Genomic DNA, 57671 nt, shown 5'->3' with positions numbered 1-57671 from the left:
TATTTAAAAAGATTGACATAAAAGACGAAGGGCTTAACGACGCGATTAAAGGGTTTATTGCTCACTGCATGTCGCCTAATATGAAAAATCGTGTAAAAGATGCTCAATCTGCGCTTTCTAGTTTCCAGCAAACAATTAGTACACATCAAAACTGTGGTGATATCTGCAGCACAAAAGAAGAAGTAACACAGGAAGTTAATCATCGTGAATATTTGAGTGAACACGCTAAGACATTGATTCAGATGATTAGAGGAGTGCTGATTAATGTGGGAACCATCACTAAAAAGGACCGAAGGAAATTCAAAGCTTCGTCTTATTTTAAAAGCTTGTTAATCGAAGGGGATCATTCTGCAGCTGCTTCGAAGCCCTTGAATGCAGATACATTGTTAGATGGACTGATTGACAAAGTGATAACAGAGCTTGATACCACTTCTCCAAACTGGCGAAATCTCGCTCGAAATGACTCAAAATTATCTAAGCAGTTAACTCGTCGATTTAAAAGAGGGGTTTGGGCAAGTATTGCTTTATTTCTAATTGTCATTTCAATGATATTGATAAACGACTTTTTTCAACAAGACAGCAAGATTGATTCAGGTTCAAAAGATAGTTTGTTGACGATAAAAGAATCTAAAGATCAAGCTAATGTAGAAAATAACATCACTTCAGAAAGTAAAATGCTTGAGAACCAAGATGTACCTATATTTTATTCTCAAATTTCTATTACAACGATGCCAAAAAATACAGATATCTTAATGTTCAATGAAGCATCACAAGTCGTGCCTCTCGATGAAAACAATAGTGCATTTCTCACGCGAGGTACATATACAGTTCGGGTCAGCAAAAATGGATATAACACGCTTAATCAAAGGATAGACTTAACACAAGACATGCATTCATTTGAGTTTGATTTGACGATTGGTGATACTCGTTACTTTATAGGCAACACAGATAAAACTGTTACTGATGGTATCCCCATTGAGTTTATTCTCATGCCAAAGGAGTCGGGGTTGAGTGATTCTATACGAATGATGTCTCACGAAGTGACAAACGCCCTATATCAACAGTGCATAAACGAAGGCGCTTGTCGGTCTTACAAAAAACTAACAACAGATCCTCGTCAATCATTTTTCGATAATCCAAAACATCCGGTAGTGAATATTAGTTGGTTTGATATTGTCGAACGCTTTATACCTTGGTTATCTAAACATACGCAGTCAACTCTTCGCTTGCCTAGCGAGCTTGAATGGCAGAATGCTGCTGCGGCTGGGAGTCAATCCCGCTTCAGTTGGGGGGATAGCATGCGCAACGGCCTTGCTCATTGCCGAAACTGCAATGCGATTAACAACCGCTATACAATGCCTGTTAGGCAGTTCCCACCTAATGCCTTGTCGTTGTTTGATATGTTAGGAAATGTACAAGAGTGGACCAACGATTGCTGGCAAGTATCAGCACAAACGCCGGTGAGATGCGATCAAGCAGTCGTGAAAGGTGGATCATGGTTAGATGGAAAGAGCGCATTGCAGTTAAATACTCGTACTTTTTTAAGTAAAACAGCGCGTTCGCATAGCACGGGATTTAGACTAGTCGAAGAAGTCGAATCGCGTGCCGCCGCTCCTATTGGTGAGCGATAAAATGACTTTTTTGATAGTTAAAAAACTTTTGCTATTACTCGCTATCGTGGTGAGTTTCAACACCGTAGCATCAAGCGAAAAGCATCGAGTTGTGGTATTAAATGGAAGTGTTAATTATGGAATATTTGAAAACAACAAAAAGACATTAAATGCATTAATACAGCAGACAGTGACAAGCATTGCGTTGCAAAACAATTTGAAAGTCGTTACGTGGGACTCAAGTTATGGCGCTTGCGAGAAAAGTTTTTGCGGATATCAAAATGCAGATAGATTAAACGATGCCCTACTTGAACAAGGATCAAAGCCTTCAATTTCGCTTTTAGTTCACGTCAATGATTTGTCATCTGTTGGTATTCAAGCCATCGATTTACTATCGAGAGAAATTGTTTCTAGCATCACACTAGACTTACCTAAAGAGTTATTAACTCGCCCGACCCAAAACCAATACACGGTTGCGTTGGAGCGAGTGGTTTCAGACGTAGGCTTGTTAGTGATACAGCAAATTCGCAATAGTAAGCACTTGTATAAATTTGAATTGAGCTTTGTTGATTTAACACAAACTGAAACTCAAGCGTTGCAGGCGAATCTAAATACCCTTGGCGAAAGAGTTGACTCAGATATAGATCTAATTAGAAGTGAAGTCGTCAGTGCCTGGTTAACTGATAATTGGTTTCTTTTATTTGATAGTACTTTTAGCGTGACGACGAGTATCTCACCTACCGAATTTTGGCAGTTGTTAGTGCCCATCACTGAAAAAAGTGCGCTTTCTATGACGTTTAACGATTCAAATATTACAGTTTCTAGAAAGGGGACTGCGTTTTTATTCCAAAAGATATTAATTTCGGTGGTGACGGTTGCCTCTGTTTATTTAATTATTAATTACCTGTGGTGGCAATTTATGAGCGCAAGGTTGCAAGTGCTCAGCGCTCAAAACAGAGTGAGTAAATGGCTTAGTATTTATCACCTATGGCATTATTCACCGTTTGTTTTACCTCAAGTAATAAAAACGCAAGCATATGATATAAAACAACAAAAAAAGCTTTGCGATCAGTACTCCTTAGAAATTCAAAAAGCAATAGATAGCCAACGTTGGCAGCAAGCAAATGATTGGTTATCTCAGTTGAAAACTATCGACAGAGAGCATTGGGAAATTTTTGAGTTGGAGCAAGTCATCAGTAATGGCATTCATTCCGAAAATAGTCTGAGTTTAAATACTTCTCAAGTTAAGCTTTCACTCTCTTCTGCGGTCAATGCACTCTCCCAAGGCAGCATTTACCATGCTTACTATTATTGTCATTCAGCAAAAAAGCAGTGTAATTCGACGCAATATCAAGAGTTGGCGGCAATAGATAAACTATTGGTAAAAGTATCTAAAGCAGTCACGGATCGACTTCTAAAACAAGACATTAATACGCATGCGGAGCTTCGGGTGGTTTCACAGAACATAAGCACCGGAATAAGTACTAAATTAGCTAACTTAAATTATGTGCTGTCCAACAAAAAGCGGATTCAATTGGGGAGAGGTCATCAAGCTTTGTCAGATTCATCTGCTTATCTGCCAGACACCTGCTTTTTTCAGATTAAACATAGCGCAGTGTCGAGTTTTCATAAGCATCTCCTTATTTCAAAGGAACATGGGGAGTTTTTTTGCAGTGACTTAGGCAGTAAAAATGGCACTTGGCTTAATCAATCTTTTTTAGATGAGCGCTTAACCCCCATTTTGCAAAATGACACCATCAGCCTGAGTGCAAAACAAGGAGCAACACCTGTTCAGTTTCTTATCAGCACAGATAAAGTCAATCAGAGCCTTTTATTGCAATTGGATAAAGCTAACGTTTCTTTATTTGATAAGGGGCAATTGACCAGTATTTGGAGAAACTTTAACGAAATAGAATCTACTGATTTTTGGTTGGTGGGAGAGGGTATTTATGTTTGCTTTGACGATACTGAAGGTTTGTATCTGTGTCATCTATATCAATTATCAAATGTAGATCTGGTCATTGCAAAAATTATACACGATGGTGCGTGGCACATCGTACCCGATGAAAATGAACAGCTTATTGAGTCACTTTATATTAATGATGCTTTACTGGTGGGTAAGGTGTGCCTTGAATCAAATGTGAGTATTCGTTACCGACACGCGACTTTAACCTTTAAATATGACACTCATCAGAAACTGACCGAGAGTGACCATGCCTAGTATAATTTCAGTGGGTATAAGCGAAAGTCTATTAGCTGATTTCGAAGCGCTCAGAGATACCTCCTCAGTAAGTGGCAAAAAATATCATACAAAAACAATTGATCGTTTATCGCAATACATATGTTGTCGTAACTATGCAAAATTGAGTTTAGAACTTTGTTACCTAGTTTGGGCCGTGGTTAACTACAAGCGCGATTCAGCTGCACTATTGAATTTCTTTTGGATTGATGAAGCGATAACACCTAGTGCTTTTAGAAAAGCGTTTGAGCACAGCCACCAGGCAGAATGGCTGCCGTCAGACTCCAAAATATATATTGATGAAATGGGCTTGTGTATTCAATTCAAGTACAGCAAGTTTGTAATTTCTGCAACACGTATTAGTTTGCTCTCTGCATTTTTAGAACTGCTTACGACTCATATTCACCATCTATTGGATGAACTGGAAGCAAACTTGATGGGGACAGATGAAAAGTCAATAAAACAACACGCCAACACTTTACAAAAACAAATATACGATTGGTTAAAAGCACATCTTCCGAGTGCAAAAGTCCAGCAAAGGTTTAGGCACATTGAACAATGGACCCAGAAACAAGCGCCAGCGGGTAAGTTCGATGATCATAAGGTAATAAGATTTTGGCAAGATAGTCGCGATATCGACGGCTATGTCAAATACACAAGTGCATTAGAAGATGTAATAGATTATGAGCTTGCAAAAAAGTCTTTGTTACAAGCTCACGAGGCTCAACATGCTTTGTCATTGGATGAATATGCACAAATCGTTAGCCAAGATGAAATTTCACTGTACGAAAGTGCATCAAACATTTTTGAGGCATTTGAAAAAACACCCTTGAGTTCGACGCCGAAATTTTTAAGTAGCAAGCAAATCGGGTTGGTTTTACCGCATATCACAGTTGCAAATCTAAATGACAGCCTACCGCTTAGTGCATGGCGAGCAAGCGTATTTGGTCAGTGGCAAAGTCAATTGATTCAGTTATCTCGTAGCACACAAATACAAGATAAAACACATGAACGCTCACATCCGATCGAAAGTTATGAAACACATTATCAACAACTAGTTAGCCTCAAGAAAGCAATTAAATTAACACTCTTGTCATGCGTAGCAGTCTTATACAACAAAAAAAGCCTTGCTTGTTTAAGTGTATTAGATTGGGTGTTACAAGACTTAATAGACGCCGCTCAGTTATCTGCACTTCGGTTGTTTTTTCAAGCCAATATCACCGAAGAATCGGCGAAGGGAACTAACGAATTGTTTGTCATGCTCAAGAGGTGGCAACTTGAAAAGCCTGTGTTGAACAAGGTGTTCAACTTGGCTCAAGATGCATTAAGAAAGAATAATAAACAAGGCTTTAAAGATTGGCACAAATACGATGAAGACGCATATCTAGAAGGCAGTCAACAATTAGTCAATTTGGATGTGTTAGTAACAAAAGCCATCAGTACTTTTGTTTCATCTGTTGGAGAAACCACCAAAGAAATATCAATTTTAGAGGCGTGCGTTGTAAATTTTAGCGCTGATCTTTGCATATTCACTGAAGAGTTAAAGCTACGCCACCGAGGGGCTATATGAATCAGTCAATAACAAGTGCACATGAACAATTATTCGCCATAGCAAAGGCGACGAGAAAACTGTCCGAGCAAGCACACAACGAAGTAACGACAAGTGTTAATAAGCAGCATAAAAAACCACTACTTTTCAACGACATTGTAAAAACAGCGTGTTTACCTCACTTAGCTGCATCAAAAGCTAATTTGGTGAGAATAAACAAATCATCTATACATATGCCTCAATATTTATGGGTTTTGAACAAAATAAGTTTGTCAATCAGTGACGCCCAAGCAGCTGCCAGTTCAGTTGTTGAGGCGCTTGTGCGGCAAACTGATAAATTTGAATTGCGAGTTAGGGATGTTGAACATGATGATTCATTGGCCAGCGTCAACCTGCTATTAAAAAACGCTTCATCAACGCAAACCCAGGTGGGTTGTCACCTGCATATGGTTTTAAACAATAAATGCTCTGTTTTGAGTTTTATGACGTTACAAGATAATAGAGCTGAACTAACATTAGCAAAGACATCCCAAGAGTACGGGGTTTTGATCAATGATGATACGTTTATTCATTTGAGTTAACAGTTTAGATAGTTGTGATTAAATTATAAGGAAAGCCATGCCAGTTAAGGTTCATATTTATGTGGCAACGACTCATGGGCTAGTGGCAGTTCAAAATATGACACTGCTAGAAGAGCAGGGTACGCGCTCAATCGTGACCATTGATGGCAGCGCTAAGTTAGCTGGAATCAGTGATGCTTATGATTTCTTTGTTAAATCTCCCACGGGCTTAATTCATAATCATTTTGGTGGGTCAGCATATAGAATAAATGTGGATAACGCGATCGACCAAGGAGAAAGCTGGCAATTAGGTTTTTATTTGGCGCATTTGCTGTATGCGAACAATCAACTTGCTCAAAGTGAAATAACACAAGGTGATATCGCTCTTTGCGTGACGGGTGCAGTATCAACATTTGATATGTCGGTTAAGAAAATCGAGGGCTTAGAAAAAAAGATAGTAAGTGCAAAAGGACAAATAATGCACTGGATGAGCAATGGGATTATGGTTCAATGGATAATGCCAAATGCCAATGACGTTGGACAGACACTCACTTTACCTTGTAGTGGTTTTGGGGCGAGTTCGCTGTTTGACTGTGCTAGCAAGCTTTTATCAAGGGGAGTGCTGAGAAGTATTCCAGAATGTTTATCAATTCAACTTGAGGAAGATAGCCCTCAGCTTGAAATGCTATTGCCATTAAAGAATACCCCGAGTATCTCTGATTATGAAGAACCGGAATTCGAAAAAAACGAAACGAAAATCACTAACCAAAATCAAAAACAAATCTATATTGTTTCTGGTGCATTGAGTTTGCTAGTCGTTAGTGTCTTAACGATTTTTTTATCCCATCATTATTTTTTAAATAGTCCGTCGCCAAGCATATTGAAATCAACATTGTCTGATAGCGGCATATGCGACCACACTAGTTTTCAACAATCTAACACATTGGATGATTTACCAATAGTGACGTTGCCTAAACTTTCCTTAAGCACATTATGTGAGCTCAAATTAGGATTGGACAATAAGATTAAAAGCGTATGGTTGGTATCAGATTCAGGGGCGCTCGTGAGACTAGCTAAGCTTGAAAATAGCTGGCAAATCCCACTGCCAGACAATAGGCGCATCACACGAAATTTCACCTTAGTACTTTCTGAGCGATATTTAGATGAAGCCGACCATCAATCGTTGAACACATATCTTAGGACTACGGCTAAAGGTTTTCAGCAAGTTGGTTTTGTCGACACCTCTGAGCGTTTTGACCTTGCAACAATATCTCCTTGGTTCTCACAACAATCATACAGCGTCAATTTTATTGTAGGGAAACTAAGTTTATAAAAAGTTTTTTTGAAAAAATTCTGTTATAGATAAAAAAACCTCCCAAAGTGTTTCATACCCAATCGTAACTCATGATTGGAGATGAATATGACCTCTAAATACACATCAAAAATAAAGCCTATCGCTATTTTGTGTTGCGCAATTACCTTGTCAGCTTGTTCGGCAACGTCTGGATTTAGCAATCAACAGCAAGATGAGCAATTTAATCAGTTGAAACGTGTTGATTTTGCCTGCGAGCAGCAAGTCAAACAAAGAGAGAGTGCGCTAGAAAGTGGAACAAATCTTGGTGCTTACATGGCCTTAGCCAATCATGCTGAACGTTGCATCAATGGTATCTCGTTTTTTCCTAAACACCCAGATAACCAAACTGCGATGCAATTTAATGCATTAAGCGTATTAAATTTTATTAAAGCGGGTGAACTAAAAAGTGCTAAACAAAGCCTTGAGCAATTTCGCAAACGTTTCCCAAGACAAGACTTAGTAATGCCTGATTACACTTCATTTGTTGATACTGCAACGGCATTGCTGGCTCGAGATGGTCTGACTGAGCGCCAACTTAACCTTCTAAATATCAACTCAACCTTAAAGTCAGAATTGGCTCGTCAGCAATATTGGTCAATCAATTAGGGAAACGGAGTATCTTCATGAACAAAAACTATCAACAATCATATACAAGCAGTTTGCTTACACCCAAGGTTTTTAAAATTGCATTGCTCACTGCTTCTATTGCGTTTACGAGCACTGTTTCTTTTGCTTCGACCCAAAACTGGCAACCAGTGGCTAGCGAATCATTAATTAAGCTGCCCGCTAATCTTATAGAAAAGCGTATTCAGCAAGATTTTGAAATGTCACCTATGGCGCAGTCATTATTATCCATTGAACAGGAGGTTTCTGCTGCGAGTGAGCAAATTAAAAACCTTCAAGCATTGGTTGTCGAAGCCCCTGAGGGAGAGTGGATTGAAGAGCGCGTGAATTTAGTTCAGCTAAAATCAAGCTATTTAGACCTGATGCAACAAAGCCAAAATCTCAGACAAGACGCATTAGATAGAAAGCAGGACTTGTACGAAGATGTTTTGACTAAGCTACATAAGCAGGCAAATCTGGACGCTAAACAAGCAACAGCCAAGCTTAAACAACAGCAGGAAAAAGCTCGTCAACGCATGGAGGCGGTAATGGCACAAGTTGATCAAACTTTGTTGCACGATGGTTATGACAAACCAAGTCCTTATGCAGATGAGTTTGCTCATAATCTTTCAAAAATCGAGCAGTTAAAGCAAGCTATTTCTGCGCACAAGGCTTCAGTTGCACCCACTATTGATGGTGTTGAGGTGAGCGCACAAGAATATGTTAGACAACTATTAATGCAGGCATCGACTGAACAGTCTTTGCTAGATCAGGAGTCTTTAATGCTTAGCTATATGGCAAAGTTGGTAGCCTTGGATGCTCAAGCGTTAGAGTATGAAATCGCTTACGAGCAAGAAGACGAAGGTTTCAACCAAGCTCAAATGACCAAACCTGCACAAGCTGTAGATTTGTTTTTATAGCCATAACTTCGTTCGTTTCTGGAGATAATCATGAAAAAATCAATAGTAAATACCCTCGCGTTGTCTTTGTTATGTGCATGCAGTTTTTCTGTGCTAGCAAAAGACCCTTTGTTCACACTTAAAAATTTAGAAAGAGAGCGCGCTGCGCTAATTAATGATTTGTTAGACACAGAGGCCGATGCACAGCAGCGACTATCTAAAATTAAGCTAAAACAACGGCAACTTAGTGACATGGAGCGCATGGTCCTTAGAGATGAGCGCCTCGTGCAATCAAATAGCCGATTGGCTCAAAAAGCGTTTGAAAACTATGACTTAACTTTTTTGGTTCATGCAGGCGCTGAACAAAAGAAGAGTGCTACCGAACAATGGTTGAACCAGGTCCGATTAACAAATAAACGAATTTTGAGCAGCAAAGCTGGGTTTAGATAATGAAAGCGGTGAGTGATATAGATGACAACCGATATTTCAAAGTTTCGGCGAAACGCAAGCTACCAGCAGAGCAAAAGTCGCACATTAATTTGTCTCAAGTTATCACGTTTGCAATAGCCACTATTGTCATCTTGCTAGCGATGGCAAGTTTTATTACCGACATGAATTTAGCGGATATTTTGACATGGGTTGAGGCTTATTTCGGGGTGTCATTTACGCTGATTTATTTTGTATTGATGGGCGTGGGGGCAATATCCTTTGTCAGAATTCATCATGATATAAAGCCAGAGTTCTGGTACGAGGTTGGCCAGCAAGCGGGCAACGGTATTTCGACACTTGCGTTAACGTTCACTTTGCTAGGGATAAGTTTAGGAATAGGAACCCTATCTGGTCAAGCTCTCACACCTGAAACAGTTGAACCGTTAATTGGTGAATTAACCGCACAATTCTCACTAGCGTTTATGACGACGGTAGTTGGGTTGCCAAGTGCAACTTTAGTACGCGCATCAATATCAATAAAGTTTGCTGCTCGTGTGAGCCAACAAGAGGCAGAATCTACGATATTTATCAATGGAGAAAATAAATGAAGACACTATTTTTTATTAGCGCCTTTGTCGGGTTTGTTTATTTGGTTGTCCAATCATCATTCGGTCAATCTTGGCTGTCGAAATTTGATAGCAATAGTAGAGTTACACCCATTAGTGTTACAAAAGAACAGCAATTTCTAGCGCGCGTAGTTGCGCTAGAAACTGAGATGAAGAAGCTAAGTCTGTTAGTCAATCAACAAGCTGAACTCGTAAAAAATAATCAAGCTAGAAACGCATTAATAGCCTCTGAACCTACAAAACGAATGGACAATCTTAACGAAGCATCAACAAATCAAACCGAATCCGCTGCAAATATTGAAGTTAGAGCTGCTAATCAGAATAAATTTCGACTTGCTAAGGAAGGGGGGCCAGATATAGATCAGCATGCGAGTGTAACTTCAGCAAATAATGAGCGAGCCAAACGCATTGAGCAGCAAGCTAAACTTAAGGATGTTATCAATAAAATGGAGCTAGCCTCTTTACATCTGCTAGCACAGTAAAATAAGTATTTGGGAAAAGTTGAAGTGATCATTGCTGATAATCAACGTTTAAACAATATCGTTCGAAAGCCGTCTTCTCTTGTGGCGCTAGTGATATGTGTTTGGTTACTTGATGTATTTCTAATACCGATATTTGACTCGCATAACGAAAACGACAAAGAAAACGACATCAAAGTAGAGAACCAGGTCGCTACACCCTCATTGGACGAGGAACTGATGGCAAAGGACTTGCCAAATGTAGTGCATTCAACTTATGTCAATTTACCACCCGCGCCGGTTGTGAAACAAGCTCCTAGTGAGACTTTTGTCCCAAGCTCGCCAACGCCAAGCCCGCAGCCATTGAAGACTAGTGAGGTGGTTTACTCTGAAGTCGAATTCTCTCAGCGTGTTGAACAAAACTATCAAAGATTACAACACTTAGATTCAAATTCACTTAGTTTAGTGTTGCCGGAGGGAGAACGCGAACGGAGCAAATTTCTTCAGTTTATGTATAGCTGTCAAGGGATGCAATTTGGAGCGCTCGTGGAAAACGATGGTCAGTCCTCCTTAATGGTTTTGAATGAAGTTAAGTCGGTTGGCAAAAGTGATTTGTTGAGAGTGGCACATGGCAGCTTAAGTGCAAAAGAAATGCGCTTGCTCAACGCATATGCACCCAACGCGTTACCGGTAAGAATCTTTCCAAGGCAGATTGATTTGAGGCTGAGTGCATTTATCGCTGCACAGCTAGATGGTGAGCCTTTAACCCAGTTTCAAGCGGTTTATGCTATGGCTCAAAATTCATTGCAACTGACGGATATTGTTGTAAATGAACGCTTCGTTAAGCAAACATGGGTGTTGGCAAAATCTAATTGTATTGTTTAGTAAGATTTTATATTACACTTAATAATCAACAAGATAGCTATCTCCAATAGTGTGGTGATTGTTCAATGATTTTAAGAAACTTGCTTTTCATAATTGGTTTGACATGCTTTATGTTTCTTAGCGCGCCGTGTTTTTCTCTAGAAACCGTTAATTCAAGCGATACCGTGCAAGAAAAACGCCTAAGCAACGACGCGATTATTATTAATCTTAGTGGCATTAATAATATTGAATATCTTCGCTTTCGTGAGTACTTAGTTCAGTATTCTGGCTTTAAAGAAATTGAGCTTGTTCAAAAGTCCGCTTCACGTGTGGTCATGACTTATGAAACGAATTCGTCAATCGCATTACTTGAAAACAATATCCGACAAACCGCGAAAACACTTGGGTTAGAGGTGTTTATTGAGGTGAAAGCGGCTGCCATTGATCTAAAAGTGATAGGACGAAGAAACACTGACTCACTGCGCTTTGGCGAATGGTAACAAGAAAAGTGCTACTCAATATTGCGTCAATCGCTGTGCAAAGCTTCTATTGGATTAAGCTTTGAAGCTTTAATGGCTGGGAACACACCAAAACCAACACCAACAATAATACAAATTGATAGCGACAAAAAAATCGCTGGAATCGACCAGCTAACAGCCCAGCCACTGTAAAAGCCTATGATTTCTGAAAGCATCAAACCAAAAAACACACCCAACAAGCCCCCCAGTATCGATATGGTAAAGCTCTCAGCCAAAAATTGTAATTTGATGTCTTTTTGAGTCGCGCCAATAGCTCTCAATAATCCAATTTCTGTGGTTCGCTCCATTACATTGGCAAGCATGATGTTCATAATACCAATACCGCCAACTAGTAAAGAAATACCTGCGACGCAAGCCATGACAATATTAAAAATTTGTTGAGTTTGTTTTTGTTGAGCTAATAGTGCCGCAGGAATAATTAGTTCATAGTCTTTCACACCACCGTGACGAAGGTGCATTAACTCTTCTACAGCTTTAGCTGCTATCAACGGATCTGAGGATTCATCGATCGCAAGTTTAATACTGTCTAATTCGCTCGATAAAGCGAAGCTGTAAAACTTTTGAACTGCGGTTTGTAATGGGAGAAATATTCGATATCGGTCGCCCCCTATCTGAACACCTTGAAACTCGTTTTTATCTCCAGCTGGCGCATTTAAAACACCGACAACTTTGGCCCAGACATGGTTGATTTTAACATGTTTATTTAAGATTAAACTAGGGTCTGTTATTTCGGGAAACAATTCATTGATGGCATCAGCACCGACTACCGCGACCTGAGCCATTCTTTTATTATCAGATTCATCCAAAAACCTGCCTGCTGCCAATTGCAGGTTTGCATGCTGAAAATAACTCGACGTCACGCCAATTGCTTGCGCATTACTTTTGGCGAAATCACTATAAACATCGTGCGTGTCGATATTCTTGCTTGCGCTAAATTCTTTTACAAAAGGAAGGGTAGCTAGGGCGGCATTAACGTCGCCCATATTCAGGCCCAGACTCTCTGCTCTTATTTCTCGTAATTCTTCACCATTGTACTGTTTGGCGTTAATAATAATGTTGTTAACCCCCATCGAATCGATCATCTTTAGCGCTTCTTTTTCAGCGCCTTCGCCAATATTGAGCATAGCAATTACGGCGCCAACACCAAATATCATGCCCAACAATGTCAAAAATGTGCGCAGCTTTTGGGCTGCTAATTCGTCGATAGCATCTTTAACGAGTAACCAGTATTTGTGGAATGTGTTTTTTTTATTCATTATTGGCTTAGTTATTATCGGGTATTTGTGTTGGCACACTGAGTGCGATTGTATCGCCCCTAGATAAGCCTTGTGTTATCTCGACTAAAAATTGATTTTTGATACCTGTGGAGACTGTACTCTTGAAAAAAACATCGCCACTTTGGAGGTAAACATAGCTTTGACCATTTTCATGATGAATTGACTGCAGTGGAATCACTAACCTTTCTGAAGCTGTTTTTACTTGAATATCGGCAATTAATTTGCGCCCAGGTTGCATTATTTCGCTGTCTTGTTGGTTGAGTTCGACGGTGATTTCGTAATAAGTCACAGGATTTCCACGTTCAATTGAACGCGGAAACGCAGAAACATTTGTAATATAGCCATCAAATTTTTTATCGGGAAATGCGTCAAGTCGTATATTAACAGGTAGATCATTTGTGAGATCAATTGCATCATTTGCAAGCACAAATACCTTGGCTTGTAAGTCATCTAGGTTAGGAATCTTTGCGATGGGACGACCAGGGAACACAGTTTGACCAACGCTGGGCTTTTCTCCTCGTCGATCTTTTTCATACACTAATAACCCGGAGTAAGGCGCAACAACTTCAAGCTGGGATAGCGCTGATTGAAAGCGCTCAAACTTTGTCTTATGGCTGTTTTTTTGAATATCTAACACCGCTATTTCACTTTCGTGTTGCTGAGTTAAACTGCCGCCTTTCCAGTCCAAGAATTCATCTTTTGCTTCTAAAAAGTCTCTATTTTGAAGCGTGTCTATAATCTCAAGCTGTGAATAAATGCGCAGATCATCAATTGCAAAACGGTCAACAAATGCAAACTCCTCCTGCACAAACACTTGATCTGAGACGACATCATTTTGCTGCTGTACCTGAACAGCTTCACTCCTGACGATATCGGCTTGAAGTTTTAGCATCTCCAATTCTTCGTTTCGACTGTCTCGAATAATCTGTTGGGCATCAAAACGAGCGATGACATCACCTTTTTGCACAATTGTGTTTTCAGGAGCAAGCCATGCAATTGCCATTGCTTGCGTACCAGGTGTTAAAATTCTTTGTGCATTAGCAGCCTCAATTTCCCCAAAGCCAGATACTCTTATTTCAAATTCAGTATCCTGAATCGAATAGGTCGGTATAGTTTCGATCTTATCTTCGCAAGCTGTAAGCAGGACTAAACACACCAATAAAAATAAGCTATAGCTTATGGTTTTCATTTGCCAACCTCATTTGTCAATGAGCGGTTATTAGTGTTTTCACTAGTGTCACTTAAAGAGATTGAGGCTTTCATTCCAGGACGCATAATATCTGTATCAAGTTTGTTAAGGCTGATATATGCATCAAAAACCACTTTTGGATTGCGCTGAGATTTTTGACGAAATGTTTTTCCTAGGTCTTCGATGACCCCTTGAAAAGAGCGTTCTGGAAATGCATCAAGGGTGACCTTAACGGGTTGACCAATAGACACTTTAGATATGTAGGACTCATCAAACTCTGCCTGCACAGCAATTTCGTTTAAAGAAGGGATTTTAAGCAGGCTTCTTCCCATATATACGGTATCTCCGACTGCCGGTTTATCATCGTTTCCGTCTGGTATATACAAAACGATTCCTGCTTTTGGCGATATTAGTGCAAGCTTTGCAAGGCTGTCATTGATTTCGTTGACGCGACTTTGCCTATTTTGAATCTTCGCATTTTGCACTTTTCTTCTTGCTTCGACTGACACTGAATGCTGTTTTAAACGCTGCTTTGCTTGGTTGTGTACTTCAGTCGCAATTTTAAATTCAGCAAGCTGTTTTTGCTTTTCTATCTGTGAACGCGAAACATCAGTAATCTCAACTTTTCGACGTGCTATTTCTTCATCTTTTTTCGCTTCTGCAAGCGCTAACTCAAGGTCTTGTTGCTTTGCCTCGTCTATCAACGTTTGTTTTTCGGCCTCTTTTTTCGCCGCAGCTAGTTGGCTACTGCGCGTAATCAACTCATCTTTCAACCTTTGACCGTCAAACCGCGCAAGCACATTTCCTTTTTTGACTATCGAATTCTCGCGAGCAAGGTATTCAATTTTGTATTGCCACATTTGCCTGATATTTGGGGGGCCGATCGTGGCTTCATCAAGAGATATAAGCTCGGCGGGCGCACTAATAATAAATTCTTGTTTACTGGCTTTGATCTCTGTGGGGGCTTTTGAACAAGATACTAGCGTTAATATAGATAACGCGCAGAAACATTTGATGTATGCTGTTTTCATTATTCAACCTTGTTTAATTTCCACTCTGACACTCATGCCTGGCATTAAATTAAATGGAATGTCACTATCGAAGGTAATCACCATAGGAAAATAGCTCGATTTACTCCATTGAGGATATTTTTCTGCTTGTGTGGATATTTTTTTAATGCTGCCTGATAACGCAGTCGAAGGGTAGGCATCAAAAAATAAAGATACGCTAGCATTTGAGTCCAAACCTACCGCGTCAACTTCGTGCACCCAAGTTTCTATTTGAAAGTTTTCAATGGCTTGCACATCAAGTATCTTCCAACTTGCATTGACATTTGCGCCAGCTGCGATTTTAGTCCCGTACCAAGGGTGTATAGCGTAATTTACCGGGCCAGTATGCTCAGCTCTGATATTCATCCGATTTAAGAGCTCTTTCAAATACGTTATTTGTTCCTTTGTTTTTAAAATATCCAAGGTTTTCTTTTTAATATTTGATGTACTCTCTTTTTTAGTCCGCGAGAGCGCATCTTCAGCTTTTACTTGTTCGAGCAGGGCTCGTTGTAAAGCGAGTTCAAATTGACCTTTCTCAAATTTACTGACTTCGGTTGGCGGTACTGATGCCTCAATTCTTGCTTTATCGACATTCATTTGAGCTATTCTTAATCGCCCTTCAGCGTCAATAAGTTGTTGCTCTTGCTCTAGTTTCATTTGCGCTAGTTCAAGTTCAAGGCGTTCAATTGTTTCTTCATTTTGGGATAGTTGAGTCTGTTCGAGTGCGCCATCGAACACAGCGACCAGCTCACCTTTTTTAACAATTTCACCTTCTTTCGCAAGCCACTGTATTGTGCTCTGCCATCGGCTGGTTTTGGGGGCATTGACGACCTGTTTAGCCGCACTGCTGACGACGCCAGTGAGTAATATTTCTTCTGAACCCACTTTGCATGATAGTGACATTAAACTGGCGAAGAAAAAATAAAAAGAAAAACGACCTGAACTTGCAAACACTTGGGACATTAGTTTTTCCTTTCTTCAATGATTTCGCCGTCTCGCATAACGATAACACGTTGAGCATATTCTGCGATTTCGTCTTCATGTGTCACCATAACGATAGTCTGCCCCGCCTTATGAAGTTCTGTCAGTAAATTCATAATATCCACAGATGTTTTAGAATCAAGGTTCCCAGTAGGTTCATCTGCTAATATCACGCTGGGACGATTGATGAGTGCCCTAGCAATAGCGACTCGCTGCCGTTGCCCGCCAGACATTTCGAAAGGTTTGTGATGTTTTCGATGGCTCAAGCCTACGCGCTCAATAAGGGTTTCAGACCTTGTTGTCGCTTCGCTTTCATCAACATCACTATATCGCAATGGCAATTTGATGTTTTCGCAGACATCTAGCTTTGGTAATAAGTGAAATGTTTGAAAAATGAAGCCTATGTGTTTATTGCGAATATCCGATAAATACTCGTCTTTCATACTGGCTACGTCTTCGTTATTCAAAAAGTAGCTACCACTATTTGGTGTATCTAGACAGCCCAATACGTTCATTAAGGTTGACTTGCCAGAACCTGAACTTCCCATAATTGCGACAAACTCGTTTTCTCTTATTTCTAGAGAAACCTTGTTAAGAGCGATAACCGTCTCGTCACCGTTTGAAAAACTACGGGTAATATCAGTCAGTTTAATCATGGCGATAAACAGAATTACGAATGACCATTTCTGGTTCAAACCTATTGTGAATGACATTTTTTTGGTCGTATGCAAGATTCAAAATCAACTTTGCTGCCATCTTACCCATTTTTCCAATCGGGTTTTCTACGGTAGTTAATTCGGGATGAAGGTACTTTGTAAAAGAGGTATTATCGTACCCGATGATGGATAACTCCTTTGGAATATCAATTTCTAATTCTCTTGCTCGCTTCATTGCGCCAGATGCCATTTCATCATTGGCGCAAATCAAGATACTGGGGCGATAGCCTTTTTCGATAAAGGCACTGATTGCGTCGCTTCCGCTTTTTTCGCTGTAATCACCCGTTTCGATATGTGAGTCTTCAAGTTCTATACCTAAATCCTTACATGCGGCTTTTACGCCTTGTAATCGTTCAAGCGAGTCTTTTTTATCGTGCGGGCCTGACACATAAGCAAGCTGAGTGTGTCCTTGAGCAACAGCGTATTGAGCTGCGATGTAGCCGCCTTTGAAGTTGTCTAGCGTGACGCATCTATCTTCAATCATCGGGATTTTTCTATTCACGATAACGACTGAAGTTTTACCTTTTGTTAAGCTGTGCATGTATTCGTCACTCGCTTGTTCGCAATGCACGATCAAGCCATCGCAATTTCTACTTTGCAAAAATTCAATGCTTTCTTTTTCCATCGATTCAAGATTGTGTCCAGCAGCAAACAATACCTGCTTACCTGCTTTTCGCATTTCATCTTCTATGCCCACCATCATTTCACCAAAGAAGGGGCTGTCTAATTGTGAAACAAGTACCCCAATACTGTTGCTGCGGTTAGATGCTAAGCTTTGAGCGATAGTATTTGGGCGATAACCCAATTGCTCCATTGCGATTTTTACTTTTTCTTTTGTTTTTTCACTGACAGCAGCATTTTTATTAATGACACGAGAAACTGTAGCAAGCGAAACACCTGCCAATTTTGATACTTCGTAGATTGTGCTCATAAGATTTCTAGATTCCTTTACTGCTTATTAATATAAACAATAGTGGCATTTTTGTCTTCTTGTAATTTTTTTGAAATTAACTTTGCATTTACATTTGAAAGCGCTTACATTTATATCCTAGTCGGTTTAATAAAAAAATAAAAGGAAGGTTTGCATGCAAGACGCAAATAAGCATCAGTTAACAATGACTGAAAAAGTAGGGTATGCCTGTGGTGATGTTGCTTCAAACTTTTACTGGCGTGTTTTCGATGTGTTTCTTTTTATCTTTTATACTGACGTGTTTGGCCTACATCCCGCTGTTGTTGGAACCATGATGTTGGTAACACGCATTATTGATGCTGTGTCTGATCCCGTTTTTGGGGCTATCGCGGATCGAACTCAAACCAGAATGGGTAAATTCAGGCCTTATTTGTTGTGGGGGATACTTCCAATTGCTGCTGCTGGCGTACTCACATTTACAGTGCCTGATGTAGGTGATACTGGCAAAATTATCTGGGCTTATGCGACCTATATTTTCATGATGCTCGCTTATACCTTTATCAACGTGCCTTATGGCGCATTGATGGGAGTCATGACCGCTGATTCCAAGCAAAGAACGACCTTAACTAGCTTTAGGTTTATCGGTGCATTCAGTGGTGGCAGTTTAGTCGCTTACATCACTCCAGAACTCGTTGCATATCTGGGCGCTGGAAATGAGCAGCTTGGTTGGCAGTTGACCATGGGCGTCTACGGGATTGCGGCAGCCTTATTGTTTGCAACTACGTTTGCTACTTCAAAAGAACGTATTCTACCCCCACAGAAAAAAGCGACACCCGTGTTAACTGATATTAAAGATTTATTCAGTAATAAGCCTTGGTTAGTGCTTTTTGTGCTAGCAATGGTAATCATGGTAACTATTTCACTTCGAGCTAGCAGCGGGACGTTTTACTTTAAATACTATGTTGAGCGAGAAGATTTAATCGGCTCATTCACGTTTGTGTACATGATAAGTTTAGCAATTGGTGCAGCTTTGACACCTTTATTAGTTAAATTTATGGACAAGCGACAATTGCTTATTGTCCTCATGTCAATTGTGGCCGCATTGTCTGCAGTATTCTATTTCATTCCAAAAGATAGTATTACTCTGATGTTTGTTTTTCAGGGAATCATTGGCTTGTGCTTAGGGCCGAAATCACCACTTGTGTTTTCAATGTATGCCGATACTGCTGATTATTCTCAATGGAAGACAGGTCGACGAGCAACCGCAATGATATTCAGTGCTGCGGCATTTTCACAGAAACTAGGCGGGGCACTTGCTGGGGCAGGCATAGGCTGGACACTCGCATATATGGGGTATTCAGCCAATACCACGCAAACGGCCGATTCTCAGTTGGGTATTGTCCTACTGATGACACTTATTCCTGCCGTTTTTGCTGCATGCGCCGTATTTTGTATCAAACTTTATCCACTTAGTGCTCAGCAATTGGAAGAAATTCAAAAAGATATTTTACCAGATTCGACAATATCCGATTCGGATGAAGCAAGTCTATCTCCTAAAAAGGCGTAAGAAAATTCAATGAATATTATGAAACACCAAGTTTCAGCTAATAGCCCAATAACTAAACCCAATGCTTGTGGCTTTTTATGGAACGAAAAAATGATGATCAGTATGAATTGTCAGGGTTATGCCAATGCTCAATTTATGCAACCGGAACCTAGCAAATATGCTTTTTCGCCGAGTTTGGAGGCGAAGACGTTTATGCAACCAGAGCATCCTTATTTTGCTCATCATCCCGGACGGTTTTTTTATATAAAAAACGAAAAAACAAACGCATTGTTTTCTTTACCTTTTGCACCTTGCAAAATTTTACCTGAGTCCTTTTCATTTATTGTTGAAAGTGACTTAATCACATGGAAAGTGAAAAACGCCGGAATTGAAATTGAGCTTTGTTTGAGTTTGGCAGACGACCGCGCACTTGAAAAATGGTCTGTAAAGATTAAAAAGTCTCAAGCTTCAGCAGATGATAATTGGTCTATTTATGCTTACTTCCCATTGGGGTATATGTCTTGGATGAATCAAAGTGCAGATTTTGACCTTAAACAGCAAGCGGTTGTTGGCACTTACGTGACTCCGTATCAAAAGCTGGACGAATACCCAAGCTTGAAAAACACGGCTCAAAAAACATTTCTTTGCGCAGACCGAAGTTGTACATCATGGTGTGCTAGCCAAAATGCTTTTGAGGGACTCGGTGGTTTGCGTCAACCCGACGCTGTGCTTTCAGAACAACTGCCTTTCGCCTCAGCAATTTATGAAACACCCTGTGCGAGTCTGCAGCACCGCATTTGTTTGAGGCATGATGCACAAGAACAAATACAATACCTGTTTGGACCTATCTATCAAAATCAAGATATAGCGCTGATTAAACAACAGTACTTTACGACAGAAAACAATGATGCAGCTAAGCAAACTCTCGCCATTGAAAAGGGCTTCGGTAGTATTAGGTTAACGTCACCTGATCAGGCGTTCGATGACTTTGTAAATCATTGGCTACCAAGGCAAGTACAGTATCATTATGAAGTCAATCGATTGACAACTGATCCACAAACTCGAAATTATATTCAGGACAATATCGGCGCATGCTTTATTCAACCGAGTATGGCTAAGAAATGCCTGTTAACATCGCTTTCACAGCAACATTTTAGTGGTGAAATGCCAGATGGAATCTTGCTGCATCCAGATGCTGAACTTAAATATATCAACCAAATTCCCCATAGTGACCATTGTGTGTGGTTACCACTATTACTCCAAGTTTATCTAAATCAAACTAATGACACTGATTTATTAAGTGAAATGGTTGGTTTTCAAGATAGTGATGAACAAGCTTCCGTGTTCGAACATATTGAAAAGGCTTTATTGTATTTGCTTAAAAGGCGAGATTACCGAGGCTTATGCTTTATTGATCAGGGCGATTGGTGTGATCCAATGAACATGGTGGGTGCAAAAGGGAAAGGCGTTTCTGCTTGGCTAACTATGGCGAGTTCATACGCTATTCAAGTTTGGCAAACGATTCTAGTTGAGTATAGCAGTGTAAGCTCTGATATATCTTGGTCGACGCATATCACCGACTTGAATAAGGCTATCAATGAACACTGTTGGGATAAAGAATGGTTTGCAAGAGGTATCACTGATGACGGTGCATTATTTGGTGTATCGACAGAAGAAGAAGGCCGTATATATTTGAATCCTCAAAGTTGGTCTTTACTTTGTAAAGCAGCTGGTACTGAACAACAACAGTTACTCAAAAAGTCTGTGACTAAACACCTACAAACCCCATATGGAAATATGATGTTAGCACCTAGCTACACGCATATGCATGAACACATAGGCAGGCTGACTCAAAAACATATTGGATGTGCAGAAAACGGGTCTGTTTATAACCATGCCTTTGTATTTTGGATATTTTCTTTATTTGAATCTGGCAATGCGGAACAAGGTTTTTTATGTGTAGATGAGATGATAAAGGCCTGTCAAAGTGATGCTAGCGGTCAGTTACCTGTGTATGTTCCCAATTATTTTAGAGGCGCATTTTTTCAAGCACCTGAAGTTGCAGGTAAATCGAGCCATTTATTCAATACTGGCACAGCAGCTTGGTTGTATAGGATTGTGATCGAAAAGATTTGTGGCCTGCAAGGAAAGCAAAATAATCTCATTATAAACCCTAATTTACCGAGTGCATGGGGAAGCCTATACCTTGACTATAAGTTCAGAGACGCAACAATTTCGTTATCAATTGAAAAAACAGCGAATAACGAAAGTGAAATGCGCGTGAATGGTGTACTGCAAAATGATTTTGTGTTGCAAGATATAGAAATGGGAAAACATTACGAGGTATCACTTTCACTCCCTGTAGATAAGCCTAAAGTGTTGCCGGTACTCACTATTATTATGGGAGTGAGTGGCTCAGGTAAAACAAGCTTGGCTGAAAGCATTTCGCAATGCAATGACGCAATGTTCATCGAAGGTGATGATTTACATAGCGCTAAGTCAAAGCAAAAAATGGCGAACGGTATTCCTTTGGATGACACTGACCGTGAACCATGGATTGAGCGAATAGTGTTGTGTGTCAAGCAAAAGCTATTACATGGTTATGACGTTGTTTTATCGTTTTCTGGATTAAAACAAGTACATAGGCATTATCTGATTAGCGCGTTAAGTAAACACACATCTGTTATTCACCCATTGTTTCTAGATACAGACTTTAACACCATTGAAAAACGGATAGCGCAACGCAGTGGACATTTTTTTGACCCCTCACTATTGAAAAGCCAATTTGAAGCACTCGAAATGCCAAATGATGATGAGGCTACAATACTCTCGGCAAGCAGGTCAATTGACGAATTAACAAACGAAGCACTCAAATGTTTAAACTTTATAGCAGAACCGACGAGTGAATAAGGACGATAAAAAAATGCGTTTTAGACAAAAAAACCAAAGTAAATGCACAAAACAGTTAATCGTATGGGGTGGGGTATTGTCTTACCTGTTCAGCTACTCGGTTTATGCACAACTCCCTACAAAAGTCTTGGGTAGCGGGTCAAACATTACTATTGATGCACAAGCAAAAGAAGCCATTTGGGATAAAGTGGCGTGGCGTCAACTTGACCAAGTTTTGATTGGCGAAAACCTGTCGAATGACGATTTTTCAGGGCGCTATAAACTCACTTGGAATGCTGATGCACTTTATTTGTTAATAGAAGTTACTGACGATGTGTTAGCTGACACTCACCCAGATCCTACGGTTCAGTATTGGGATGACGACTGTGTGGAAGTATTTGTTGATCAAGATGCTTCAGGTGGAGACCATTTAAACGATTACAACGCATTTGCGTATCATGTTGGATTAGACCGTTTAGTGAGTGATATCGGGCCTTATGAAAAAGACGGTGCGGCATATGCTCAAACCTATAACAGCCATGTCAACAGCCAGTGGACCAGACTTGAGCATAAGAACAATACGGTTTTATGGGAACTCGAGATATTCACGTATGACGATACGTTCATGCCAGCAAATAAAGAATCTAAACCTTCTGCTCTGCGAGAGGGGCAAACGCTTGGCTTTATGTTGGCCTATTGTGACGCTGACTTGTCAGGAAGTAGGGAGCACTTTATTGGTTCTTACCCGATAGATGCAGTCAATGGCGATAAAAATCTGGGCTATAAAACAGCTGATGTGTTCGAAAAGATAATTTTGGTGAAGTGAGTTGAGGATGTTTATTGATAAATAGCTTTGGTTTTCACGGTAATGTTAGCTATACCCGACCAAAGGCTAAATAATCAATGCTTACTTTTGCACTTCTCGCTAGTTTCAAAACCGCAGGCAGGATTTATTTTTGTTTTTCAGGTTGACGAGTCTATCGGTGAGTAGTTCGCAAAACCCAGTGTGCTTAATCCTATTAACACTGCAGTGAGTGTTAATTTTGCAATACACTTCGTCTCTAAAATGCCTTTTCACGAAAATGTCTACATAGACTCCCCTTAACAATTCATCCCCCTTTCTTTGTATAAAGCTTAATCGATTAAGGCTTTTAAGGCTATGAATATATTAACTTTTAAAATTGCTAAATGATTGGTGGAAGCGCTTGCATCCCTCGATACTAGTGGTGTTGAGGTGAGTCATTCTTATGAATACGTATGCATAAAGTGTTAATGAAATTAGCAAAAATGTAACATTTGGCGAGATAAGAAAAATAGCACGTTAATGTTTTGTGACTAGAAATGTTTAATAAGTGCGATATTTTAGCAACCAAGGGACACACCTATGAAGAAATTTAAGCCTAGCTTGATTACCGCTGCAATTATTGCCAGCGGCATGATTCTCGGTAGTTCACCAGTTTATGCGCAAGAGCAAGATGATGAACTGTCGCGCCAAGAACAAGGCGAAGCCACTGTAGAACGAATTGAAGTGACAGGGTTTAGTACCAGCTTAATCAAATCGTTGAATCAAAAACGATTTAGCGATACCGTTTCTGAGCAAATATCTGCTGATGACCTTGGCGGTCTGCCAGATGTTTCGATGGCCGATGCATTAACGCGTTTACCCGGCATATCAGCGGTGCGCACCGGTGGTCAAGCAGCGGAAATAAATATTCGTGGTTTGTCAGGCGACTTTGTTTTTTCGACTTTAAATGGGCGTGAACAAGTTTCCACATCAGGAAGCCGTTCAATCGAGTTTGACCAATACCCATCGGAGCTGATTTCTTCTGCGGCGGTTTATAAGTCACCCAAAGCATCTCTGATCGAAGGTGGTGTCGCCGGTACGGTTGAGCTAAAAACGGCAAGCCCTCTTGCTAATAGCGAGCAGCACACATTTGGTGTAAATGTTCGCGGTATGTTTAATGATCGTGCAGACCAAGTTGACGGTGCGGATGAATATGGCCATAGACTGAGTTTTTCATATCAAGGTAAATATTTAGATGACACATTAGGTGTGGCACTTGGCTACGCTCGTTTGTTTCAGCCAGGGGTGGCAACGCAATTTGTTGGCTTAGCTTATAATGCAGAAGTGGACGTAGACGGTATCGCAGGTGATGAAGATAACTACGATCCTAATTCCAGTGTACCAAGAGACCAACAGTGTGTTGAGTGTGAATTGATAAGCGAAGGCTTTGAAATGCAACATTTGGGTGGTTCTGAAACGCGAAATGGTTATATGGCTGCACTTGAATGGGTACCGACTGATAACTTTACATTAAGAGCCGACGCGTTTATTTCAAAATTCGACTCCGAAGTGTTTGCGCGAGGCTTTCGTGTAAAACTAGGCGGTCCAACTGCATCAATTACCAATCCGGTTGTGGTTAATAACAGTGTCGTTGGCGGCACATTCAATCGCACTGACACTAGCTTCACACGCGTAGAATTAGTCAACGATAACAACAACGAAGTCGACGAAATCGAAAACTTTGGCGTTAATGCTGAGTGGTTAGTTACCGATGACCTTACGCTTTCATTTGATGTTTCTTTGTCTAAATCTAGTAGCGATTTCCGTAATGGACTGACGTGGTCCTTAGTGGGTGACGTTGATGAAAATGGCGTGCCTACATTCGACGAAAATGTATCGATTTCTTACTTATTAAACGGCCTAGATCTGCCAGATCTTGCATTTAATCAAAACGATGCATTTACCGATACTAGCCGCGTTTTCGTGAGTAAATACGGTATTTATCCTTTCCAGAATACTGATGAATTAGACGCTTACAGATTTGACGCACAGTACACCTTAGATAACGATTTTATTTCGTCGATTGAAGTGGGTTATCGTTATTCCGATAGAGAATACACTAACGATCGTTCGGTATTCGAGTACGGCAACGACGGGGCATTTTCAACCAGTGAGCCACCTTTGGCACTCAACAATAACTTAGTCAATGTTGTTAATTGGCAAGGTGAGTTTTCTTATTTCCCGAGTTATTTGTCAGTTGATTTAGATAGCACACTTGAAGCTTGGTTCCCTAACGGTGTACCTCAGCCAGTTCAAACGTGGGGACCGACGGCCGATGGCGTCATTAATGGCGCAGAAACAGGGCCAAGTACTGCTTGGTCAGTGCTTGAAAGCGGTGATGTGTTTGAAACAGTAAACGCAGCTTATTTCATGGCCAACATCGACATGGAGTTATTCGATATGCCGGTCACCGGTAATATTGGTGTACGTTATGTTGAATCGAAACAAGCATCGACGGCACTTGAGCGTGCAACGCGTCAATTAGTGATAGACACAGAAACCGGTGAAACAGAAGAAGTGAGTGACCCAACCTTGGGTGCGCAAAATATCACTGACGATGCAGGTTTAATCAATAACTTCTATCGTTCAACTATTATTACGCACGAATTTACTGATGTATTACCATCTTTAAACCTTAACTTCGCGCTCACTGATGACTCTTTAATAAGATTTGCAGCAGCCAAGGTAATGGGCAGAGCACCTATTAACCGTTTTGCTGCCAATACGTCAACGAACATCGCAGAAGTGACAGCGACTCAAGATCGCGATTCTGGCGTCATTACATTATCTGAGCAAACAGCTAGAATTTCGGGTAATTCACGAAACAGTCCAACGCTTGAACCTTTCTACGCTACCCAATATGACTTGTCTTACGAATATTATTTCTCAGAAACGGACGGTAACTTTGTAGCCGCGTTGTTCTATAAAGACATCGAATCGTTTATTGAAAACGTTGGTATTGAGCCATTTGACTTTGCTGCAAATGGTTTTTCAGTGCCTGATTCTCTGTCAGTACCTGTTTTCTTAGAAGCAGAATTTGCAGGGCAAGAGCCAGAACGAGCGCGTGATGCGCAAGGCGAACCCATTTTTGTAACGGTTCCAACTGAAAATGGTCGCTATGAGACTGCGGTGAATAATGCTAACGGCGGTTATATCCGAGGATTAGAGCTCAGCTACACGCAAATTTATAGCTTCTTACCTGATTTATGGTCTGGTTTAGGTGTGAGTGCGAGTTACTCATTTACTGAAAGTGAAATTCAAAGAACGACAGGCAATGGCGTATTTGCCAGTAGCCTGCCTGGGCTTTCTGAATCTGTTGCGACTGCAACGGTATTTTGGGAGTACGAGGGCTTTGAAACTCGCTTAAGCACGCGCTACAGAGATGCATTTGTGTCTGAGCAAGTCGCCATCAACGATCAAGTTGTTAATTTCGATTCTGAGATCGTTATCGACTATCAAGCGTCTTACCAAGTTAATGATAACACTAGTGTGTTGTTTCAAATCAACAACTTAACTGACGAACCAACGAGAAGTTTCTTTAGCTCAGAAGAGCAAACAGGCACCATTCAGTTCTTTGGAACGCAGTACTTCTTAGGGGTCACATACAAATTATGAAAATAACAAAAAATAAAATGCCCCGTGAACAACGTGCATTATCGCAAACCATAGCAACATCGGAGTATTTGCCCATGTTTAATCTACGAAAAGTCTTTGGTATTTTTGCCATTGTGCTATCTGCCTTGGTGTTATCTGCCTGTGGCGGTGGCTCGGATATCGAGTCTGGCACAAATCAACTTTTAACCTGTGATGTACCCAATGTGCCGGATTCAACAGGTACTTCTTGTGTACCACCGCCACCGATTGTGTGCCCGCCACCAACTGTGCCTAATGAAACCAACGATGCGTGTGTGGTGGGGGCTGATCCTACGCTTCCGCCTCCTGTTTTCTTTCCAGCGGAAGACCAAGCGGTACTATATTACAACCGTTTAACTGCAGGCGCGGATAACTCATCAAACGATGCTTCTTATGAAGGTTGGAGACTTCACACATGGAGCAATGATGAGTGTGATGCATATGCAGACTCAGATACAGAGTGGGCGAATGGACGTGTTCATACCGGTATCGATCCAAACTATGGTGCTTACTGGGTGCTAGATTTAAAACCCGGTTATGCTGACACTACAGGCGCTTGCCATAACTTCATCGTGCACATCGGTACTGATGACGCAGGTAAAGACTTAGGCGGTATCGATCAAAAGGGAAGCCTGACACAAGATGATCCTACGTTCACACGTATGAACTTCACCCTGACTGGCGAAACCACCATTTTTGAATTCCCGATTATTTCGCTTGGCCCTCAACCAGTTAAAATCGAAGGCATGGCGGCACACTGGCTAGATACCAACACCATTATGTGGAACCCAGTCAGTGACACTGTTGAAAGCGTCAAACTTCATTACTCTGCTAATGCTGATCTTGAGGCATCCTTAGAAAGCGGACTTAACGGCACTTCAGTAGACTTGGAGTCTGTTGTATTGACGGACGAGCAAGCTGCCATCGCGCCACACCTTGCTTCAATGCAAGCTTTCGCCGGTGAGTGGGAAGCCGCTGACGCAAAAGCAGTGATGAAAGGAATGGCCGTTTTGGGCGGTTACAACTCAGAAGGTACCTTAGTAGAGGCGACAGGTATTCAATTAGCGAATGGTCTAGACCAGCTTTATACAGCAGGCGAAAACGACGCTAATGAAGCTGCTTTAGGTGCTGTCTATGCTGACGGACAAATCAATTTATCGGTTTGGGCGCCAACTGCACAATCAGTAAATTTATTGCGCTACTCTGAAGCCAAAACGCTTTCTTCAAGTATTCCAATGACTGAAGATTCTGCAACAGGGATTTGGTCCTACTCTGCGTCAGAAGCAGAGCTAGACCGCACCTTATATCGTTATGAAGTAACGGTTTATCATCCAGTGAGCGGCAATATTGAAGTGTTAGAAGTGACTGACCCTTACTCTGTATCTTTATCTACCAATGGTCGTTTTTCACGCTTTGTTGATTTAACAGATGAAGACTTGAAGCCAGAGGGTTGGGATACGCATGAGATTCCTACTATCGAATACTTCGAAGATGCGGTGATTTACGAAGGTCATATTCGTGACTTTAGTATTCGTGACGAATCCGTATCTGCGGCTAATCGCGGTAAGTACTTAGCGTTTACAGAAGAAGGCAGTGTTCCAGTAGAGTATTTGCGTTCACTTGTTGAAGCGGGCGTGACTCACTTCCATATGCTGCCTGCAAATGATATCGCCACGATTGATGAAGACGTGTCAAAAACAGTTGATTTTGATAGCACGGTTGGTGAGCTTTGCTTACTGAATCGCAACGCATCGGTGTGTGAGTCAGAAGAAGAAAACATGACGCTAGGTGATTTGTTCGCAAGCTATAACGCTGTTCAAGAACCTACTAAAGCACAAGCGCTTGCTCAAGATATGCGCGGTGTTGACCAGTTTAACTGGGGTTATGATCCGCATCACTTTAATGCACCAGAAGGCAGCTACTCGTCTGATCCAGAAGGAGTTGCGCGTATTAAAGAAATGCGTGCGATGAACCAAGCACTTCACGAATTAGGCTTACGTGTTGCATTAGATGTTGTCTACAACCACACAAACGCATCGGGCTTGTTCTTTAAGTCTGTATTAGACAAAGTTGTACCAGGTTATTACCATCGATACGAAGTGGATTCAGGCGCAATTGTGCGTGAAACTTGCTGTGATGATACTGAACCACGCAACGTGATGTTTGAGAAGTTCATGGAAGACTCATTGGTGATGTGGACGCAAGAGTATAAGTTCGATTCGTTCCGTTTCGACATTATGTCTCAGGCGACCAAAGACACGATGGTTAAACTTGAAGAAGTTATCCAAGCGATTGACCCAGATAATTACTTCTATGGGGAAGGTTGGATTAAACAAGATCGTGGTTATGAGCAAGCGACCCAAGCGAACATGGCGGGTACTGAAATTGGTACATTTAATGACCGTATCCGCGAAGCTGTGCGTCAAGGTCAAATCTTTAAGCGTGAAGCTGACAACGGTCTGTTTGATGCACAAGATCGCGTGAAGATGAGCATGGCGGGTACCTTGAGCAACTACGTTTTAGAAACCTTTACAGGCACCGCAGTTGAAACAAGCGCACTAGGTGGTTATGCACAAGATCCTGCTGACATTATTAACTATGTGTCTAAGCATGATAATGAATCACTATGGGACCAATTTAACTACGTACTGCCTAGCGATTTAACGCTTGAAGAACGCGTAAGAGCCCAAAACATTGGTATGAACTTAACTGTAATGTCGCAAGGTATTCCGTTCTTACAAATGGGCGGTGAGTTACTGCGCTCTAAATCGATGGACCGCAACAGCTTTGATGCGGGTGATTGGTTCAACTTTGTAGACTTCACTAAAAATACCAACAACTGGAACGTCGGCTTGCCGTTGGCATCTGACAACCAAAATCGTTGGGACGAGCTAGCTACCTTCATTTATGCTCCAGAGCGTGCAGCAAGCATGACTGAAATTGAGTTTGCGGGTGAAGTGTTTAAAGAGTTTGTTTCAATCAGACAAGGTAGCCGTTTATTCAAACTAACAACTGCTCAAGACATCATTGATAGAGTGGGTTTCCACAACATTGGTGACCGTCAACAAGCCGGTTTAATTATGATGAGCATTGACGATGGCATTAACGCAGATCTTGAAACGCAACTTGCTGACCTTGATCCAATGTACGATGCGGTTGCCATTGTGGTGAACTCTGGTTACGAAGAAAAGTCGATTGAAGTGCGCACAGCTGCTGGTTTCGAACTTCATATGACCCAGCAAATGTCTGTTGACCCAACTGTTCGCGGGGCAAGCTTTACTGAAGCGGGCGAAGACCAAGAAGGCGGCACGTTTACAGTGCCTGCGTTAACCATGGCTGTGTTTGTTAAGCCTCAAGGTAGCGAGCGTGCTTATGGGCTGTCTGCATATGCAACAGCGGGTGCACCTGATGTGGTTCCTTATGGTGACGAAACAGTCTTCTTACGTGGTTCAATGAACGACTGGGGTGAGTCTACACCGTTTGAATATAAAGGTGATGGCATCTATGAGACGACTTATACCTTAACGGCTGATGTTAACTACGCATTCAAAGTAGCCTCATCTGATTGGAGTGCTGTGAACTTAGGTAATGATGCTGACCCAATCGTCATCGAAAACGAAGCGAAAACGCTAGTTCCGGGTGCGGGTGATAACTTAATGTTTATGCCTGCAGTTGATGCAACATTTGTGTTTACACTTGATGCACGTGATACGTCAGCACCAGTATTGACCGTGGTTAACGAAGAACCATTTGTTGGTACACCTGTATTCTTGCGAGGCGGTATGACAGATTGGGGCACAAGCCAAGAGTTTGAGTACCAAGGTGGCAGAATCTACACAACGACATTAGAAGTCGCTGCTTCAGCAGACCCATACTTCTTCAAGGTTGCGTCAGATGATTGGGCGACAGTAAACATGGGGGCAATCAGTGCTGATCCACTTGATGTGCAAGTCTCACTAGGCCAAAACCAAGCATTACTTCAAGGCTCTAATGACAACTTGAGTATTCAAATCGATGAAACAGCGGGCTATGCGTTTATCTTTGATGTGACGACCTTATCTGAGCCTAAGATACGTGTGTTTGCTGAAGAGTTCTTCGGCAACAATACGGTCTACATCCGCGGCGGTATGAACGGTTGGGGTGAAGTTGATGCGCTTTCTTACGCAGGTGAGGGTAGCTATTCAATTGATATTGAATTAGATGGCTCAGAGGTGCAGTTTAAAGTTGCAACAGGTGACTGGAGTACAGTTAACTTGGGTGCAGAGAATGCCGATAGCGCGATTGTTGACCTGGGTGTCTCTAAGCCACTGTTCTCGACTAATGACAACTTAATACTACCAGCGGGTGAAGCCGGGCTGTATGAGTTTAAAGTGACAGGTCCGGATGCTAGTGCGCCGACTGTGACGGTTATTAAGAAAGATTAGACTTTACAAGAATTGTTTAGTTAGGATTTTCTATAAGTAATTAATGTTCAAAAAGTATTTATAGAAGTGATAATAAAATCCCGCGATTAAAGTCGTGGGATTTTTTTTATCAAATTACTCTACAAAAAGATTTATTAAAGCGTTGGCTTACGTAAACCAGCTAACAAAATATTTTGTTTTTGCGGGGCTATTTATGCCGGGATTAAGTTTTATAGAGCGGTGTTGCTTATTTGAGCGAATGAAATGAGTCGCACACATAGAGATATTAACGAGGGATAACGCGCTTAAAAGCAATGCTAATTAAATTGAAACTAATGGAAAAAATTATGATTAAGACTGTTGAATAGTTCACATTGGCAGCGTCTTATTAAGCTGGATTGGTTATTTTCTATTTAGGTATTTATAAGAGGAGTAAGGTAAACACTATACGCTATGTTGCAAAGGACAGTTGCAAAAATTCCGATTGATAAACGAAGAACTAACCGCGATGTTAGCCCTTATGTTTATGGCGATTTTGAATTTAAGAAAAACGATTTAGTTTTCTTCGAAAGCTTAACAGCAAAAATATTGAGAGAGAGTAAAACATCAAGAACTCAGGCTCGCTTACACTTTGCCGAACTGTGCTCAATTGAAAGTTACCAAAGTATTCGTTGTCATTTGTACCGAAAGTTTCACGTATTTCTACGCGATTAAACAAGACATTTGAATACACGCCAACAAAACTTACAACCGAATCAGAAAACAAAGGGTCAAACGAGAAGGAACCAATAAGAGTATTGCTATCGAAAATTGAAAAACTAAAAACCGAATCAATGCAAGAATTTACATTACAGCCATTCGGCAGTGAGCTTGATTGCGGATCTGTGACATCAAATCCAAAGGCATACGCACCACCGCTAATATTTACGTTGAAATTCTCAATATCTGAAATGCCAAGCTCATTCTGTAAAAGGTTAGTGAAATTTCCAAAAACAATGCTTGCTGAGGGACCATTAGTAAAGGCCAGTGAGCCAGCGACAGTTCCATTTCCACCGCCTGAAGGAGTCGTAACAAAAGTGACAACATTATCATTTTGAAAAGCCGTTGCGTCCGTATAGATTACAATTGCGTTGGCCATAGAACCGCCCGATAAAGATGCTACAAGCATCAATCCTTGAATACATTTAGTTATTGTTATTTTCATACAGCCATTTTCCTTCTACAGCGAGCCATTTTATTTTAAGCAGTAATCAAGCCATATAATATTAGTTAATTAAAACAATAAGTTATAAGGTTTTTTTAACTTCAAAATGAATTCTGTAAAAATAGTTGACACTATTAATGCCAACCATTACGTCATCACGCAGTCATTCTGTTATTTGTTTTAAAGCTGTCTAACACACTCCATAATCCAAGCTTTCATCTGAGACGCGTTTAAGCCACCACTGACTCTATTGACCTCTTGCCCCTTATTGAAAAACACTAAAGTAGGTAACGAACGGATCATGGCTTCCGCCGATATTTGTTGTGCATCTTGAGTGTCGACTTTAGCAAATATAATGCCTTGTGATTCAGCGGCAACAGAGGAGAATACGGGGGCCATATTGCGACAAGGCGCACACCAATCAGCCCAAAAGTCCACGATGATTGGTGATTCGGTTTTTTCAATGAATCTAAAAAAGTTGTGGTCATTTAAGGTGACGGGGTGATGTTGATAAAGTGAATTTGCACATTTACCACACTTTGCTTCATTGAGCGGACGGTCGTCTGGTACGCGATTGATTGCTTCGCAGTGTATACACACAATTTGCATGTCATTTTTCCTGATTTGATTTTTGATTGTGACCCACTAAACGGGCTTTATCTTTCATGACTTTATCTTTTATGATGCTTGTTTGGTAAACTTGCTCTCTAAAAAAGAAATATTTGAATCAATCTTAGGTCCAATCGCACCGGCTAGCTTTGCTCGTCGATAATAGTGAAGTGATTCAGTAAAGCGTTTTTCTTTAAACATGATTTCTGCTGTTTGAAGATTATATAGCCCGTTGTGTGGAAGTGCATCAGCTAGTATTTGCAGGGTTTTATAGGCTTTGTCGAGTTGATTACTGGCACGATACCGTTCTAAACTTTTTTGCATCATGGTTAGCCAATCGATGCGCTTTTCATACAGCTGTTTGCCCAGTTGCTGTTGCCAATCAGCTGGTCGAGGTAATTTGGGCGTTTGTGGAGTATCCACAAATGGATAATCTGATTTCAGTTTTACGATACTCGCAAACCCATTGTACTCCTCTGCTGGAAGCACTAATCGTTGTTGCCAAGCAAGGTCGATGCTGACTTTCTTGAAGTTTTTTACTAATTGGCTTCGTGCAAAAGCTTCATAAAAGCTATTTGAAATCACGTAATACCCCGTGAGATTGGGATGCAAATGTTCAAGCATAAAGTTATTGCCAATAATTCTATTCGGGCTTCGTTGAACCAATGCTGCGTGCGCATCTACCAAGGTCACGTTTTTATATTTGGTGGCTAAATTTCTTATCGTTTCATTGATCTGTTCTGGTGCTCTAAACCGCAGTAAGTCATGCTCTTTTGCAAGCAAATAATGAGTTTTAGCCGTTTCGAATGCACCTAATTGATGAGCCAAGCTAGCAAAGTCGAAATGCAAATTCCCGCTGATAGAATTTTTTAAAGAAATCGAGAGGGTCTCAGCAGTTTGCTTCGCTTGCTGACTTGATAAGCTGCTTAAAGCGGATTTAAATTGAGCAAGCTTGCTAGCAAATTCAGGCTCTGCTTGGGCAGAAGCAAAAGGCGCTTGGTCTTTTAAGTTACTGGCAATGGTTGAAAGAAAAACAGGAATCTCAGCTTGCTCATATTTGTCTAACAATATGCTCATGTTCGTTTCAAACTGATTAATTCCCGCTTCAAACATACTTGAATCGCTGGCAATCTCTTTGTGTTTGGAGACTTTAGACATAAAAGTGCGCGAATCTTGATGAGTTTTTTCGAGCGAATGGTTTTCAGGAGATTGCTTAAACTTAAAAATAATAGACTGTACTAGTTGAAAAACCCGCAGATCTTTTAAACGAACAAACCACCGAGTGATCAAGCCCGAGCCCGCGACAGTGTATTGTGAGCCGATGCCCAAAAGCCCTAAGTATTCGTTGTGGCCCGCATAAATAAACACCGCGTCTGCTTGTTGTTCAATAATATCGTCTGCAATATCAAACAACATGTAAGAATTGACCGCAGACATTGCAGTGTTAACGACTTCTGTATGAACACCTGGCATGCTTTGCCTAATTCTTTGATCAAGCACACCGGCTATCGATGCGCCCAATCCATAGGGAAAGCCAGCTGCCGTGCTGCCGCCTTGCACAAAAATACGATATGCATTATCTGGCTTTTCGGCCAACAAAAAATTCGCTTCCATGGTGACTGAGGGCAAATCTGCATTGTCTGGAAAGTAGCGTTTAATAATATCAGGGCGGGGCAATACGTATGATTCGTGCGCTGGGTTGCTAATAAATAAAGGGTAGTCTTTTCCGTACCCAGTCACTCTTAGCCCCAGTTCTATTAACAGAAAAAATAAAACAGGGATAAAGACCGCAATCGCGTAAAAGATATAAATCTGAGGCTTGGATGTTTTATTCATAAATTAACTGACTTGTTGCCTAATGGCTTTGGCTTTTGCGTTGTTGGGATGCTCACTAATAATCTTGTCGAGTAAGCTAAGTGACTTTTCTTTCATGCCTAATCTAAACGTGACTTCAGCCAGTGTTAAACCATAGTTTGCGTCTTGTCGATTGAGTTCATACGCTCTTTGCGCGTAGTAGTAAGCAAAGGTGTATTGATTTGCTCGTAAATAAAATAGACTCGCTGCACGCGCAGATTGATGTTCAAAGGGCAGTGCATCAAATAACATACCTGCAGAAATGCCGGCATTGAGCCATTGTTGCTTGGATTGATAAAGTTCGATTAGCTGTTTTTGTGTTGCGATCCAGTTGGCATTATTAAGTCGTGCAATGGCGACTTTCTCTAACTGATTAGAGGCGACGGGTTCGTTTACTGTTTGTTTGCTTGCCACAAATGGGTAGTCAGATGTTAGCGTTTTGATTTTGTGTTGAGCACTAAAGTTATCGCTGTGTAGAATCGGATTGTTTTTAATACTAATTTGTTGACTTGATAATTTAGTTGTTTCAAAAAACGTCGCTTTTTCCAATACACTAAAAAAGCTTTGCGCAATAAGCAGGTAACCTGCTTCATTAGGGTGAAGGTGCTCAAACATTAACTTATTATTAATAATGCGGTTTTCACTTTGGGTTCTAAATGCACTCAATGAATCCACTAGGGTGACATGCTCTAGTTCAGCACTTAATGATTCTATGAGCTTATTAAATTCGCTTGGCGCTCTAAATCTTAATTCATCTAAATCATTAGCACGTACATACTGTGTTAGTGCAGCTTGTGGATAGTTAGCTTCAAGCTTTTGAGCTAGCATAAACGCTAAATTTGCGCTTTTTGCATCTGCATTGCTCAATAATGATGCTTGCTTAGGGTTGATATTATTAAGTTCAAATGACCTTTTTAATAAGGCGGTCGTGTTTGCCGTATCCGTTGATTCAAAAGGCCGCTGCCCAGCTTCATTGCTAGCAATTGTTGAAATATAGGTTGCGACACCTTGTTGATTAAGCGATGTCAAAATAGCCTTGAGGTTTTCTGAAAATTGGGTCTTTCCTGCCTCGTAAAGCGCTGAATTTAAAGGAATTGATTTTTCCTTCGCCACACTGGCCATAACTGTTCGATTGCCTTTATGTTCAAATGCCTGTTCGACAAAAAGGCCATAATAAATGTTTTGAGCAAGTTGGAATATTCGAGCGTCTTTTAGTTTTAAAAACGCTAAGTTGGCCGCGTGTCCACCTTTTGAAGCGAAGCTCGATCCAACGCCCATGACACCTAGATACTCATTGTGGCCGGCATAAATCAAGACGGCATCAGGCTCGATGGCCAACACTTCATCAACAAAATCGAGGATCGAATAGGTATTAATACTTGCCATAGCAACTGAGATAAATTCAATCTTTTCTTCTGGATAAGCCAGTTTCACTTGTTGGTGCAATAATCCTAAAGGAGAGCCGAAACGACCATAAGGAAACCCAGCAGCGGTAGAGCCGCCCATTAATACGATTCGCTTTGTATCTGACGACTTTTGTTTCTTGAATAATATGGTATCAGGCGCGACATTAGGGGCAGAAGCATGTTGATGAAAGAAGCGTTTTATTATTACAGGATTGGGTTGTAGATATTGTTCGAGCTTGGGAGCGGGCACAAACAGTGGGTAAGATTGACCATATCCGACTATACGTAATCCTAGCTCGAGTAAAGCAATGAAAACAAATGGGATTGCAATCGCAATAACGTAGAATGATAGCTTTCGAGCGGTCACAAGTTACGTGCCTTCCTTGATTAATTTCTGATTAGCGTTTTCGTTGGTCTTCATGCTACAGAGCCGTATTAAAGGCACATGTTAAAGGATCATGCTTAGGCTTGTCGATAAGTTAGCCTTCGTAATTCCACACTACATACGAATTCAGTCTATTTATTTGCGGCTTGCGCATAGACAGTCAAAGTCAATACGGTAAACTGCTGAGGTCTCGTTACAAAATTATAACAATTAAATTTAAGATGATGTAAATGGCGTTAGTGTTAGGAATTTCAGCATATTATCACGACAGTGCGGCCGCGCTTATCCAAGACGGTGAAATTATCGCAGCTGCACAAGAAGAACGGTATTCAAGAAAAAAACACGATGCTCGTTTTCCGTCCAATGCGATTCAATTCTGTCTGACGCGAGCGGATATCAGTGTGGATGAATTAGATGCGGTTGTATTTTATGACAAGCCGATGCTCAAATTTGAACGCCTGTTAGAAACCTATCTTGCTAATGCACCGTTTGGTTTTTTGTCGTTTATGCGCGCGATGCCCATTTGGTTGAAAGAAAAACTTTATTTAAAGTCACTGTTGCGTCGAGAGCTTAGAGAATTAATTCATCAAAGCAGAGCAAATCGCAATCAAACCAATATAGAACTTGAACGAGAAAAAGAAAAAAAGCCAAGACTGCCTGAATTATTGTTTTGTGAACATCATCAATCACATGCCGCTGCGGCTTTTTATCCTAGTCCTTTCCACCATGCTGCGATCCTCTGTTTAGACGGTGTAGGAGAGTGGGCAACTTCATCTGCTTGGATAGGGGAAGACAATCAGATAAAGCCGTTATTTGAAATTCAATTCCCTCATTCGCTTGGCTTGCTTTATTCCGCGTTTACTCAATATTGTGGGTTCAAAGTAAATTCTGGAGAGTATAAATTAATGGGCTTAGCGCCATACGGAGAGGACAAATATGTTGACCTGATTAAAGCGCATTTGGTCGACATAAAAGAAGATGGAAGCTTTTCTTTAGACATGTCGTATTTTGACTATGCAGCGGGTAGTACGATGACTAATACAAAGTTTCATCAGTTGTTTGGTCATAAGGCTTTTGACAGCGAGCAAACACCCGTGCAAATGCAGATGGACTTAGCAAAGTCGATTCAAGTGGTGACTGAAGATATTGTGTTAAAGATCGCTGATTTCATATTTCAACAAACGAAGATAGACAATCTTTGTTTAGCAGGCGGTGTCGCTTTAAATTGCGTGTCTAATGGTCGCTTAAAACGAGAAGGCCCGTTTAAAAATATTTGGATTCAACCCGCCGCAGGAGATGCTGGAAGTGCCATTGGTTGTGCGATGCAGGCGGACTATCAGTTTTTTTCAAGCAAGCGAAGCTTTACCCCAAACCAAGATAAAATGAAAGGAGCCTACTTAGGTGATGACTATACCACTGAGTCGGTAGTGAAAGCCTGTGAGCAAAAATCGTTGATATATACCCTTCATGACCAACATCAGGTGATTAATAAAGCCATAGATTATATCGAAGCTGGCAATGTAGTGGGGTGGTTTCAAGGCGCGATGGAATTTGGGCCAAGGGCATTGGGTAACCGCTCTATTATAGGCGACCCTCGCAATAGTGAGATGCAGGCTCAAATGAACCTGAAAATTAAACAACGCGAATCATTTAGGCCATTCGCACCCGCTGTATTAGCGGAGGATGTGTCGAAGTGGTTCGAGTTTTCCGATCAAAGCCCCTACATGTTGATGGTGGCAGGTGTCAAAAAAGAGCACCGACACTATCATTCCCAATCGTCAAAATTGACTGGTTTAGCAAAGCTAAATCAAATTAGAAGTATGGTGCCAGCCATTACTCATGTTGATTATTCAGCGCGGGTACAAACGGTTCACCAAGATACCAACCCATTGTTTCACCTACTACTAAGTGCTTTCAAACAACGTACTGGAGTGGGAATGTTGATCAATACATCTTTTAACGTGCGAGGCGAGCCACCGGTCAGAAGCCCTGATGATGCAATACGGTGTTTTTTGGCGACCGAAATGGATGTGTTGATAATGGAAAACGTGGTGCTCTTAAAAGCTCAACAGCCCAAAGAGCAAATTGAATTGGCGCAATCTATTCAATTTGAAAAGGATTAATATGTTTATCATCGCCATATTAATTTCACTGGACAAAGCCGAGAATGAACAATGAATAAGCCCGTGGATGTTGGTCCTAAATGGTTTCAAGCCATGATGCTTCCTATTGCTAGTAAGAGTGACGTGGGTGCGCTACGCTCATTTGCACTAACAATGGCGATCACCATTCCTTTGATTTTTATGCTGGTGCTGCCTTGGTTATTTGAAAGAAGTATCCCAAATTGGCCAATTGCAATGAGTATGGCGCTGGCGTTAACGCAAATATTCAAACCGAGTATACTGTATCCGATCTATTTAGTGTGGATGGTATTTGCGTCGGCCTTAGGATGGTTAAATACGCATTTAATCATGTTTGTTATCTTCTATTTTATCATTGTGCCCATTGGCTTATTTATGCGATTAATCAATAAATTGCAGTTTAAGCATAAGATTACTGAAAAAAGTGCTTGGGTCAAAAATCAAAAAATACCTAGCAAAGAGAATTTAAAGGAGCCTTTTTAATGGGGGAGTTTTTGCAAGACTTGTGGGCATTTCTGAAAGTCCGAAAGAAAATATGGTTGTTTCCTATTATTCTAATCATGGCAATGTTGGGTGCAATCGTTGTGGCCACTCAGCAAAGTTCGCTAGCCACGTTTATTTATACATTGTTTTAACATCTGAATACGTATGCATATGTTTTAACAATGTATTAACGGTTAACATACGACTTAGCATCGAAATAAATAGTATTTTAATCAAAGGAACTAATTATGCGTCTGCCTCGTTCGGCTAAATCGTTTGTGTTGCCAACTGTTGCCATGCTTTCTCTCGCAAGCTTGTTTTCCTTAAGTGCTTGCTCTGATAGTCATACCAAAAAGAGTGCTGAATCTATGTCTACTGCCACTGCTTTGGAAGTTCATCCTCATCACGCGCAGGGCCAAGGTAAGCCCGTTGTTTATCAAGTCTTTACGCGTTTGTTTGGCAATGAAAATACCACAAACAAACCTTGGGGAACGCTTGAAGAAAACGGCGTCGGCAAGTTCAGCGATTTTGACGAAACTGCATTAAAGAGCATCAAAGCGTTAGGCGCATCATATGTCTGGTACACCGGTATTCCCCATCATGCAGTGATTACAGATTACAAGGCCTTTGGAATTTCCGATGATGACCCTGATGTTGTAAAAGGCCGAGCGGGTTCTCCTTACGCTGTTAAAGACTATTATAACGTCAACCCAGACCTTGCAGATGATCCCGCTAACAGACTTCAAGAGTTTGAAGCATTGGTAAAACGAACGCATGCGCAAGATTTAAAGGTCATCATCGATATTGTCCCTAACCACGTTGCTCGCGCTTATGAGTCGCTAAGTGCGCCAGAAGGCGTCAGTGATTTTGGTGCAAATGATGATACGTCAGTTGAATATGCGCGCGATAACAACTTTTATTATGTAGTTGGCGAGTCTTTTGAAGTGCCTGCTTCAGTCAACGGTTATTTGCCGCTTGGGGGCGAAGCACACCCCCTAGCTGACGGTCAGTTTGAAGAAATACCTGCCAAATGGACAGGCAACGGTTCGCGCGCGCCGCAGCCAGATGCTAATGACTGGTACGAGACTGTAAAAGTTAACTACGGCGTCAGACCAGACGGTAGCTACGACTTTGAAAAACTACCTGAGGCATATCGTAATCAAGATTTACAAGCACATGCTGAGTTTTGGAAAGGCAAAGATGTGCCTGATTCATGGATTAAGTTTGAACAAATCGTTCATTACTGGTTGGATAAAGGCGTCGATGGATTTCGTTATGACATGGCCGAAATGGTGCCAGTTGAGTTTTGGTCTTACTTGAATTCTTCAATTAAGCAAAAAAATCCTGATGCGTTCTTACTTGCAGAAGTTTACAACCCAGATTTATACCGTGATTATTTGCAATTGGGCAAAATGGATTACTTGTACGACAAAGTAGAGTTTTATGATTCGCTTAAATTGCTAATGCAAGGCACGGGACCTGCTCAAGCACTAGAGGATATTCAAGCGAGCATGAAAGATATTGAATTGCACATGTTACATTTTCTAGAAAACCACGATGAACAGCGTATCGCAAGTCTAGACTTTGCAGGAGATGCTGATAAAGGCAAACCTGCGATGGTGGTATCGAGCCTAATCAGTCGCTCGCCGACGATGCTTTATTTTGCACAAGATGTGGGTGAAGACGGTTCAGAAGAAACTGGTTTTGGTGACCCAACACGCACCACTATTTTCGATTACGCGGGTGTGCCGGCTCATCAACGATTTATGAACGGTGGAGCCTTTGATGGTGGTCAATCCACGGCAAAAGAGAAAGCATTGCGTGCTTTTTATGAAAACTTAATGACTATTTCTGCTACCCACCCAACGATGCTTGGTGAGTATCAAAGTATCCATAGCTTTAATACTCAACAAGAAAGTGCGTATTCAGAGTCTCAGTATTCTTTTGTTCGATATACTAACGATAAAGCCTTAATTGTGGTCAGCAATTTTTCTGAACAGCAAGCGACTTTTAGTTTAAATCTGCCGATTGATTTGATTAGCAAATGGGCATTAAACCAAGGAAGTTATCAAACAACCGACCTATTAAACGGTATTGTCTATCCACTTAATATTGGTAAAAAACGCTCGTCTGCTAATCTTGATTTGATGCTACGCCCATTGGAGTCTGTCGTGCTCGAATTGGATATCAGCGCTGCTAAAGGAGCAAACTAAAAATGGGTTTTGTTTTTGGTAAACGTGGCAGTAGAGAACAAAGTCGTCGAAGTACTTCGATTGCGTTGATGTTTGTTTTTTCATTATTTTTTGCGCTGTTTTCGGCAGTTGCAAGCGCACAAGTTGACGCTCGAGTAGCACCAGTTAATGTGCACTTGTATGAAGGCATTGAGCAAACTCAAAATGCGGTCAATATAAGATTGAACGGGGCAAGTATTCGCTTTACTGCCTTAAATCAATCAACAATGGAAGTGTTTTTTCAGCCTGATGGCGTAAAACAACTTCCTTCATTTGCGATAGCTGAAGAGATTTTGGCTGCTGATAAAACCAATATTAAGGTGAGTGAGCAAGCAGACCAATTAACACTTGATGCGGGTAAGTTATCAGCCGTGATCACAAAAGTGCCTTTTAGTATTGCTTACTACAAAGACAGTGAATTTTTAGTTGCAGAAAATACGGGCGCATTTGCCTATGAAACCATGCGCGGAGTAAATTTTACCTTGCAAGATGATGAAAAAATCATGGGAGCAGGACAGCGTGTGTTAGGCATGGATAGGCGAGGGCACCGCTTACCTTTGTATAACAAAGCTCATTATGGCTACGAAACTGAATCAAGCCAAATGTACTACAGTTTGCCTGCGGTTATGTCGAACAAAATGTACGTTATTGGCTTTGACAACTCAGCATCAGGCTATTTGGATATCGGCCACACGCAAAAAGATGTTTTACAATTTGAAGCTGTTGCTGGGCGCACGTCTTATATTATCTCGACGGGTGATACCTACGCCGATTTGACCAAAAACTTTGTTGAAGTCACTGGAAAACAGCCACTTCCTCCGCGCTGGGCATTGGGTAATTACGCATCTCGTTTTGGCTACAAAACACAGCAACAGGTCTTGGATACCGTTGAGCTATTTAAACAGCAAGACTTTCCGCTCGATGCCATTGTATTAGATTTGTACTGGTTTGGTCCTGACATAAAAGGGCATATGGGCAATTTAGAGTGGGATTTAGAAAACTGGCCTGAACCAGAAAAAATGATCAAAGAATTAAAAGATCAAGGTGTGAAAACCATCATGATCACCGAGCCATTTATTTTAACAACGTCTAAACAATGGGATTCTGCAAATTCAAACGCCGTCCTTGCTAAGAATCTTCAAGGGCAACCTCGCACCTTTGATTTTTACTTTGGTAATACTGGTTTAGTGGATGTATTTGATCCCGTTGCACAAGATTGGTTTTGGCAGTTTTACGAGCGTTTAAATCAGCAAGGTGTCAGTGGTTGGTGGGGCGATTTAGGTGAGCCTGAAGTTCATCCTAGCGACAGTATTCACCGCTTAGAAAGTGGTTGGGCGACAGCAGATGAAGTGCATAATGCGTATGGGCACAAATGGGCTGAAATGGTTTATAAAAAGCAAAAGCTTTCCAGACCTGATGAACGTCCATTTGTCATGATGCGTGCAGGCTTTTTGGGATCACAACGTTACGGAATGATTCCATGGACAGGTGATGTAAGCCGCTCATGGGGTGGTTTAAAGCCACAAGTTGAGCTTGCCTTGCAAATGAGTCTATTCGGCCTTGCCTACACCCATTCTGACCTTGGCGGTTTTGCAGGCGGTGAAACCTTCGACGCTGAACTTTACACTAGATGGATGCAATACGGCGTTTTTCAGCCGGTATATCGTCCTCATGCACAAGACAATATTGCGCCAGAGCCTGTTTTTCATGATAAAGCGACACAAGATATCGTGCGTGAATACGTAAAACTTCGTTATCGTTTATTGCCTTATAATTACTCTTTGGCCTATGAAAATAGCTTAACGGGCTTATCAATGATGCGTCCCACTTTTATGCATACCGACAAAGCTGACATCGATGGCTCATTGAGTTACATGTGGGGTGATGCATTTTTGGTAACGCCTGTAGTTGAGCAAGGTCAAACAACACAACAAATCGACTTACCCGCTGGGGTGTGGTTTGATTTTTGGACGAGCCAAAAATATCAAGGTGGCGAAACAATTTCGGTTGATACGCCATTAGAAACAATGCCTGTACTAACAAAAGCAGGTAGTTTTATCCCCATGCTACAAAATGATATTCCACACACCGATACTTACAATACGCGTGAATTGGAAGTCCATTATTTCGCAGATAAATCAGTAGCTTCCTCTCGCTATGTGATGTTCGACGACGATGGAGTAGACCCAAACACCATAGAATCAGGCCAATATCAAAAACTAGTGTTTGAGGCACAACATCAAGCGCAATTAAATATTAGTTTGAGCCTAGAAGGGTGGTTCGACAGCGCGCCAAACAACCGCGAGGTCGAATTTATTATTCACGGTCAAACATCATTCCCGTCTGAAGTGAAATTAGATGGCAAAGTCGTTGAAGTCAGCAATAAACCTAAAAAACCAGAGGTGTATGCAGCTTGGTATAACAGTGAAGCAAAGCAACTCGTCGTTAAAGGCGTGTTGGGAAGCAAATTGACGGTTGATGTGCTGTAGACTTTGTCGATAAGTCGAGGTTTTCGTGCCCACGAAGACCTCGCTATCACCACGTCCTCGTCATCTCCTTGTATAAGGAGATCTCCCAAAAAGCCTACAATATGTAAACAACCTAAAAGACTTCAATGCCTGACTCTCAAGTTCTCCGCTCATGCGAAGATGACAAAAAGGAAAAACACCAAATAAACCCAACTAAACTGGAATAAACAATTCAGTTCGCGCAGCCAACATTTTCCGAAGCCCCTCAATTTGTGAAGCAGGCATTTTATTAGGCGCCGTAGCTTCAGGAAATCGCTGATAACCGGCTAACAAGCAATACCAAGAAACCACAGGGTAATATTGTGTCATATTTCGTGATTGTAAAACCGATGCAATATCTTCTGAATTATCCCAAGCTTCGAGTACTGCTTGTAAGTTCTCAGAGATACACGGGTTATCTCGGTTGTCTTGCCAGTATTGACTGTCCGTTCGGGTATTAACCTTATAATGGCAAACGATGTAGTCTCTTATACCTTCAAAACGCTCATTAATAGTTTGGTTAAATGCAGTTTTGTTTTCATCGATGAATTTGCCCTTATTAAAGTGTTTAATAAACTGCATCAAGCTTTCTTGAACAAGATGTAAAGCCGTAGCTTCTAGTGGTTCGATAAAGCCTTGTGACAGACCAATGGCGAGTACGTTTTTATGCCAGTGCTTTTCTACTTGGCCTACTTTCATTTTTAAGCGTCTAGCATTAACCTCAAGCTCACTTGCAATGCCTAAATGGGCTTTTAATTCACTTTCGGCTTGCTCAAAGTCTGTGTATCGACTGCTAAAGACGTAGCCGTTTCCATATCGATTAGTGAGCGGGATTTTCCAAGCCCATCCCGCGCTTAGGGCACTTGCTTCAGTTTGTGTGTTGTACTTTTCGGTTATTTCACTTGGAAATGCAATTGCAGAATCGTTAAACAAGTTGTCTGAATAAGAGTGGAATTTAACGCCCAACGCTTTTTGCAATAATTCACTATTAAAACCGCTGGCATCGACAAATAAATCGGCCTCAACAATGTCACCGTTATCTAAAGATATTGATTTGATGCCAATTGGTTCGTCAAGTTCAGAGGACTTAAGCGTTGCGATGGTATGTTTTACGCCTTTCTCTTTTGCAATTTTGGCAAGAAATTGACCCAATAAAACCGAGTCAAAATGATAGGCATAGTTGAGTTTGATCGGCGCTATACCCTCTTTGGTAATGGGTGTGTAGGCATATTCGGCCAGTTTTGCGGTTAAAAAGAATTGATTGGGTAAGCAATCAATATCCATTCCTTGATGCCTAAGTTTGCAATAGTATAAAAACGCGCCCAGCGTTTGCTGATCAAAAGGCGAGGGGAATGGGTGAAAGTAATGATTATGCCCCTCGCTGTTAGTCCAATCATTAAAACTGATACCATTTTTGTAAGTTGCATTACAGGCAGGCATCCATTGGGATTCATCGATATCTAAGTAAGCAAAAAATTGTTTTAATTGAGGCGTTGAACCTTCACCAACACCGATGATGCCGATTTGTTCAGATTCAATTAAATGAATTTCAAAGCCCTCGGCAGCCAAGGCTTTGTTCAGTATATTAGCGGCCATCCAGCCTGCGGTGCCGCCGCCTAAAATGACTATTTTTTTCATGCTTTCTCGATAAATTCAAAATCTATATTAATTGGCTTGTTACTTGGTGTAGCAATAGTAATTTCGCTTTTAAAAAGCCTTAGTATTTAGCCTAACATACATTCCAAGTTCAAATTATGCCGTAAATAAACTATTAAATAGGGCTTTTGCGTTGAATACGTATGCAGATTGATAGTCATTTAGGCCGACTCAGAGTAGAATTTCAGGCATTATTAACAAGTGTTTAACAATGGGATATTTTTATGCAAAAGCCTCAGCCCAAATTGAGTTTTTGGCAAATATGGACAGTTAGTTTTGGCTTTTTAGGTGTTCAGTTTGGTTTCGCGTTACAAAATGCAAACGTGAGTCGAATCATGACCGACCTCGGTGCTGATTTACATTCTTTGTCACTCATGTGGATTGTGGCGCCTTTGATGGGCTTAATAGTTCAACCTATCGTTGGTGCAGCATCAGATAGAACATGGAATGGCATCGGACGCAGAAAACCTTATATTTTAGCTGGCGCTCTAGCAGCAGCGCTTGGGATGTACCTCATGCCAAATGCACCGTTATTTGTTGCATTTATTGCACCTATGATTTTTGGCGTGTTTATGTTGGCACTAATGGATGCATCATTTAATGTATGTTTCCAACCGTTTCGTGCTTTGGTATCAGATATGGTGCCCGCAGAGCAGCGCAACGTAGGTTATTCGGTTCAGTCTTTATTGATTAATGTCGGCGCGGTTGTTGGTTCAATCTTACCGTTTTTACTAACCAATGTGATTGGCTTAGAAAACACTGCAAAAGCAGGCGAGGTTGCGCCTTCGGTTGTATGGGCGTTTTACATCGGTGCTACGGTCCTTTTAGGTTCAGTCCTTTGGACAGTCATCAGAACCAAAGAATACAAGCCCGAAGACTATTATGCTTATAAGGGCATGGATGCTAGCAAAGTGGCGGCTGAACAAGCTGTTAAAACAAGCATGTTTGAAAAACTAAGCGCATTTATTGGACTTATCAAAACGATGCCTTCTACCATGAAGCAATTAGCGGTGGTTCAATTTTTCTCATGGTTTGCTTTGTTCATTATGTGGGTGTACACCACGCCCGCTATTACCCAACATATTTGGGGTGTCGAAGTTAAGTGGTTTGATCCTGAGTACCTAGCGTCAGTCGCGCAGCCAGCTTCGGTTACCGCTGCAAAAGGTGCGGCAGGTGATTGGGTTGGAATATTGTTCGCAGGCTACTCATTGTTTGCTGCAATATTTTCAATTTTCTTGGCAAAGCTGGCTGATAAAGTAGGTCGTAGATTGGTTTACAGTGCGTCATTAATACTGGGTGGTGTTAGCTATATTAGTTTTCTATTTTTCCAAGACTTCACGCCAACCAATGTTAACTTGCTGATAACCGAAGTCACAGTGCCTGCTGGCGCAGTCAATCTTATGATTCCAATGATCGGTATCGGTATCGCGTGGGCGGCTATCTTAGCAATGCCATACGCCATTTTGGCAGGGTCTTTACCTGCAAATAAAACCGGCGTTTATATGGGAATATTCAACTTCACTATTGCAATGCCACAGATTATTTGTGCATTAACAGCGGGTTGGATCGTCAGCAGTATCTTTGATGACGTTGCAATTAACATTATAGTCGTTGCAGGTGTTGCCATGATTTTAGGCGGTCTGTCGGTCTTCTTAGTTAAAGAGAAGGAAGTGCAACAAGCCTAGCTTGATTTGTTTGCAATAAATAATTACTTAATAATTACAAAAGGTTAGCTAATTGGCTAACCTTTTTTGTTATCGTTCGACAGGCTGGTTAACACCACAAGATTCACGAACAATCAGTTCTGGTGGCATTAAATAATCAGATACGGGTTCTTGTTTGATCAGTTTTAGAAGGTTGGAAACCAGCAGTTCACCGGCTAATTGAGTATTTTGATACACCGTCGTTAAAGGCGTAGCAGCAAACTCACTCACTTGTATGTTGTCGTAGCCAACCACAGCGATATCTTTTGGTACTTTTAGACCTTTCGATCTTACTGCTCTTATCGCACCAAGTGCAATGAGATCTGACGCACATACCAATGCATCGGGTATGTTGTTTTCTAGCAGTGATTTAGCAGCTTCGAATCCCGCTTGCTCGGTCGAAATGGCGTCTTTTTGATTGTTATGGTCAAAACGGATACCGACATCATCTAATGCCTTATTAAATCCATCAAAGCGAGCTTTAAATTCGGGTGCAGCGTCTCCAACTTCGCCGATAAAACCAAAACTACGATGACCGACTTGTAATAGATGCTTGGTGACTTCAATGCCACCCTGATAATTGTCACAACCGATAGACACGCCAGGATGATTTTGATCAGGTGCGCCCCATCTTAAATAACGAGTTCCTTGTTCTTCAAGCTGATATAGTTTGTGTTCATAGTCTGTAAAAGAACCGTATCCCAATAGGATAATGCCATCTGCTTTATTTGAATCTTCATAATCGGCGTGCCAATCATCATTCAGGTTTTGAAATGAAACCAATAAATCATAACCTGCCGCAGAACTCGCTTTTGTGATGCTTCCCAACATTGAAATGAAAAAAGGGTTGATTAACGAATCATCTGAAGTCGGATCTTCAAAAAGCAACAACGCCAAGGTTTGGCTGTGTTGTTTACGAAGATTACTCGCATTTTTATCTACTTTGTAATTGAGCTCTTTTGCGATTTGCTTAATTTTGTCGCGAGTTTCTTTGTTTACTAAGGGGCTATCGCTCAATGCGCGTGAAACAGTTGATTGAGAAACACCCGCCATGTGTGCAATATCAAAAGATGTCGCTTTGTTTTTCATCTTGCAAAACCGCCTTAAATATAAGCTTGATAGAGGTCTTATCAGTTATTATATGTATCTTATACACTAGTCTGCTCAAATAATTCAATTACTTAGTGACATTGCAGTAGCAAAATACGTAATTGCCACTATTGTTGCAGTCTCAAAATGATATACTCTCAAAGTTTTTTGAACTGCTTTCAAATAAGGAATTTTTTATATGGCCGAGACTGAACTACGTCCGACCAATTTTATTCGTCAAATTATCGATAAAGATTTGAGCAATGGGTTACATGATTCTGTTGCTACTCGTTTTCCACCTGAACCGAACGGTTATTTACACATCGGTCATGCGAAGTCTATCTGCCTCAATTTTGGTATTGCTCAAGATTATAAAGGAACGTGTAATCTTCGCTTTGATGATACAAATCCAGAAAAAGAAGACATCGATTACGTCAATTCGATTAAAGAAGATGTCAGTTGGTTAGGTTTTGAGTGGGATGGGGAAGAAAGATACTCATCTAACTACTTTGATCAGCTTCATGGCTATGCAGTTGAGCTTATCGAAAAAGGCCTAGCATATGTTGACTTTAGCTCTCAGGAAAAAATGCGCGAAATGCGTGGAACGCTTACTGCACCGGGTACAAATAGTCCATACCGAGATACGAGTGTTGAAGAAAACTTAGCGCATTTCGAAAAAATGCGTCAGGGTGAATACAAAGAAGGTGAATGTAGCCTACGTGCAAAAATTGACATGACGTCTTCGTTTATGTGCATGCGCGACCCGGTAATTTACCGCGTCAAATTTGCACATCATCATCAAACAGGTGACAAGTGGTGCATTTATCCTATGTACGACTTTACTCACTGTATTTCTGATGCGATTGAAGGCATTAGCCATTCATTATGTACCTTGGAGTTCCAAGACAACCGCCGTTTATACGATTGGGTCATCGAAAATATCAGTATCGATTGCACACCACGTCAGTATGAATTTTCAAGGCTAAATCTTGAATACACCGTTTTGTCGAAACGTAAATTGATTCAACTCGTCGACGAAGCACATGTCTCTGGTTGGGATGATCCTCGTATGCCCACCATTGCAGGGATTAGACGCCGAGGTTACACACCATCAGCATTACGTGAGTTTTGTTTGCGTATCGGTGTGACCAAAATGGACAATATGGTTGAAATGGGAATGCTCGAAGCATGTATTCGCGACGAATTAAACCAAAGCGCCCCTCGACGCATGGCGGTACTTGAGCCGCTTAAGCTAGTCATCGAAAATTATCCGCAAGATAAAACAGAGATACTGGATGCACCCAATCATCCTAATGATGAGTCAATGAGCACTCGAAGCGTTCCGTTTACTAAAGAAATCTTTATTGAAAAAGAAGACTTTAGAATTGAAGCTAACAAAAAGTTCAAACGATTAGTGTTGAATAAAGAAGTGCGCCTTAGAAATGCTTATGTGGTGAGGGCTGATAGAGTTGACACTGATGAATCAGGCGAAGTGACCACTGTTTATTGTACTTATGACGAACAAACACTTGGTGTCGATCCTGCAGACGGAAGGAAGGTAAAAGGCGTGATTCATTGGGTAAGTGCAGAGCACGGCATAAATGCTGAAATCCGATTATATGACCGTTTATTTAATGTCCCAAATCCAGCAGCTGAAGAAGACTTCACTGCCGCAATTAACCCTGAGTCCTTGACCATTAAACAAGGTGTAGTTGAGCCGTCTTTGGCTGAAGCAGAACTTGCATCGGCGTTTCAATTTGAGCGCACTGGATATTTCTGTGTTGATAAAGACTCATCTGAACAACAGTTGGTTTTTAATAGAACAGTCGGCTTAAGAGATACTTGGGAAAGAAGCCAGTAATCATCTTTGATAACTGGTTTTGGCTGTTGCTACAATAATAGTAACAAAACGAAAAAAACGGGCTTCTAGAGCCCGTTTTTTATTATCTATTTTGGCTGGCAATCTAAACTCTGACCATTGACAGATTTGCTCGCATCGGCCATTAAATACAAATAAGAGGGCATAATATCTAAAGGTGTTTTTAAGCTCTCAGGCTTTTCTGCTGGATACGCTTTTGCTCTCATGTTGGTTCTTGTCGCACCTGGATTAATGCAGTTAAACCGTACTGATGACTTCTTATTTTCATCAGCAAGTATTTGCATCATTCCTTCGGTTGCAAATTTTGATATTGAATAAGTGCCCCAGAATGCACGGCCATTGCGCCCAACTGATGAGGTAGTGAAGATTACAGAAGCGGCATTACTCTCTTTCAAAACAGGTAAGAGCGCTTGCATGATATGAAATTTACTATTCACATTAACTTGCATGACTTCTTCATACTCAGATGCCTTTATCTGTTCAAATGGGCAAAGGTTGCCTAGCAAACTAGCGTTAAACAAAACACCATCTAAGCCGCCCAACTGAGATTTGATTGTGCTTGCCATGTCTTTGTAGTGCTGAGGTGTCGCGCCCATCAAATCGAGGGGGATAATCGAGGGCTCTACTAAACCTTGTGCCATTATTTCGTCATAAACCTGTTCTAATTTAGAAACAGTCTTTCCCAATAGTACAACATTTGCACCGGCTTGAGCGTAGCTTAGTGCTGCTTGTTTGCCAATGCCATCCCCAGCGCCTGTCACTAATATTACTTTGTTTTTTAATGTGTCTGCATTTGCAGAAAATTCTAAATGAAGCATGCTTTTGTATGAATGTTAATAAATAAAATCGAATACTTGAATATTAACGTACTATCATTTAATTCAACAGCTTGTATTTGTGCATGCATTGATGCAATGACTCAAAATCGCTGTTTATTTGAGCGCTTGAATCATAAATTGCTTACAAGCCGTTAACAAACCTTTGCATATTGCTAACAAAGCCAATACTATTAACAAAAATGAACTGGTCATACTTGTTGGAAAGACAGATGCAACAAGAAGTGATTTATCAATATGACTTAAAAATATAAAGCTCGCGTCATTATCTAGCGCAAGCAAGTGGGGAGAAAGAATGAAAAAACTGTTAGTGAGCACGAGTGTTGTAGCTGCTTTGGGTCTCGCAGGATGTGGTGGTGATGAATCAATCCAAGACCTCCGCGCGGAAACACCCATTCAAACACCAATCTCTCGTATCGTGTTCGATCCGGCCGCTGGTAACTTAAATATACCAAATGACCTTTTGATGTTGCCTGGTGATGATGGATTTTTTGACTACACACTTAATATCCCTGTCGCTGACCCAACTGACTTCGGCGATCCTCAAAATGCATTAAATGTCTTAGACGGTTGGTCAACTAACCAACCTTTCGTGATTGATGTCATTACTGCGCCGGGCGTTGCTCTTGATAGTGCAACACTTTCAGCTGGCGTTCACATATATGAAGCAACCTTAGGATTAGATATCAATGACCCAGAATGTTTGGCTGTTGCAATTCCAAGCGCGGGTTGTAAAGTTGGTGATAAACTAACGTTTGGTGTTGATTATGTGCTCAGCTTAGCTGATGAAAATACCATTACAGTGGTACCGCTTAAACCTTTCAAACCCGCTCAAGGACATGTGTTAGTAATGACCGATGACCTTCGAGATACTTCGGGCAAATCGGTTGAGGGGTCTACGACTTGGGATTTAGTTAAACAAGACATTACAACAAATCCATTGGCCTCGGAAAGTCAATTGAGTCTACAAACTCTTATCAATACTCACATAGACGCTTTATCAGCCGTCGGTCTAAATCGCGACCAAATAACTTACGTTTCTGCTTTTACAACACAGTCAACGACGACTGTTTTAGAAACGGTTAAGCAATTGATGATCGCTGGATTTGCTCAAAAAGCAGCGGTTGGTGACCCAACTGCTGGCCTCGAGCTTCCTGCAATCGTCGCAAGAGATGCAGCAGAAAAGCCAAATGCAATGGAATTATTGGGATTGGTCAGTGAGCAAACAGTGCAGGGTGCTGTCCAGTTTGGCATTAGCACACTTCCACCAGAAGCCGCACCGTTGGTTCCAGCCATTCAAGCAAGTGATTTTTCTGGATTTACAACTTGTAGCGGCTTGTTTACGGCCGCCGCGGGCGGTTTCGGCAGTCCAATTCCTCAAGTTAACGAATTTGCAGCAGGTGTTGCTACGGGTATTATTCAACAAGCAGGTGCTTTCTGTGCAGCAAACCGTTTAGAGGGAAGTATAACACTCCCGTACTATTCTCCTGTACCTAGTTTAGACAATCCACTTGCACCTATTAATGAATTTTGGACAGCTGCTTGTGACAGCGGAATTGTCTTGCAAGGTGCTGCTGCAGTGTTACCTGCAACTGAAGCAGGTCCAAACGCCGCGCTTTGTCAGCAAGTTGGATTAAATGATGTCCGCTTAAATGGAGAGCTACTTGATAAAGACAGAAACCTCACTAAGTTTAGCCCTATCCCTCAACCTAAAGGGCGTGTTGCGGGTTTCGAGACATTAGATGTACAAATTACGATGCCTAATCCTGCTATTGCTGCTGCTTTAGGTTTTCAAATAAGCATGCCGGATGGCGGTTGGCCCGTTGTCGTGCTTGCGCATGGTATTACATCTAACAAAGAGTCAATGTTAGCCATTAGCGGAACGCTCTCTTTGGCAGGGTTTGCAACTGTCGCGATTGACCAACCGATTCATGGTTCAAGAGGGTTTGACCTAAATGGTGACGGCATTGATGAGTTAAATGCTACGACCGTTAGCGCGACTCATTATTTAAATCTTGCTAGCTTGCCGACAGCGAGAGATAACTTACGACAAAGTGTTTCTGACCTTTTAGGTTTGCGTTTAGGTTTGAATGCTTTTGTCGACGCAACATTAGGTCAAATGGCAAGTGTAAACGCTCAAAACGTTTCTGTTATGGGGGTTTCTTTAGGTGCAATTACAGGTGGTAATTTTGCCTCTGTTGCAAACACTAGTTTCGAAGGGCAATTAGCTGCGTTCAATCCAATGTTCGAGATTAAAGCGGCTTCGGTAGAGTCTCCTGGCGGCGGCACAGCAACCTTCTTGTTGGAGTCACCTGCGTTTGGACCTTTGATCAAGTCATTGTTGCTTTCTCAAGGTTTACCAGAATTTCAAGCTGCTGTTGCTGCTCGATTCGCAGATGGAGCACCCACAGAAGCTGAGTTGATTGCCTTCTCAAACGCGTTTCTAGAAGGGCTTACTGCCGAACAGAGCGCAGCTGTCAATGCAATTTTTAATCAGTTTGCGTTTGCCGCTCAAACGGTTGTCGATGCAGGTGATTCAATCAATTACTACGGTAACCTTGGTCAAAATACGCCAGTTCATATGATGACTGTGGTTGGAAATGGCGCTGATAAATTTCCTGATTTAGTTATCCCGCCAACAACGGCATTGCCGCTCAGTGGTCAAGAAGCGTTAGTTTCTGTTTTAGGGGCACAAAGCGTAGTCAGCACCGTTCAGGGAACCGATGCTCTTAATGCGATTGTCAGATTTAATTCTGGTGCGCATGCGAGTAGCCTCAGTCCTGCCAGTGACCCTCTAGTTACGGTAGAGATGCAGAGTCAAGTTGCAAGTTTCCTTGCTTCTCAGGGGCGCGCGATTGTTATAAACAACGAATCTGTTGTTGCTAATTAAAAAATCGTTAAAAGAGTAGGATATACCTAAAAGGGCCTTTTTGGCCCTTTTGTTTTTTCTCTTTGCCCCAATTGTTAGCTGTGAAGCCGAAGAAGGAGTAAATGTTTGGAATTTTTATTTGAATATGGTGTGTTTTTAGCTAAAGCCATTACCATCGTAGTTGCTATCGTTGCAGTAGTCGCATTCATTGTGGGACTGAGCAGCAAGCAAAAGCAACCTGCTGGAAATTTAGAGTTTGACTCAATATCTGACCATATTGACGATCTGAAGTTGCAAGCTAAGCAAGTTCTTTTAACTAAGGATGAATTAAAGCAACTTGAGAAAGAAGAAAAAGAAGCGAAAAAGAAAGAGAAAAAAGAAAAAAAGAAAAAAACGAAAGACGATACAAGCGCTGATGCATCTAAAAAAGATAAGAAACCAAATTTGTTTGTCCTTGAGTTCAATGGGTCAATGCAAGCAAATGAGGTTGAACAACTTCGCGAAGAAATCACCGCTGTACTTTGTGTCGCGGAAAAAGACGACGAAGTATTAGTAAAAGTAGAAAGTGGAGGTGGGGTAGTTCATGGCTATGGATTAGCGGCTTCACAGTTACAGCGAATAAAAGAGAAAGGTTTAAAGCTGACGATAAGTGTCGATAAGGTTGCTGCCAGTGGCGGTTACATGATGGCGTGTGTCGCAGATGAACTCATTGCTGCGCCGTTTGCTATCATTGGCTCAATTGGCGTAATAGCCCAGCTTCCAAACTTTAACAAGCTATTGAAGAAAAACGATATTGAGTTTGAGCAGCATACAGCTGGTGCATTTAAACGTACACTTACGATACTCGGCGAAAACACTGATGAAGGACGCGAAAAATTCAAAGAAGAACTCGAAGATGTACATGTCTTATTTAAAGACTTTGTTTCCGCCAATCGCAATTTAGACATAAACAAAGTTGCTACTGGTGAATATTGGTATGGACAACGTGCGCTTGAGCTTGATTTGGTCGACAAGCTTCAGACATCAGATGACTATTTAATGAACGCAAACGACCAATTCAAGTTGTTCAAAATTAAATATGCACAAAAGAAAACGCTAGCTCAAAAATTGGGCTTTGCTGCATCCATCGCCATGCAGTCCACCTTGGAACGGTTCATTGAATTAGGTAATAGAAGTTATCGTTAATGGTTAGAACAATTCCTATCGCTGTGAGTACTTTATTCTTATTCGGACAACACTCTATTGCAGCTGAACGAGCATTGCGCACATAGTAAAAACCCCTTGCTCAAAACATTTGTACAAGGGGTTTTTTGTCTAATTCAACTCAATCATTTAGCGAGGTGCTTTGACGCCAGGATTAGCTTCTTTAATTTGTTGAGTATAGAAGTCTTTTACCGAAAAACCAGAAGAAGATTTAACAGCTTTCTTAGCTTTTGGTTTTGCAGCTGGTTTCTTAGGTGCTACTTCTTTTTTGGCATTTGACGATTCCGTTTTGGCAGGTGCACTTCCAGCACCCAAACTGTCAGCTAGTTCATCTAACTGTGCTAAACGCACGTTTTTTCCGCCATCAACGCTATACCATCCGCCTTTAGCTTCAATTTCAGGCGCTTTACCGTTGGCATTTTGATAGGCTTCGGTAAACTTAGCAATAACTGCGTCTTTATCTAGTTTGCTCATGGTTTGTAATTAACCTTTTTTGTTGTGGTTTTGTTAATATAACAACAGTTTATACTGGTTTTTGTGCAAATGTCTAATTTCAGTTTAATCAAATAATATTTCAGAGGTTTATGTGCTAAGAAACGAGCTAGAGCAAGCGTTGAATCAACTATTACGACCAGATTTGGTCAATGATTATTGTCCAAATGGCCTACAAGTCGAGGGTTCGATAGAAATCAACAGAATTGTCACAGGTGTTACAGCATCGATGCAGCTTATCGAGAGCGCAATTAAATGTAACGCTGACACGATTTTGGTCCATCACGGTTATTTTTGGAAAAATGAAAGTGCTCAAATAATAGGCATGAAAAAAGCACGCATCAAAACGCTTTTAAAACATGACATCAATCTTTTTGCATATCATTTACCAATCGATATTCATCCAACGCTGGGGAATAATGCACAACTCGGATGCCTACTATCGCTGAACAATATAAAAGCGCTTGAAGGATTTAAGCCTAATGGAATTGTAATGTCGGGAGAGCTAACTGACACTTTATCGCTTGCGAGCTTTGCAAACAAAATAGAAATGAAACTAGCGAGAAAGCCCACAGTAATAGAGAGTCCATATGCAAACAAGTCTATCAAGAAAGTTGCATGGTGCACTGGAGGGGGACAGGGCTACATAGATGATGTGGTAGGTAAAGACATTGATGTCTTTATTAGTGGAGAAATCTCCGAGCAAACAGTGCATAGCGCACAAGAACAAAATATTCACTTTATTGCTGCAGGACATCACGCCACAGAACGTTATGGTGCAAAAGCTGTAGGCGAGTACTTGGCAAACGAATTTGGTTTGGACGTTACATTTATTGATTGTGACAACCCAGCATGACGAGTATTTAAGTTTGGGTAAAAAGAAAAAGCGTCCAATAGCATTATCTCGTCATAACTTTGATGGGATCGCAAATAAGTTCGATAAAAATATTTACGGCACGAGTAAAGGGCAATTGCGGCATAGGCTATTACTGGGTTACTTGTCCAAATATCTAGATTGTGAACATGCTTTGACTGTCCTAGATGCTGGCGGTGGAACAGGCATGATGAGCCGAGATTTTGCACAAAGAGATCATAAAGTCACATTGATTGATTCATCAAACGATGTGTTAGATATTGCAAGGGAGCGACTCAAAGGGTTTGATAATTGTTCTATTATTCAAACTGGTATCTTAGATATTGATACTGCAGTGGCAACGCAAACAAACTTTGATCTTGTTTTATGTCATGCCGTTCTTGAGTGGTTACCAAACCCCTTCGAAGTCATTCAGTTTATAATTGACAAGCTATTAAAGCCAAGTGGGATACTTTCTCTCAGCTTTTTTAATTATGACGCTATGCTACTGAATAATGTATTGTACGGGAATTTTGACTACGTCAAATCAGGTTTAAAAGTACGTAATACAGTCAGGCTTAATCCTCATAACCCACAAAAACCGCAAGAAGTAATTCAATTCATCAAACAAAACACAAATGCTGAAGTAATACATCATGCTGGTATCCGCTGTTTTCATGATTACATGTTAGATAAATCAAAAGTCGAACATGAATTTGAAGCGTTGTATGAAATGGAAAAGACCTACGGGAGCAAAGCACCTTATAAATGGATTGGAAAATATTGTCATTTGTTGATTAAAAAAACTGAATTGAAAAACTAATAGTGAGAGAGCTGACTGTCTTCACACTATACCACATCTGATGACTTGCTAAACCGCAAAGTGGAATGCATGAATATTTATAAAAATCAGTTACTTAAAAGTAAAAGTGTACATAGCGAGAAAACCCGCTTTACCCAGGCTCGCTAAATACAGGCCTGTTTAAGCTTTGATTCATTGGTATTGTTGATTTAAACGTTGTATAACAAGGTTTTAGGATACATAGGTTGGTGAGATGAAACAGCTGTACGATTGTGTATATTCGGCATTCTTGCTAATAAGTT

42 protein-coding genes (1 of these 42 running past the window's edge) are annotated in these 57671 nt (G+C 41.1%); 28 read left to right on the top strand and 14 right to left on the bottom strand.

What is annotated here, in order from left to right; all coding sequences use genetic code 11:
• The 12 genes from KUL10_RS13595 to KUL10_RS13540 all read left to right on the top strand — a co-directional run.
• Nucleotides 1-1631, top strand: partial view of a bifunctional serine/threonine-protein kinase/formylglycine-generating enzyme family protein gene (locus KUL10_RS13595; RefSeq protein WP_110429494.1) — the 3' portion only. The gene continues 613 nt to the left of window position 1, outside the view; 1631 of the gene's 2244 nt are visible here — the last part of the coding sequence; its start codon lies off the left edge, out of view; the stop codon is at nucleotides 1629-1631.
• Between the two features lies 1 nt (nucleotide 1632).
• Nucleotides 1633-3831, top strand: a complete 2199-nt coding sequence (locus tag KUL10_RS13590; protein WP_110429493.1) for an FHA domain-containing protein — start codon at nucleotides 1633-1635, stop codon at nucleotides 3829-3831.
• Nucleotides 3824-5419 carry a hypothetical protein gene (locus KUL10_RS13585; RefSeq protein ID WP_110429492.1) on the top strand — a complete coding sequence of 532 codons (1596 nt, stop codon included), beginning with the start codon at nucleotides 3824-3826 and terminating at the stop codon, nucleotides 5417-5419. The genes KUL10_RS13590 and KUL10_RS13585 overlap by 8 nt, the downstream gene beginning before the upstream one ends.
• Complete coding sequence (locus KUL10_RS13580; protein ID WP_110429491.1) at nucleotides 5416-5979, top strand: hypothetical protein; 564 nt, start codon at nucleotides 5416-5418, stop codon at nucleotides 5977-5979. The genes KUL10_RS13585 and KUL10_RS13580 overlap by 4 nt, the downstream gene beginning before the upstream one ends.
• Before the next feature lie 37 nt (nucleotides 5980-6016).
• Nucleotides 6017-7291, top strand: a complete 1275-nt coding sequence (locus KUL10_RS13575) for a hypothetical protein (protein WP_110429490.1) — start codon at nucleotides 6017-6019, stop codon at nucleotides 7289-7291.
• An 87-nt stretch (nucleotides 7292-7378) separates the two neighbouring features.
• Nucleotides 7379-7918 carry a hypothetical protein gene (locus tag KUL10_RS13570; protein WP_110429489.1) on the top strand — a complete coding sequence of 180 codons (540 nt, stop codon included), beginning with the start codon at nucleotides 7379-7381 and terminating at the stop codon, nucleotides 7916-7918.
• A gap of 17 nt (nucleotides 7919-7935) precedes the next feature.
• A complete protein-coding gene (locus tag KUL10_RS13565) occupies nucleotides 7936-8835 on the top strand; it encodes a hypothetical protein (RefSeq protein ID WP_110429488.1) in 900 nt (299 codons plus the stop codon).
• Nucleotides 8836-8865: 30 nt separating this feature from the next.
• Nucleotides 8866-9264 carry a hypothetical protein gene (locus KUL10_RS13560; protein WP_110429487.1) on the top strand — a complete coding sequence of 133 codons (399 nt, stop codon included), beginning with the start codon at nucleotides 8866-8868 and terminating at the stop codon, nucleotides 9262-9264.
• The gene (locus KUL10_RS13555; protein WP_233499831.1) at nucleotides 9264-9851 is read left to right on the top strand and encodes a hypothetical protein; all 588 of its coding nucleotides are present in this window, start codon (nucleotides 9264-9266) and stop codon (nucleotides 9849-9851) included. Before KUL10_RS13560 ends, KUL10_RS13555 begins: the two co-directional genes overlap by 1 nt.
• Nucleotides 9848-10351 (top strand): hypothetical protein, encoded by a 504-nt coding sequence (locus KUL10_RS13550; RefSeq protein ID WP_110429486.1) that lies wholly within the window; start codon nucleotides 9848-9850, stop codon nucleotides 10349-10351. Before KUL10_RS13555 ends, KUL10_RS13550 begins: the two co-directional genes overlap by 4 nt.
• A 24-nt stretch (nucleotides 10352-10375) precedes the next feature.
• Entirely contained in the window at nucleotides 10376-11212 is an 837-nt protein-coding gene (locus KUL10_RS13545; protein ID WP_110429485.1) for a hypothetical protein, read from the top strand.
• 110 nt (nucleotides 11213-11322) lie between these two features.
• Nucleotides 11323-11691 carry a hypothetical protein gene (locus KUL10_RS13540; RefSeq protein WP_146216785.1) on the top strand — a complete coding sequence of 123 codons (369 nt, stop codon included), beginning with the start codon at nucleotides 11323-11325 and terminating at the stop codon, nucleotides 11689-11691.
• A gap of 26 nt (nucleotides 11692-11717) precedes the next feature.
• Here KUL10_RS13540 and KUL10_RS13535 read toward each other — a convergent pair whose 3' ends face one another.
• Genes KUL10_RS13535 through KUL10_RS13510 form a run of 6 tightly spaced genes read right to left on the bottom strand, consistent with a single transcriptional unit; the run spans nucleotide 11718 to nucleotide 17873 of the window.
• Entirely contained in the window at nucleotides 11718-12986 is a 1269-nt protein-coding gene (locus KUL10_RS13535; protein ID WP_110429483.1) for an ABC transporter permease, read from the bottom strand.
• A gap of 7 nt (nucleotides 12987-12993) precedes the next feature.
• Nucleotides 12994-14196, bottom strand: a complete 1203-nt coding sequence (locus KUL10_RS13530) for an efflux RND transporter periplasmic adaptor subunit (protein WP_110429482.1) — start codon at nucleotides 14194-14196, stop codon at nucleotides 12994-12996.
• A complete protein-coding gene (locus tag KUL10_RS13525) occupies nucleotides 14193-15227 on the bottom strand; it encodes an HlyD family secretion protein (RefSeq protein ID WP_110429481.1) in 1035 nt (344 codons plus the stop codon). Before KUL10_RS13525 ends, KUL10_RS13530 begins: the two co-directional genes overlap by 4 nt.
• Nucleotides 15228-15230: 3 nt before the next feature.
• Entirely contained in the window at nucleotides 15231-16208 is a 978-nt protein-coding gene (locus tag KUL10_RS13520; protein ID WP_110429480.1) for an HlyD family secretion protein, read from the bottom strand.
• Nucleotides 16208-16882, bottom strand: a complete 675-nt coding sequence (locus tag KUL10_RS13515) for an ABC transporter ATP-binding protein (protein ID WP_110429479.1) — start codon at nucleotides 16880-16882, stop codon at nucleotides 16208-16210. The genes KUL10_RS13520 and KUL10_RS13515 overlap by 1 nt, the downstream gene beginning before the upstream one ends.
• Nucleotides 16875-17873 carry a LacI family DNA-binding transcriptional regulator gene (locus tag KUL10_RS13510; RefSeq protein ID WP_110429478.1) on the bottom strand — a complete coding sequence of 333 codons (999 nt, stop codon included), beginning with the start codon at nucleotides 17871-17873 and terminating at the stop codon, nucleotides 16875-16877. The genes KUL10_RS13515 and KUL10_RS13510 overlap by 8 nt, the downstream gene beginning before the upstream one ends.
• Nucleotides 17874-18027: 154 nt before the next feature.
• Between KUL10_RS13510 and KUL10_RS13505 the strand changes: the two genes are divergently transcribed.
• The 5 genes from KUL10_RS13505 to KUL10_RS13485 all read left to right on the top strand — a co-directional run bounded on the left by KUL10_RS13505 (nucleotide 18028) and on the right by KUL10_RS13485 (nucleotide 31188).
• Nucleotides 18028-19419: an MFS transporter gene (locus KUL10_RS13505; protein ID WP_110429477.1), complete on the top strand. Its 1392-nt coding sequence runs from the start codon at nucleotides 18028-18030 to the stop codon at nucleotides 19417-19419.
• Nucleotides 19420-19428: 9 nt separating this feature from the next.
• Complete coding sequence (locus tag KUL10_RS13500) at nucleotides 19429-22308, top strand: gluconokinase, GntK/IdnK-type (RefSeq protein ID WP_110429476.1); 2880 nt, start codon at nucleotides 19429-19431, stop codon at nucleotides 22306-22308.
• A 13-nt stretch (nucleotides 22309-22321) separates the two neighbouring features.
• Nucleotides 22322-23113, top strand: coding sequence for a sugar-binding protein (locus KUL10_RS13495; protein WP_110429475.1), 792 nt, complete (start codon nucleotides 22322-22324; stop codon nucleotides 23111-23113).
• 558 nt (nucleotides 23114-23671) lie between these two features.
• A complete protein-coding gene (locus KUL10_RS13490) occupies nucleotides 23672-26746 on the top strand; it encodes a TonB-dependent receptor (protein ID WP_110429474.1) in 3075 nt (1024 codons plus the stop codon).
• A 74-nt stretch (nucleotides 26747-26820) separates the two neighbouring features.
• Entirely contained in the window at nucleotides 26821-31188 is a 4368-nt protein-coding gene (locus tag KUL10_RS13485) for an alpha-1,6-glucosidase domain-containing protein (RefSeq protein ID WP_110429604.1), read from the top strand.
• A 520-nt stretch (nucleotides 31189-31708) separates the two neighbouring features.
• Here the strand turns inward: KUL10_RS13485 and KUL10_RS13480 are convergent.
• The 4 genes from KUL10_RS13480 to KUL10_RS13465 all read right to left on the bottom strand — a co-directional run bounded on the left by KUL10_RS13480 (nucleotide 31709) and on the right by KUL10_RS13465 (nucleotide 36607).
• A complete protein-coding gene (locus KUL10_RS13480; protein ID WP_110429473.1) occupies nucleotides 31709-32371 on the bottom strand; it encodes a hypothetical protein in 663 nt (220 codons plus the stop codon).
• 180 nt (nucleotides 32372-32551) lie between these two features.
• Nucleotides 32552-32980 carry a thioredoxin TrxC gene (trxC, locus tag KUL10_RS13475; protein ID WP_110429472.1) on the bottom strand — a complete coding sequence of 143 codons (429 nt, stop codon included), beginning with the start codon at nucleotides 32978-32980 and terminating at the stop codon, nucleotides 32552-32554.
• Between the two features lie 69 nt (nucleotides 32981-33049).
• Nucleotides 33050-34816: a hypothetical protein gene (locus tag KUL10_RS13470; protein WP_110429471.1), complete on the bottom strand. Its 1767-nt coding sequence runs from the start codon at nucleotides 34814-34816 to the stop codon at nucleotides 33050-33052.
• A gap of 3 nt (nucleotides 34817-34819) precedes the next feature.
• Entirely contained in the window at nucleotides 34820-36607 is a 1788-nt protein-coding gene (locus tag KUL10_RS13465) for a hypothetical protein (protein ID WP_110429470.1), read from the bottom strand.
• A 248-nt stretch (nucleotides 36608-36855) separates the two neighbouring features.
• Between KUL10_RS13465 and KUL10_RS13460 the strand changes: the two genes are divergently transcribed.
• The 5 genes from KUL10_RS13460 (at nucleotide 36856) to KUL10_RS13445 (ending at nucleotide 43969) form a co-directional block, all read left to right on the top strand.
• Nucleotides 36856-38748, top strand: a complete 1893-nt coding sequence (locus tag KUL10_RS13460) for a carbamoyltransferase (RefSeq protein ID WP_110429469.1) — start codon at nucleotides 36856-36858, stop codon at nucleotides 38746-38748.
• A 51-nt stretch (nucleotides 38749-38799) separates the two neighbouring features.
• The gene (locus KUL10_RS13455; protein ID WP_110429468.1) at nucleotides 38800-39249 is read left to right on the top strand and encodes an SxtJ family membrane protein; all 450 of its coding nucleotides are present in this window, start codon (nucleotides 38800-38802) and stop codon (nucleotides 39247-39249) included.
• Nucleotides 39249-39401 (top strand): DUF5989 family protein, encoded by a 153-nt coding sequence (locus KUL10_RS18730; protein ID WP_199509251.1) that lies wholly within the window; start codon nucleotides 39249-39251, stop codon nucleotides 39399-39401. The genes KUL10_RS13455 and KUL10_RS18730 overlap by 1 nt, the downstream gene beginning before the upstream one ends.
• Nucleotides 39402-39497: 96 nt before the next feature.
• The gene (locus tag KUL10_RS13450; protein ID WP_199509250.1) at nucleotides 39498-41462 is read left to right on the top strand and encodes an alpha-amylase family protein; all 1965 of its coding nucleotides are present in this window, start codon (nucleotides 39498-39500) and stop codon (nucleotides 41460-41462) included.
• A gap of 2 nt (nucleotides 41463-41464) precedes the next feature.
• Nucleotides 41465-43969, top strand: a complete 2505-nt coding sequence (locus tag KUL10_RS13445; RefSeq protein WP_233499830.1) for a TIM-barrel domain-containing protein — start codon at nucleotides 41465-41467, stop codon at nucleotides 43967-43969.
• A gap of 192 nt (nucleotides 43970-44161) precedes the next feature.
• Here KUL10_RS13445 and KUL10_RS13440 read toward each other — a convergent pair whose 3' ends face one another.
• Nucleotides 44162-45625 carry a tryptophan halogenase family protein gene (locus KUL10_RS13440; protein ID WP_110429467.1) on the bottom strand — a complete coding sequence of 488 codons (1464 nt, stop codon included), beginning with the start codon at nucleotides 45623-45625 and terminating at the stop codon, nucleotides 44162-44164.
• A 242-nt stretch (nucleotides 45626-45867) separates the two neighbouring features.
• On the opposite strand from KUL10_RS13440, the gene KUL10_RS13435 reads away from it, so the two are divergent.
• The gene (locus KUL10_RS13435; RefSeq protein WP_110429466.1) at nucleotides 45868-47328 is read left to right on the top strand and encodes an MFS transporter; all 1461 of its coding nucleotides are present in this window, start codon (nucleotides 45868-45870) and stop codon (nucleotides 47326-47328) included.
• Between the two features lie 69 nt (nucleotides 47329-47397).
• On the opposite strand, the gene KUL10_RS13430 is transcribed toward KUL10_RS13435, so the two are convergent.
• Nucleotides 47398-48435, bottom strand: coding sequence for a LacI family DNA-binding transcriptional regulator (locus KUL10_RS13430; RefSeq protein ID WP_110429465.1), 1038 nt, complete (start codon nucleotides 48433-48435; stop codon nucleotides 47398-47400).
• Nucleotides 48436-48634: 199 nt separating this feature from the next.
• On the opposite strand from KUL10_RS13430, the gene glnS reads away from it, so the two are divergent.
• Nucleotides 48635-50296 (top strand): glutamine--tRNA ligase, encoded by a 1662-nt coding sequence (gene glnS, locus KUL10_RS13425; protein WP_110429464.1) that lies wholly within the window; start codon nucleotides 48635-48637, stop codon nucleotides 50294-50296.
• Nucleotides 50297-50382: 86 nt separating this feature from the next.
• On the opposite strand, the gene KUL10_RS13420 is transcribed toward glnS, so the two are convergent.
• Nucleotides 50383-51132 (bottom strand): YciK family oxidoreductase, encoded by a 750-nt coding sequence (locus tag KUL10_RS13420; protein WP_110429463.1) that lies wholly within the window; start codon nucleotides 51130-51132, stop codon nucleotides 50383-50385.
• 313 nt (nucleotides 51133-51445) lie between these two features.
• Between KUL10_RS13420 and KUL10_RS13410 the strand changes: the two genes are divergently transcribed.
• Nucleotides 51446-54040: a VolA/Pla-1 family phospholipase gene (locus tag KUL10_RS13410; RefSeq protein WP_110429461.1), complete on the top strand. Its 2595-nt coding sequence runs from the start codon at nucleotides 51446-51448 to the stop codon at nucleotides 54038-54040.
• A 105-nt stretch (nucleotides 54041-54145) separates the two neighbouring features.
• Nucleotides 54146-55204, top strand: a complete 1059-nt coding sequence (gene sohB, locus KUL10_RS13405) for a protease SohB (protein ID WP_110429460.1) — start codon at nucleotides 54146-54148, stop codon at nucleotides 55202-55204.
• 147 nt (nucleotides 55205-55351) lie between these two features.
• Here sohB and KUL10_RS13400 read toward each other — a convergent pair whose 3' ends face one another.
• On the bottom strand, nucleotides 55352-55696 hold the full coding sequence (locus KUL10_RS13400; RefSeq protein ID WP_110429459.1) for a hypothetical protein: 345 nt from the start codon (nucleotides 55694-55696) through the stop codon (nucleotides 55352-55354).
• Nucleotides 55697-55808: 112 nt separating this feature from the next.
• On the opposite strand from KUL10_RS13400, the gene KUL10_RS13395 reads away from it, so the two are divergent.
• Complete coding sequence (locus tag KUL10_RS13395) at nucleotides 55809-56570, top strand: Nif3-like dinuclear metal center hexameric protein (RefSeq protein WP_110429458.1); 762 nt, start codon at nucleotides 55809-55811, stop codon at nucleotides 56568-56570.
• On the top strand, nucleotides 56554-57390 hold the full coding sequence (locus KUL10_RS13390) for a methyltransferase domain-containing protein (RefSeq protein ID WP_233499841.1): 837 nt from the start codon (nucleotides 56554-56556) through the stop codon (nucleotides 57388-57390). The genes KUL10_RS13395 and KUL10_RS13390 overlap by 17 nt, the downstream gene beginning before the upstream one ends.
• Nucleotides 57391-57671 lie beyond the last annotated feature (281 nt).

Origin of the sequence: Glaciecola sp. KUL10, assembly GCF_003203515.1 — a bacterium.
Lineage (GTDB): Bacteria > Pseudomonadota > Gammaproteobacteria > Enterobacterales > Alteromonadaceae > Glaciecola.
Note: the sequence above shows the minus strand (reverse complement) of the source record. Positions and strands in the feature narration are given on the sequence as shown.

What these genes read in the sequence shown, in the direction of transcription:
- KUL10_RS13455 (WP_110429468.1), top strand. Translation starts at nt 38,800, where the DNA reads ATGAATAAGCCCGTGGATGTTGGTCCTAAATGGTTTCAAGCCATGATG.
- KUL10_RS13495 (WP_110429475.1), top strand. Translation starts at nt 22,322, where the DNA reads ATGCGTTTTAGACAAAAAAACCAAAGTAAATGCACAAAACAGTTAATC.
- KUL10_RS13530 (WP_110429482.1), bottom strand. Translation starts at nt 14,196, where the DNA reads ATGAAAACCATAAGCTATAGCTTATTTTTATTGGTGTGTTTAGTCCTG.
- KUL10_RS13440 (WP_110429467.1), bottom strand. Translation starts at nt 45,625, where the DNA reads ATGAAAAAAATAGTCATTTTAGGCGGCGGCACCGCAGGCTGGATGGCC.
- KUL10_RS13505 (WP_110429477.1), top strand. Translation starts at nt 18,028, where the DNA reads ATGCAAGACGCAAATAAGCATCAGTTAACAATGACTGAAAAAGTAGGG.
- KUL10_RS13540 (WP_146216785.1), top strand. Translation starts at nt 11,323, where the DNA reads ATGTTTCTTAGCGCGCCGTGTTTTTCTCTAGAAACCGTTAATTCAAGC.
- KUL10_RS13535 (WP_110429483.1), bottom strand. Translation starts at nt 12,986, where the DNA reads ATGAATAAAAAAAACACATTCCACAAATACTGGTTACTCGTTAAAGAT.
- KUL10_RS13485 (WP_110429604.1), top strand. Translation starts at nt 26,821, where the DNA reads ATGTTTAATCTACGAAAAGTCTTTGGTATTTTTGCCATTGTGCTATCT.
- KUL10_RS13515 (WP_110429479.1), bottom strand. Translation starts at nt 16,882, where the DNA reads ATGATTAAACTGACTGATATTACCCGTAGTTTTTCAAACGGTGACGAG.
- KUL10_RS13400 (WP_110429459.1), bottom strand. Translation starts at nt 55,696, where the DNA reads ATGAGCAAACTAGATAAAGACGCAGTTATTGCTAAGTTTACCGAAGCC.
- trxC (WP_110429472.1), bottom strand. Translation starts at nt 32,980, where the DNA reads ATGCAAATTGTGTGTATACACTGCGAAGCAATCAATCGCGTACCAGAC.
- KUL10_RS13525 (WP_110429481.1), bottom strand. Translation starts at nt 15,227, where the DNA reads ATGAAAACAGCATACATCAAATGTTTCTGCGCGTTATCTATATTAACG.
- KUL10_RS13460 (WP_110429469.1), top strand. Translation starts at nt 36,856, where the DNA reads ATGGCGTTAGTGTTAGGAATTTCAGCATATTATCACGACAGTGCGGCC.
- KUL10_RS13410 (WP_110429461.1), top strand. Translation starts at nt 51,446, where the DNA reads ATGAAAAAACTGTTAGTGAGCACGAGTGTTGTAGCTGCTTTGGGTCTC.
- KUL10_RS13575 (WP_110429490.1), top strand. Translation starts at nt 6,017, where the DNA reads ATGCCAGTTAAGGTTCATATTTATGTGGCAACGACTCATGGGCTAGTG.
- KUL10_RS13570 (WP_110429489.1), top strand. Translation starts at nt 7,379, where the DNA reads ATGACCTCTAAATACACATCAAAAATAAAGCCTATCGCTATTTTGTGT.
- KUL10_RS13490 (WP_110429474.1), top strand. Translation starts at nt 23,672, where the DNA reads ATGAAGAAATTTAAGCCTAGCTTGATTACCGCTGCAATTATTGCCAGC.
- KUL10_RS18730 (WP_199509251.1), top strand. Translation starts at nt 39,249, where the DNA reads ATGGGGGAGTTTTTGCAAGACTTGTGGGCATTTCTGAAAGTCCGAAAG.
- glnS (WP_110429464.1), top strand. Translation starts at nt 48,635, where the DNA reads ATGGCCGAGACTGAACTACGTCCGACCAATTTTATTCGTCAAATTATC.
- KUL10_RS13550 (WP_110429486.1), top strand. Translation starts at nt 9,848, where the DNA reads ATGAAGACACTATTTTTTATTAGCGCCTTTGTCGGGTTTGTTTATTTG.
- KUL10_RS13480 (WP_110429473.1), bottom strand. Translation starts at nt 32,371, where the DNA reads ATGAAAATAACAATAACTAAATGTATTCAAGGATTGATGCTTGTAGCA.
- KUL10_RS13420 (WP_110429463.1), bottom strand. Translation starts at nt 51,132, where the DNA reads ATGCTTCATTTAGAATTTTCTGCAAATGCAGACACATTAAAAAACAAA.
- KUL10_RS13445 (WP_233499830.1), top strand. Translation starts at nt 41,465, where the DNA reads ATGGGTTTTGTTTTTGGTAAACGTGGCAGTAGAGAACAAAGTCGTCGA.
- KUL10_RS13585 (WP_110429492.1), top strand. Translation starts at nt 3,824, where the DNA reads ATGCCTAGTATAATTTCAGTGGGTATAAGCGAAAGTCTATTAGCTGAT.
- KUL10_RS13510 (WP_110429478.1), bottom strand. Translation starts at nt 17,873, where the DNA reads ATGAGCACAATCTACGAAGTATCAAAATTGGCAGGTGTTTCGCTTGCT.
- KUL10_RS13430 (WP_110429465.1), bottom strand. Translation starts at nt 48,435, where the DNA reads ATGAAAAACAAAGCGACATCTTTTGATATTGCACACATGGCGGGTGTT.
- KUL10_RS13560 (WP_110429487.1), top strand. Translation starts at nt 8,866, where the DNA reads ATGAAAAAATCAATAGTAAATACCCTCGCGTTGTCTTTGTTATGTGCA.
- KUL10_RS13590 (WP_110429493.1), top strand. Translation starts at nt 1,633, where the DNA reads ATGACTTTTTTGATAGTTAAAAAACTTTTGCTATTACTCGCTATCGTG.
- KUL10_RS13435 (WP_110429466.1), top strand. Translation starts at nt 45,868, where the DNA reads ATGCAAAAGCCTCAGCCCAAATTGAGTTTTTGGCAAATATGGACAGTT.
- KUL10_RS13470 (WP_110429471.1), bottom strand. Translation starts at nt 34,816, where the DNA reads ATGAATAAAACATCCAAGCCTCAGATTTATATCTTTTACGCGATTGCG.
- KUL10_RS13565 (WP_110429488.1), top strand. Translation starts at nt 7,936, where the DNA reads ATGAACAAAAACTATCAACAATCATATACAAGCAGTTTGCTTACACCC.
- KUL10_RS13450 (WP_199509250.1), top strand. Translation starts at nt 39,498, where the DNA reads ATGCGTCTGCCTCGTTCGGCTAAATCGTTTGTGTTGCCAACTGTTGCC.
- KUL10_RS13555 (WP_233499831.1), top strand. Translation starts at nt 9,264, where the DNA reads ATGAAAGCGGTGAGTGATATAGATGACAACCGATATTTCAAAGTTTCG.
- KUL10_RS13580 (WP_110429491.1), top strand. Translation starts at nt 5,416, where the DNA reads ATGAATCAGTCAATAACAAGTGCACATGAACAATTATTCGCCATAGCA.
- KUL10_RS13500 (WP_110429476.1), top strand. Translation starts at nt 19,429, where the DNA reads ATGAATATTATGAAACACCAAGTTTCAGCTAATAGCCCAATAACTAAA.
- KUL10_RS13520 (WP_110429480.1), bottom strand. Translation starts at nt 16,208, where the DNA reads ATGTCCCAAGTGTTTGCAAGTTCAGGTCGTTTTTCTTTTTATTTTTTC.